At 66.8% G+C, this 54448-nt stretch carries 54 protein-coding genes and 1 riboswitch (1 of these 55 cut by a window edge); of the genes, 17 read left to right on the forward strand and 37 right to left on the reverse strand.

Annotated elements, in window-relative coordinates:
- Positions 1 to 119 precede the first annotated feature (119 nt).
- Complete coding sequence (locus V9K97_RS22185; protein WP_309954532.1) at positions 120 to 443, reverse strand: DUF6172 family protein; 324 nt, start codon at positions 441 to 443, stop codon at positions 120 to 122.
- Between the two features lie 61 nt (positions 444 to 504).
- Between V9K97_RS22185 and V9K97_RS22190 the strand changes: the two genes are divergently transcribed.
- A complete protein-coding gene (locus tag V9K97_RS22190; RefSeq protein ID WP_157614223.1) occupies positions 505 to 732 on the forward strand; it encodes a hypothetical protein in 228 nt (75 codons plus the stop codon).
- A 4-nt stretch (positions 733 to 736) separates the two neighbouring features.
- Here V9K97_RS22190 and V9K97_RS22195 read toward each other — a convergent pair whose 3' ends face one another.
- Positions 737 to 1924 (reverse strand): aminotransferase-like domain-containing protein, encoded by a 1188-nt coding sequence (locus tag V9K97_RS22195; RefSeq protein WP_337320767.1) that lies wholly within the window; start codon positions 1922 to 1924, stop codon positions 737 to 739.
- Between the two features lie 153 nt (positions 1925 to 2077).
- On the opposite strand from V9K97_RS22195, the gene nth reads away from it, so the two are divergent.
- Positions 2078 to 2725, forward strand: coding sequence for an endonuclease III (gene nth / locus V9K97_RS22200; RefSeq protein ID WP_337320769.1), 648 nt, complete (start codon positions 2078 to 2080; stop codon positions 2723 to 2725).
- An 18-nt stretch (positions 2726 to 2743) separates the two neighbouring features.
- On the opposite strand, the gene V9K97_RS22205 is transcribed toward nth, so the two are convergent.
- The 10 genes from V9K97_RS22205 to V9K97_RS22250 form a co-directional block, all read right to left on the reverse strand.
- Entirely contained in the window at positions 2744 to 3640 is an 897-nt protein-coding gene (locus V9K97_RS22205) for an SDR family NAD(P)-dependent oxidoreductase (RefSeq protein ID WP_337320771.1), read from the reverse strand.
- A 49-nt stretch (positions 3641 to 3689) separates the two neighbouring features.
- Positions 3690 to 4592: a helix-turn-helix transcriptional regulator gene (locus V9K97_RS22210; RefSeq protein WP_337320774.1), complete on the reverse strand. Its 903-nt coding sequence runs from the start codon at positions 4590 to 4592 to the stop codon at positions 3690 to 3692.
- A 42-nt stretch (positions 4593 to 4634) separates the two neighbouring features.
- On the reverse strand, positions 4635 to 5186 hold the full coding sequence (locus tag V9K97_RS22215; RefSeq protein WP_337320776.1) for a histidine phosphatase family protein: 552 nt from the start codon (positions 5184 to 5186) through the stop codon (positions 4635 to 4637).
- A complete protein-coding gene (locus V9K97_RS22220; RefSeq protein ID WP_337320778.1) occupies positions 5183 to 5977 on the reverse strand; it encodes an adenosylcobinamide-GDP ribazoletransferase in 795 nt (264 codons plus the stop codon). Before V9K97_RS22220 ends, V9K97_RS22215 begins: the two co-directional genes overlap by 4 nt.
- 5 nt (positions 5978 to 5982) lie before the next feature.
- Positions 5983 to 7029, reverse strand: a complete 1047-nt coding sequence (gene cobT / locus V9K97_RS22225) for a nicotinate-nucleotide--dimethylbenzimidazole phosphoribosyltransferase (RefSeq protein ID WP_337320780.1) — start codon at positions 7027 to 7029, stop codon at positions 5983 to 5985.
- Positions 7026 to 8465 (reverse strand): cobyric acid synthase, encoded by a 1440-nt coding sequence (locus V9K97_RS22230; RefSeq protein ID WP_337320782.1) that lies wholly within the window; start codon positions 8463 to 8465, stop codon positions 7026 to 7028. Before V9K97_RS22230 ends, cobT begins: the two co-directional genes overlap by 4 nt.
- Before the next feature lie 85 nt (positions 8466 to 8550).
- On the reverse strand, positions 8551 to 10050 hold the full coding sequence (locus V9K97_RS22235; protein WP_337320784.1) for an efflux transporter outer membrane subunit: 1500 nt from the start codon (positions 10048 to 10050) through the stop codon (positions 8551 to 8553).
- An 18-nt stretch (positions 10051 to 10068) separates the two neighbouring features.
- Positions 10069 to 13353 (reverse strand): efflux RND transporter permease subunit, encoded by a 3285-nt coding sequence (locus V9K97_RS22240; protein WP_258506770.1) that lies wholly within the window; start codon positions 13351 to 13353, stop codon positions 10069 to 10071.
- Positions 13354 to 13393: 40 nt separating this feature from the next.
- Entirely contained in the window at positions 13394 to 14644 is a 1251-nt protein-coding gene (locus V9K97_RS22245) for an efflux RND transporter periplasmic adaptor subunit (RefSeq protein WP_258506772.1), read from the reverse strand.
- 151 nt (positions 14645 to 14795) lie between these two features.
- Entirely contained in the window at positions 14796 to 15677 is an 882-nt protein-coding gene (locus tag V9K97_RS22250) for an alpha/beta hydrolase (protein WP_337320786.1), read from the reverse strand.
- A 182-nt stretch (positions 15678 to 15859) separates the two neighbouring features.
- Here V9K97_RS22250 and V9K97_RS22255 point away from each other — a divergent pair, with 182 nt between their 5' ends.
- Positions 15860 to 16774, forward strand: a complete 915-nt coding sequence (locus V9K97_RS22255) for a LysR family transcriptional regulator (RefSeq protein WP_126749659.1) — start codon at positions 15860 to 15862, stop codon at positions 16772 to 16774.
- 22 nt (positions 16775 to 16796) lie between these two features.
- Here the strand turns inward: V9K97_RS22255 and V9K97_RS22260 are convergent, their stop codons facing one another.
- The 11 genes from V9K97_RS22260 to V9K97_RS22310 are packed head-to-tail and all read right to left on the reverse strand — an operon-like array spanning position 16797 to position 26224.
- A complete protein-coding gene (locus V9K97_RS22260) occupies positions 16797 to 17264 on the reverse strand; it encodes an OsmC family protein (protein ID WP_337320788.1) in 468 nt (155 codons plus the stop codon).
- A 52-nt stretch (positions 17265 to 17316) separates the two neighbouring features.
- Entirely contained in the window at positions 17317 to 18048 is a 732-nt protein-coding gene (locus V9K97_RS22265) for an LrgB family protein (RefSeq protein ID WP_157614252.1), read from the reverse strand.
- The gene (locus tag V9K97_RS22270; protein ID WP_337320850.1) at positions 18045 to 18398 is read right to left on the reverse strand and encodes a CidA/LrgA family protein; all 354 of its coding nucleotides are present in this window, start codon (positions 18396 to 18398) and stop codon (positions 18045 to 18047) included. Before V9K97_RS22270 ends, V9K97_RS22265 begins: the two co-directional genes overlap by 4 nt.
- Positions 18399 to 18427: 29 nt before the next feature.
- The gene (locus V9K97_RS22275) at positions 18428 to 19447 is read right to left on the reverse strand and encodes an aminotransferase class I/II-fold pyridoxal phosphate-dependent enzyme (protein WP_337320791.1); all 1020 of its coding nucleotides are present in this window, start codon (positions 19445 to 19447) and stop codon (positions 18428 to 18430) included.
- Positions 19444 to 20385 (reverse strand): adenosylcobinamide-phosphate synthase CbiB, encoded by a 942-nt coding sequence (gene cbiB, locus V9K97_RS22280; RefSeq protein ID WP_337320793.1) that lies wholly within the window; start codon positions 20383 to 20385, stop codon positions 19444 to 19446. Before cbiB ends, V9K97_RS22275 begins: the two co-directional genes overlap by 4 nt.
- Positions 20386 to 20389: 4 nt before the next feature.
- The gene (cobO, locus tag V9K97_RS22285; protein ID WP_337297662.1) at positions 20390 to 20959 is read right to left on the reverse strand and encodes a cob(I)yrinic acid a,c-diamide adenosyltransferase; all 570 of its coding nucleotides are present in this window, start codon (positions 20957 to 20959) and stop codon (positions 20390 to 20392) included.
- A gap of 22 nt (positions 20960 to 20981) precedes the next feature.
- Positions 20982 to 21764 (reverse strand): ABC transporter ATP-binding protein, encoded by a 783-nt coding sequence (locus V9K97_RS22290; protein ID WP_337297663.1) that lies wholly within the window; start codon positions 21762 to 21764, stop codon positions 20982 to 20984.
- The gene (locus tag V9K97_RS22295; protein WP_258506799.1) at positions 21761 to 22771 is read right to left on the reverse strand and encodes a FecCD family ABC transporter permease; all 1011 of its coding nucleotides are present in this window, start codon (positions 22769 to 22771) and stop codon (positions 21761 to 21763) included. The genes V9K97_RS22290 and V9K97_RS22295 overlap by 4 nt, the downstream gene beginning before the upstream one ends.
- Before the next feature lie 19 nt (positions 22772 to 22790).
- On the reverse strand, positions 22791 to 23657 hold the full coding sequence (locus tag V9K97_RS22300) for an ABC transporter substrate-binding protein (protein WP_258508460.1): 867 nt from the start codon (positions 23655 to 23657) through the stop codon (positions 22791 to 22793).
- Between the two features lie 2 nt (positions 23658 to 23659).
- Positions 23660 to 24244, reverse strand: a complete 585-nt coding sequence (locus V9K97_RS22305; protein WP_337297664.1) for a bifunctional adenosylcobinamide kinase/adenosylcobinamide-phosphate guanylyltransferase — start codon at positions 24242 to 24244, stop codon at positions 23660 to 23662.
- Positions 24245 to 24280: 36 nt separating this feature from the next.
- Positions 24281 to 26224, reverse strand: a complete 1944-nt coding sequence (locus V9K97_RS22310; protein ID WP_337320795.1) for a TonB-dependent receptor domain-containing protein — start codon at positions 26222 to 26224, stop codon at positions 24281 to 24283.
- Positions 26225 to 26317: 93 nt separating this feature from the next.
- Positions 26318 to 26565: riboswitch (cobalamin riboswitch) on the reverse strand.
- 163 nt (positions 26566 to 26728) lie between these two features.
- Between V9K97_RS22310 and V9K97_RS22315 the strand changes: the two genes are divergently transcribed.
- The 4 genes from V9K97_RS22315 (at position 26729) to V9K97_RS22330 (ending at position 28933) form a co-directional block, all read left to right on the forward strand.
- Positions 26729 to 26953 (forward strand): DUF904 domain-containing protein, encoded by a 225-nt coding sequence (locus V9K97_RS22315; RefSeq protein ID WP_093023459.1) that lies wholly within the window; start codon positions 26729 to 26731, stop codon positions 26951 to 26953.
- On the forward strand, positions 26950 to 27294 hold the full coding sequence (locus tag V9K97_RS22320) for a cell division protein ZapA (RefSeq protein WP_337320797.1): 345 nt from the start codon (positions 26950 to 26952) through the stop codon (positions 27292 to 27294). Before V9K97_RS22315 ends, V9K97_RS22320 begins: the two co-directional genes overlap by 4 nt.
- 282 nt (positions 27295 to 27576) lie before the next feature.
- A complete protein-coding gene (locus V9K97_RS22325) occupies positions 27577 to 28398 on the forward strand; it encodes a sulfite exporter TauE/SafE family protein (RefSeq protein WP_258506808.1) in 822 nt (273 codons plus the stop codon).
- A gap of 109 nt (positions 28399 to 28507) precedes the next feature.
- On the forward strand, positions 28508 to 28933 hold the full coding sequence (locus V9K97_RS22330) for a universal stress protein (protein WP_126749671.1): 426 nt from the start codon (positions 28508 to 28510) through the stop codon (positions 28931 to 28933).
- A 30-nt stretch (positions 28934 to 28963) separates the two neighbouring features.
- Here V9K97_RS22330 and V9K97_RS22335 read toward each other — a convergent pair whose 3' ends face one another.
- A complete protein-coding gene (locus V9K97_RS22335) occupies positions 28964 to 29926 on the reverse strand; it encodes a helix-turn-helix domain-containing protein (RefSeq protein ID WP_258506810.1) in 963 nt (320 codons plus the stop codon).
- Between the two features lie 177 nt (positions 29927 to 30103).
- On the opposite strand from V9K97_RS22335, the gene V9K97_RS22340 reads away from it, so the two are divergent.
- The 3 genes from V9K97_RS22340 to V9K97_RS22350 all read left to right on the forward strand — a co-directional run bounded on the left by V9K97_RS22340 (position 30104) and on the right by V9K97_RS22350 (position 34016).
- Complete coding sequence (locus V9K97_RS22340) at positions 30104 to 31150, forward strand: carbon-nitrogen hydrolase family protein (RefSeq protein WP_337320798.1); 1047 nt, start codon at positions 30104 to 30106, stop codon at positions 31148 to 31150.
- An 18-nt stretch (positions 31151 to 31168) separates the two neighbouring features.
- Complete coding sequence (locus tag V9K97_RS22345; RefSeq protein WP_337320800.1) at positions 31169 to 32230, forward strand: phenylacetaldoxime dehydratase family protein; 1062 nt, start codon at positions 31169 to 31171, stop codon at positions 32228 to 32230.
- 73 nt (positions 32231 to 32303) lie between these two features.
- Positions 32304 to 34016 carry a serine hydrolase gene (locus tag V9K97_RS22350; RefSeq protein ID WP_337320802.1) on the forward strand — a complete coding sequence of 571 codons (1713 nt, stop codon included), beginning with the start codon at positions 32304 to 32306 and terminating at the stop codon, positions 34014 to 34016.
- Here the strand turns inward: V9K97_RS22350 and V9K97_RS22355 are convergent.
- The 7 genes from V9K97_RS22355 to V9K97_RS22385 all read right to left on the reverse strand — a co-directional run bounded on the left by V9K97_RS22355 (position 34013) and on the right by V9K97_RS22385 (position 41565).
- Positions 34013 to 35548: a malonate--CoA ligase gene (locus tag V9K97_RS22355; RefSeq protein WP_337320804.1), complete on the reverse strand. Its 1536-nt coding sequence runs from the start codon at positions 35546 to 35548 to the stop codon at positions 34013 to 34015. The two genes, V9K97_RS22350 and V9K97_RS22355, sit on opposite strands and share 4 nt — an antisense overlap.
- 12 nt (positions 35549 to 35560) lie before the next feature.
- Positions 35561 to 36340, reverse strand: coding sequence for an enoyl-CoA hydratase/isomerase family protein (locus V9K97_RS22360; protein ID WP_337320806.1), 780 nt, complete (start codon positions 36338 to 36340; stop codon positions 35561 to 35563).
- On the reverse strand, positions 36340 to 37329 hold the full coding sequence (locus V9K97_RS22365; protein ID WP_337297672.1) for a Bug family tripartite tricarboxylate transporter substrate binding protein: 990 nt from the start codon (positions 37327 to 37329) through the stop codon (positions 36340 to 36342). The genes V9K97_RS22360 and V9K97_RS22365 overlap by 1 nt, the downstream gene beginning before the upstream one ends.
- A gap of 78 nt (positions 37330 to 37407) precedes the next feature.
- Positions 37408 to 38880, reverse strand: coding sequence for a malonyl-CoA decarboxylase (locus V9K97_RS22370; RefSeq protein WP_337297673.1), 1473 nt, complete (start codon positions 38878 to 38880; stop codon positions 37408 to 37410).
- A 49-nt stretch (positions 38881 to 38929) separates the two neighbouring features.
- A complete protein-coding gene (locus V9K97_RS22375; protein ID WP_258506825.1) occupies positions 38930 to 39598 on the reverse strand; it encodes a GntR family transcriptional regulator in 669 nt (222 codons plus the stop codon).
- A 140-nt stretch (positions 39599 to 39738) separates the two neighbouring features.
- Entirely contained in the window at positions 39739 to 40560 is an 822-nt protein-coding gene (lgt, locus tag V9K97_RS22380; protein ID WP_337297674.1) for a prolipoprotein diacylglyceryl transferase, read from the reverse strand.
- A 66-nt stretch (positions 40561 to 40626) separates the two neighbouring features.
- Complete coding sequence (locus tag V9K97_RS22385; RefSeq protein WP_337320808.1) at positions 40627 to 41565, reverse strand: LysR family transcriptional regulator; 939 nt, start codon at positions 41563 to 41565, stop codon at positions 40627 to 40629.
- Between the two features lie 106 nt (positions 41566 to 41671).
- Between V9K97_RS22385 and ilvD the strand changes: the two genes are divergently transcribed.
- Complete coding sequence (ilvD, locus tag V9K97_RS22390) at positions 41672 to 43366, forward strand: dihydroxy-acid dehydratase (protein ID WP_258506827.1); 1695 nt, start codon at positions 41672 to 41674, stop codon at positions 43364 to 43366.
- Between the two features lie 7 nt (positions 43367 to 43373).
- Here the strand turns inward: ilvD and V9K97_RS22395 are convergent, their stop codons facing one another.
- Both V9K97_RS22395 and V9K97_RS22400 read right to left on the reverse strand, forming a co-directional pair.
- The gene (locus V9K97_RS22395) at positions 43374 to 43823 is read right to left on the reverse strand and encodes a hypothetical protein (protein WP_337320810.1); all 450 of its coding nucleotides are present in this window, start codon (positions 43821 to 43823) and stop codon (positions 43374 to 43376) included.
- A gap of 155 nt (positions 43824 to 43978) precedes the next feature.
- Complete coding sequence (locus V9K97_RS22400; protein ID WP_126749684.1) at positions 43979 to 44227, reverse strand: TIGR04438 family Trp-rich protein; 249 nt, start codon at positions 44225 to 44227, stop codon at positions 43979 to 43981.
- Positions 44228 to 44333: 106 nt separating this feature from the next.
- Between V9K97_RS22400 and V9K97_RS22405 the strand changes: the two genes are divergently transcribed.
- Complete coding sequence (locus V9K97_RS22405) at positions 44334 to 44639, forward strand: c-type cytochrome (RefSeq protein WP_337320812.1); 306 nt, start codon at positions 44334 to 44336, stop codon at positions 44637 to 44639.
- Here the strand turns inward: V9K97_RS22405 and V9K97_RS22410 are convergent, their stop codons facing one another.
- Both V9K97_RS22410 and acs read right to left on the reverse strand, forming a co-directional pair.
- Positions 44640 to 45140 carry a LapA family protein gene (locus tag V9K97_RS22410; RefSeq protein ID WP_126749686.1) on the reverse strand — a complete coding sequence of 167 codons (501 nt, stop codon included), beginning with the start codon at positions 45138 to 45140 and terminating at the stop codon, positions 44640 to 44642.
- A gap of 140 nt (positions 45141 to 45280) precedes the next feature.
- On the reverse strand, positions 45281 to 47281 hold the full coding sequence (gene acs / locus V9K97_RS22415) for an acetate--CoA ligase (protein WP_258506831.1): 2001 nt from the start codon (positions 47279 to 47281) through the stop codon (positions 45281 to 45283).
- Positions 47282 to 47426: 145 nt separating this feature from the next.
- On the opposite strand from acs, the gene V9K97_RS22420 reads away from it, so the two are divergent.
- On the forward strand, positions 47427 to 48062 hold the full coding sequence (locus V9K97_RS22420) for a YqhA family protein (RefSeq protein ID WP_258506833.1): 636 nt from the start codon (positions 47427 to 47429) through the stop codon (positions 48060 to 48062).
- A gap of 25 nt (positions 48063 to 48087) precedes the next feature.
- Here the strand turns inward: V9K97_RS22420 and V9K97_RS22425 are convergent, their stop codons facing one another.
- Positions 48088 to 49005, reverse strand: a complete 918-nt coding sequence (locus V9K97_RS22425) for a LysR family transcriptional regulator (RefSeq protein ID WP_337320814.1) — start codon at positions 49003 to 49005, stop codon at positions 48088 to 48090.
- A 101-nt stretch (positions 49006 to 49106) separates the two neighbouring features.
- Here V9K97_RS22425 and V9K97_RS22430 point away from each other — a divergent pair, with 101 nt between their 5' ends.
- Entirely contained in the window at positions 49107 to 49724 is a 618-nt protein-coding gene (locus V9K97_RS22430) for an NAD(P)-dependent oxidoreductase (protein ID WP_337297677.1), read from the forward strand.
- Positions 49725 to 49790: 66 nt separating this feature from the next.
- Here the strand turns inward: V9K97_RS22430 and fumC are convergent, their stop codons facing one another.
- Entirely contained in the window at positions 49791 to 51188 is a 1398-nt protein-coding gene (gene fumC, locus V9K97_RS22435; protein ID WP_337320816.1) for a class II fumarate hydratase, read from the reverse strand.
- A gap of 502 nt (positions 51189 to 51690) precedes the next feature.
- Between fumC and proV the strand changes: the two genes are divergently transcribed.
- The 3 genes in view from proV to proX are tightly spaced (at most 24 nt apart) and all read left to right on the forward strand, a layout consistent with a single transcriptional unit that may run on beyond the window.
- On the forward strand, positions 51691 to 52944 hold the full coding sequence (gene proV, locus V9K97_RS22440; RefSeq protein ID WP_337320818.1) for a glycine betaine/L-proline ABC transporter ATP-binding protein ProV: 1254 nt from the start codon (positions 51691 to 51693) through the stop codon (positions 52942 to 52944).
- A gap of 22 nt (positions 52945 to 52966) precedes the next feature.
- Entirely contained in the window at positions 52967 to 54136 is a 1170-nt protein-coding gene (gene proW / locus V9K97_RS22445; RefSeq protein WP_337320820.1) for a glycine betaine/L-proline ABC transporter permease ProW, read from the forward strand.
- Between the two features lie 24 nt (positions 54137 to 54160).
- A protein-coding gene (proX, locus tag V9K97_RS22450) for a glycine betaine/L-proline ABC transporter substrate-binding protein ProX (RefSeq protein ID WP_157614302.1) crosses the window boundary here: on the forward strand, positions 54161 to 54448 show its 5' end (the start). 720 nt of this gene lie beyond the right edge of the window; 288 of the gene's 1008 nt are visible here — the first part of the coding sequence; it begins with the start codon at positions 54161 to 54163; the stop codon falls past the right edge of the window.

Genomic DNA, 54448 nt, shown 5'->3' on the forward strand with positions numbered 1-54448 from the left:
GCGCAGCGAAATAAAGGAGGAGGGGCGCAGCCCCGGGGGACATTCGCGGAGGGGAGTACCCGGTGGCCTTTGCACGCACCCTGAACTAAGTGGCCCCGATCACGCGAGACAGGCAGAAATCAGTCTTCTTCGGGAGGCTCTTCCGTACGCTCCCCAGCGGGGCGCGGTGCGCGCTTGCCAGGCTTGGCCAGGATCTCGACATAGAACTGCTTGCCGGCCTCCTTGACGACACCGTCGATCAGGCCAGTGATCGCCGAAAGGTGCACAACTTCGGCGGTTTCCGCCGAGGTACCGAACTTGCAGTCGAAGTCCCAGAAGTCCGCGCCCTCGGGCAGGACGCGCCGGCGCTCACGCTTGATGTACTTGCGAATCTCGTGCTTGATGGCTTCGAGGAGGCGGTCGGGGTGCTTGCCCTCGACCTGAAGCTGAAAGGTTTTTCTCATGGGTGATCGTAACGCGCCGCGCTGTGTACAGTCGGCGGTTCAATGGAAAGCAGGTAAAGACATGGCGCGCGCAAACGACTGGGCAAGCAAGGTAATGGCATTGGTCAACGGCGGCAACGCATCGGCGGCCATCGCGCAGATCAAGGTCGCGCCCTCGGTCAAGGACCTGAAGGCGCTCCAGACCATCATGACGCTGTCGAAAATGAAAGGCCGCTATCCCAATGTGGATGCGGCCATCGAGGACAACCTGGCGCTGCTGGCGGCGCCGCGGCTGCACCGCTCGCCCTGAAGATCTAGAGCGCCTGGCCCAGGCGCTTCACACCCTCTTCGATCTTCGCCACATCCGCCGTCGCAAAGCTCAACCGCAGCGTCGCCAGGTCGGGCTTCTCTGCATAGAACGGTGCGCCCGGCACAAAGGCCACCAGCTGCTCGATCGCGCGCTTGGCCAGTTCGGTTGCATCGGCCAGCTTGGCGTTGGCACCCGTGAGGCGGGCCCAGAAGAACAAGCCGCCCTGCGGCTGCGTAAAGCTCACCGCGTCGCCCAGTTCGCGCTTGAGCGCCGCACCCATGGCCTGCGCGCGCTGGCCGTACACCTCGCGCACATGCGCCAGCGTGGCCGGCATGCGGCCGCTCTTGAGGTATTGCGCGGCCGTGGCCTGCGAGAAGGTGCTGGTGTGCGCATCGCTGAACTGCTTGCACATGGTGGCCTTGGCCAGCAGCTCGGCGGGCGCGATCATCCAGCCGATGCGAAGGCCCGGGCTCAGCACCTTGCTGAGGCTGCCGCAATGGGCCAGCAGTTCGCGGCTGCCCGGCACGTCATTGCTCAAAGCCATGATCGAAGGCGGCGGCGCCTCGCCGAAGTAGAGATCACCGTACGGGTCGTCCTCGACGATCAGCGTCTGGTACTTGACGGCCAGCTCGAGCACCTTCTTGCGGCGCTCCAGGCTCAGCATGGCGCCGCTCGGGTTGCCGAAGGTGGGAATCAGATAGACGAACTTGGGCTTGTGCTCGGCAATGAGTTTTTCGAGCTCGTCGGTCTTCACGCCGTTGGCGTCGATGGGCGCACTGATGAGCTGCGCGCCGTACAGGCGAAAACACTGGATGGTGGCGAGGAAAGTCGGGCCTTCGACAATCACCTTGTCGCCGGGCGAGATCATGGTCTTGCCCAGCAGGTCGAGCGCCTGCTGGCTGCCGGTGGTGACGATGAGGCCGCTCGGGTCCACGTCGACGCCCTTGGTCTTCATGAAGGCGCTGAGCTGCGTGCGCAGCGGCTCGTAGCCCTCGGTGGCGCCATATTGCAGCGCGCCGCCTGGTTCTTCGGTCAGCGCCTTCTGGCTCGCCTCCTTCAGGCCCTCGACGTCGAACATGGCGCTGTCGGGAAATCCGCCCGCAAAGCTGATGATGCCGGGCTTGCCCAGCAGCTTGAAGAGTTCGCGGATGGCGGAGGTTTCGACGTTGTCGAGGCGGGAAGCGAATTGCATGGGAAGTCTCACTTTCTGAGGCGCTATTGTGGCGAAAGCCGCGGGCAATAAAGCTGCATAAGGCCATCGGCTTTCGACGATATATTGCAACTATCGCTGCCCGCCCCCCACACCGCCCCCATACGGCAGGCGAGCGCCGCGCTTCCAGACCCCATGAAAAAAGACAACATCCCCCTCTTCTTCGCCACCCTGCAGGCGGCCAACCCCACCCCTGAAACCGAGCTCGAATACGCCACGCCCTTCGAGCTGCTGGCCGCCGTGCTGCTCTCGGCGCAGGCCACCGATGTGGGCGTGAACAAGGCCACGCGCAAGCTCTTTCCGGTGGCGAACACGCCCCAAGCCATCATGAGGCTGGGCGTGGAAGGGCTGGAGGAATACATCAAGACCATCGGGCTCTACCGCAGCAAGGCCAAGCACCTGATCGAGACTTGCCGCATTCTTGTGGAGCAGCACGGCGGCGAAGTGCCGCGCACGCGCGCCGAGCTCGAGGCGCTGCCGGGCGTCGGGCGCAAGACCGCCAACGTGGTGCTCAACGTGGCGTTCGGCGAGGCGACGATTGCCGTGGATACGCACATCTTTCGCGTCAGCAACCGCACCGGGCTTGCGCCGGGCAAGACGCCGCTCGAAGTAGAGCTCAAGCTGGAGAAGCGGGTGCCTTTCGAGTTTCGGCTGCATGCGCACCACTGGCTCATCCTGCACGGGCGCTACATCTGCGTGGCGCGCACGCCGAAGTGCTGGGAATGCGCAGTGGCGCCCTACTGCGACTACAAGCCGAAGACGCCGCGGCCCAAGTCGGCCTGATGCCGGCTCGCTCCCAGGCTAGAGCTCGAACGCTTCCGGCTGCCGTCCGTCGATGTCGGTAAAGTCGTATTCACGCGCCAGGTCGGCCACGCGGTGCACGCTGCCGCTTTTCTGCATCACCCCCGCATCGCCCGCCAGAGCGGCAATGGCGCGGCCCAGGTAGCGCGGCGACTCGGTTCTTGCGAGCGCCGGGTGTTCCTGCCAATGCGCCTCGTCCGTCTTGTGCCCGGCCAGCACGAACTCGGTTCGCATCCAGCCCGGTGAAAGCGCGAGCGAGGCCACGCCGTGCGGGCGCAGCTCCTCGGCCATGCCAAAGGCCAACCGGTTCATCGCCGACTTGGCGAGGTCGTAGAACAGGTTGCCGCGCAGGTACTTGTCGCGGTCCCAGAAGCTGGTGATCGCGATCAGGCCGCTCTTCTGCACCACCATGAGCGGCGCCGCGAACCGGCTCGCCAGCAGGTGGTTGCGCACGCCACGGTGGAACATCGACTCCCAGTTGGAAAGCGGGTGTTCCCAGAACGGCGCCTCGAAAACGCCGTTGAAGGTTTCGTGCCCGCCCCAGGCGTTGTTCACCAGCAGGTCGAAGCGGCCCTGCTCGCGCTGCACCCGCGCGAAGAGGCTTGCCACGTCGTCTTCCCGCGTGTGGTCGCAGCGGACCGCAATGCCGTGGCCGCCCATGCGCGTGAGTTCGTCGGCCGTCTCGTCGATGCTGCCCGGCAGGGCTTTGAGTTCCGAGAGCGCAAGGATGCGTCCATAGCTTTCGGCCGGCTGCGCACGCGTGCTGCGGCCTGTCACGTACACGGTGGCCCCTGCCGCGCCCAGCTCCAGGGCAATGCCGCGGCCGGCGCCCCGGCTGGCGCCGGTCACCACGGCCACGCGGCCCTTCAGTGGCTTCCTCACTTCTTCGTCTTGCATCGAGTTCTTTCCTTTTTCTCCGAGTTCGAAGCCCGAAGGTACCGCCGTGTCACGCCGCTGTATTGGAAGAAACCGAAACCGTGCGGCCGAGAAACTCGGTCGGCGTGAGGCCGCTCAGCGCCTTGAACTCGTTGACAAGGTGCGACTGGTCGTAGAAGCCGCCGTCAAGCGCCAGCTCCGCCCAGCCGGACATGCGCGGCCGTGGCTGCCGCAAGGCGCGCAGGCAGGCATGCAGCCGCGCGAGCCTGCCCCACGTGCGCGGCGAGAGGCCCACCTCCTGCTGGAACAATTGCTGCAAACGGCGCTCGCCGACGCCGACCGCAGCCGCTACCTCGTGCAGCGATTGCCGACCACCCGATTCCGCGATCAGCTGCGCCGCCCTTATCGTGGCCATAGGGGCGGCCGGTTGAAGAGCCATGTCGGCCTGCGCCAGCCGCTGCCCGAGCATGGCGCACAGCACCGCAACCCGCGAGGCGTCGTCACGCGCTTCTGCCATGCGTTCGCGCAGTTCGGCGCCTTGGCCGCACCAGAGTTGATCGAGGTGCACCGCGGTGCCGGCAATCTCCCCGGCCGGCATGCCGAGCAGCGCCGCGGCCGCGCCGGGGCGCAACGTGACCGACAGCCCCTCGACCTTGCCGCGCAGCCGAACCAGCGCCGGCGCGGCCGAAGCGCCGATTGCTTCAACGGGCTGCCCGGCGCCCTCCCCCGCAGAGGGCGCATCGCCAAGGTTGAAGACCAGCCGCACCGCGCCGTCGGGCAGCACGCGCTCGAGGACTTCGCGCCCGTCAGGCAGCGCTTCGCGATAGAGCAGGATGTGCGCGACATGCGCGCGCAACGGCGCTGCAACCGGGAAGGCCTGCAATGAGCCCGCCGGCATCGCAGCCTCGGGACCGTGCAAGGGGTCCTCGTCGAGGCGAACGTACAGGCGCTCGTGGGAAGGCTGTGCGGGCATGGCGCGAATGGGGCAATGAAATGGCGCGGACGCTGCCGCCCGTCACCTGCATTCGATCAGCAGGCACGCCCCATAGTCAATGGGCGCCGACGGCCATTGCGCGGCGGCCTCCACGCGCCGCACGCCGCCATGCAGCAGTTGCACGGCGCGCATCACGCCCGCATGCGTGACCCACACCGCGTCCTGGCCCGACGCGCGCCACTCGTCGAAAGCAGCACCCGTGCGCTGCATGAAGCTGGCCGTGCTTTCGCCGTACTCGCCCGGAAGGCCATCGGCGAAATTTCCGGTCCATGCATCGAAGTCGGCACTGGTAATGGATGCCCATGGCCGGCCTTCCCAGGCGCCGAAGTCCATTTCGGCCAGGCGCTCGTCCGCCCGCATGGCAAGGTCCGGGCGCAGCATGCCGATGGCCTGTGCCAGCTCGGCGCAACGCCGCAAGGGCGAATGGACCAATGCGATGCCTGCGGGTATGCGGGCCTCCACCGCGCGCGCAACCGCCAGCGTCGCCTCCATGGGCACGCCGACATCCGTCACGCCATAGCAAAGGCCCGGCGCGGCGTCGGTTTGCGCATGGCGCACCAGCCACAGCCTCATGACTGCCACGCCAATGCAAGATAGATCGCAAGCTCGCACACCTGCTGCGTGGCGCCGAGCCCGTCGCCGGTGAAGCCTCGCAGCCGGCGCCGGAACATGCGCGCCATCACCAATGCCGCAACGGCGCAGGCCGCCACGACGGCCGCTGTTCTCGCGGGGCCTTGCGTCACCAGCACCAGCACAAGGGCAGGAACCGACCAGAGCACGCCGACCAGCAAGGCGCCGCCGCCGATTGCATCGGCCAGCGGCTTGGCCTTGCTCGCACCGGCATCGCCCACATACGGCAGCCAGCGAATCAAAAACAGCGGCGCCAGCCGCGACAGCACATGCGCGCCGACGATGGCACCGGCCACCGCCTGCACCCCCTGCCCCGCCAGCGAAGCAAGCAGCGCGGCCTTGAGGCCCAACGCAAGCACCAGCGCAATGGCCCCGAAGGCGCCGATGCGCGAGTCCTTCATGATCTCGAGCGCGCGGTTTCGGTCGGCCGATCCGCCCAGTCCGTCGGCCACGTCGGCCAAGCCATCCTCATGAAAGGCGCCGGTGAGCAGCACGGTTGCCACCATGCTCAGCAGCGCCGCTGCCAGCGCACCAGCCGCGCCCGACAGGCCCTGCAGCGCCAGGAAAAAAACGGCGGCTCCCACAAACCCCACGAGCCAGCCGACGCCCGGAAAATGCGCCGCGCTCGCGCGCAGCATCTGCGGGCTGAATCCGACCCACTCAGCGAGTCGCCCAGTCACCGGCACCCGCGTGAAGAATTGCAGGGCCAGCAGGTAGTGGCGAACGCCGTTCATGGAGTTCAGCTGTCCTTGCGAGACACGCCCGCCGCCTCGAAGCTCGCCATTTCGCGCAGGATGCGGCAGGCCGATTCGAGCAGCGGCCACGCCAGCGCGCCGCCAGAGCCTTCGCCAAGGCGCAAATCGAGATTCAGCAGTGGCTCCAACCCGAGGTGCTTCAGCAACAGCGCATGCCCCGGTTCCGCCGAGCTGTGCGCGGCCACGCAGCGCTGGGCCACGTGCGGCTGCAGTGCCTGCGCCACCAGCACCGCCGCGCTCGCGATGAATCCATCGACCACGATCACGCGCCGCTCTTCCGCCGCCTGCAGCACCGCGCCGACCAGGGTGGCAATTTCGAAGCCGCCAAACGCAGCCAATGCATCGAGCGGCGCAACCGCCGATGCATGCAGGGCCAGCACTTCGCGCAGCACTGTGCGCTTGCGCGCCAGCCCGGCGGCGTCGAGCCCCGTGCCTGCGCCGGTGCAGGCATCGATGTCGAGGCCCGCCAGCCGCGCAAGCAGCATGGCCGCCGCCGAGCTGTTGCCGATGCCCATCTCGCCGAGCAGCAAGGCATTGCCGGGGAGCGCGCGCACCACCTCGCGGCCGTTGGCAATGGCTTGCGCGCATTGCTCTGCCGTCATCGCAGGGCCGGCCGACGCATCGGCGGTGCCGGCGGCGATGCGGCGCGACACCAGCCCCGGGCGCGCCTGGAAGTCGCGCCGCACGCCGCAGTCGACCACCGTCAGCGCGAGTCCGTGCTGGCGCGCCAGCACGCTCACCGCCGCGCCGCCTGCAAGAAAGTTCTCGACCATCTGCCAGGTCACGTCGCTCGGAAACGCGGATACACCGCGCGCCGCCAGGCCATGGTCGCCCGCGCACACCAGCATCTGCGGCGCTTCGAGCACGGGTGTTTCGCTGCCCAGGATCAGGCCGATACGCAGGGCCAGCCCTTCGAGGCGGCCGAGCGCGCCGAGCGGCTTGGTCTTGTTGTCGAGCGCGCCCTGCAGCCGTGCTGCGAGCGCGTCGTCGCGGATGTCAGTGATGGAAGGATTGGTGTTCTTGTCGGTCATGCGATCAGGCCCTGCAGTACGCCGGCCTCGAAGTGGGTGTCGATGAAATCGGCCAGGCCGTCGAAAGTGGAATCGAGTGTGGGGGCCGCGGCGCCGAAGAGCGCGTGCAACGCGGCCGCGTCTTCGAACAAGCCGTGCAGGTAAAGCCCCAGCACATTGCCGCGCGCGTTCTGCCAGGCCAGGCCTTCGGGCATCACGGCATGGCCGTCCTGCGCCATTTGCGGGTGTATCGCGGTATGGCCGTGGTGAATTTCGTAGCCTGCCACCGGGACGTTCGAAAGCGCAGCCCATTGGCCGCCCAGTTCACCGAAGGCGGCGCCCCGGTGGCGCACGGTTTTCTCGCGCTCGAACACGGTGACGAGCGGCAGCAGCCCCAGGCCAGGCGCATTGCCGTCGATGCCATGCGGGTCGACCAGCGCCTCGCCCAGCATCTGCAAGCCGCCGCAAACACCCAGCACAGCGCCCCCGCCGGCCGCGTGCGTGGCAATGGCGCGGTCCAGCCCCTGCGCGCGCAGCCAGGCCAGGTCGCCGCTGGTGTGCTTGGAGCCGGGCAGCACGATCCAGTCGGCGCCCGCCAGGTCTGCCGGTGCGCGCGCCCACACCAAGCGAACGCCGGGCACATTCTTGAGCGGCTGGAACTCGTCCAGATTGCTGATGCGCGGATACGCCACCACCGCCACGGTACGCGTGACAACGCCGCTCGAGCGGCTCCGGTCGTCGAACACACCGTCTTCTTCGGGCAGGCCATGCTGCCACCACATGGGCAGCGTGGCCACCGTGGGTACGCCGGTCAGCGCCTGCAGCTGCTGCGGCGCCGGAGCCAGCAGCGAGGCATCGCCGCGAAACTTGTTGAGAACAAAGCCGCGCAGCAATGCGCGGTCGCTCTCGGGCATCAATGCCCAGGTGCCATAGAGATGCGCGAAGGCCCCGCCGCGGTCGATATCAGTTACCAGCAGGCAGCGGGCATCCGCATGCCGGGCCACGCGCAGGTTGACGATGTCGCTGGCCATCAGGTTGATCTCGGCCGGCGAGCCGGCGCCTTCGATCACTACCACGTCGTTCTCGGCGCGCAATTCGTCGAACGCCGAAGCAATCTGCGGCCACACGCGCTCGCTGCGTCCGCGCCAGGGCATGGCCGTGAGCTCTTGGTTCACCTGCCCCATCAGCACCACCTGGCTGTGGGTGTCGCGCTCGGGCTTGAGCAGCAGCGGGTTCATGCGCACGTGCGGCACGGCGCGCGCCGCCAGCGCCTGAAAGTATTGCGCGCTGCCGATCTCGCCGCCATCGACCACGCGGGCGTTGTTGCTCATGTTCTGCGCCTTGAAAGGCGCCACCTTCAGGCCCTGCCGCGCATACCAGCGGCACAGCGCAGTGACCAGCCAGCTCTTGCCGGCGCCACTGGTCGTGCCCAGAACCATCACGCATCGGGTTGTCATGCGGCTATTGTCCGTTGTCACCGCATGCCACTTTCCTCGAAGCGCGGCTGCCCAAAGAAAAAGGGGCTTGCGCCCCTTTGGTGTTTCAGCGTGCCGCGGTCTGCACCGCGCCCGGCGCACCGGGCTCAGGCTGCGCCTTCGCCGTGGCGGCAGGCACGTCCCACCCGCCGCCGATGGCGCGGATCAGCCCCACGGCCGCCTGGTATTGCGCCGACTTCACCTGCAGCGCCTGGCGACGGTTGCGCAGTTCGCTGCGGCGGGCGTCGAGCAGGTCGAGCTGGCTGATGTAGCCGTTGCGGTAGCGCGTGTCAGACAAGCTGGTCGCGCGCTGGGCCGAAGTGACGGCCTGCGCCTGCACGGTCGACTGCTCCTGCAGGATGCGGATGGCGGAGAGTTGGTCTTCCACCTCCTGGAACGCCACCAGCACCTGGCTGCGGTAGTTGGCCAGCGCACCGTCGAGCTGCGCGTTGGCGCCCTGCACACCGGCTTCGCGGCGGCCGCCGTCGAAGATCGGCAGCGAAAGCAGCGCACCCACGCCCCACGAGCGGGCCGACCACTTGAACAGGTCGCCAATTTCCGGCGACGCATAGCCGGCGGCCCCGGTCAGCGAGATATCCGGGAACCACGCGGCCTGTGCCACGCCCACGCGAGCCTGCGCCGCGAGCACGGCGTTCTGCGCGGCCGAGACGTCCGGGCGGCGCGTGAGCACCGTGGCCGGCACGCCCGGCGGCACCGACGGCAGCGCGGTGGCCCACTCGTCGGTACGCAGGCCGAAGCTCGAGGCCGAATCGCCCACCAGCACCGCAAGCGCATGCTCGACCTGCGCACGCTGGCGGTCGAGCGCGAGCGCATCCGACTCGGTCGACGACACCTCGGTCTGCACGCGCGCCACGTCCAGCTCGGCGATGTCGCCGGCCTGTTGGCGGCGCTGCGTCAGGCGCAGCGTGTCGCGGTAGGCCTCGACCTGCTCGCGCACCAGGGCGCGCTCGGCGTCGAGCGCACGCAGTTGCAGGTAGGTTTGCGCCACCTCGGCCTGCACGGCAAGGCGCGTGCTTTGCAGCAGCGCTTCACGGCTGGCCGCATCGAGCTTGGCCGCGTTGCTGGCGCCCGAGAGCCGGCCGAACAGGTCGACCTCGTACGAGAACGTGGCGCCGATGTTGGTCATCGTGGCCGGCCGGGTGCTGGCCGTGGCCTTGTCGAGGCCCGCACCGCGATTGGCGCCGGCGCCCAGGCCGATTTGCGGCAGGCGGTCGGCCTGGGCGCTGCGCGCCAGGGCGCGAGCTTCCGCAAGCCGGGCCGCGGCGGCCTGGATGTTGTTGTTGTTGACGTCCGCCTTTTCGACCAGCGCATTGAGCACCGGGTCGTTGAAGGCCAGCCACCATGCGCCGCGGGCCTGCGCTTCGGAAGGCACGGCACGCGTCCAGCCCGCGGGCGGGGCCGCGCCCTGCTCCTTGAACTGGGCGGTGGTCTGGATCTCCGGCACGCCGGAGGGCACGGTCGCGCAGCCGGCCAGCGCCAGGGCTGCCACCAGCGGCAGCAAGGCGGTGCGAAGCGGCTTGACCCAAGGTTGTACTGAGAATTTCATGATGAGCTTTCTTCTCGATCAGTCGTGCGAGCCGTGCGAAGGGCGCGGCGCAGCAGGCAGCGGGTGCAGCCCGCCGCCGCCCGAACCACCGTGGGACGACGGTGCCGGTGCAGCGGGATGGGCCGCCGAAACGAAGTCTTCCCCATGCGGCACGTCGCCATGTAGCTTGAGTGCGCGGTTGCCCGCCAGGCGGCGCATCAGCACGTAGAACACCGGCGTCAGGAACAGGCCGAAAGCCGTCACACCGATCATTCCGGCGAACACCGCCACGCCCATGGCCTTGCGCATTTCAGAGCCCGCGCCGGTCGACAGCACGAGGGGCAGCACGCCCATCACGAAGGCCAGCGAGGTCATGAGAATCGGGCGCAGGCGCAGGCGGCTGGCTTCGATCGCAGCCTGGATGGGCGTGCGGCCGGCAAACTCGAGCTCGCGTGCAAACTCCACGATCAGGATCGCGTTCTTCGCACTCAGCCCCACCAGCACGATCAACCCGATCTGCGTGAAGACGTTGTTGTCACCCCCCGATATCCATACGCCCGTCATCGCAGCCAGGATGCCCATGGGCACGATCAAGATGATCGCGATCGGCAGCGTCAGGCTTTCATACTGCGCGGCCAGCACCAGGAACACCAGCAGGATGGCCAGCGGGAACACCAGGAAGGCGGAGTTGCCGGCCAGGATTTCCTGGTAGGTCAACTCGGTCCACTCGAAGGTCACGCCCTTGGGCAGCGTCTCGGCCGCAATCTTGGTGATCGCGTCCTGAGCCTGGCCCGACGAATAGCCAGGAGCGGGGCCGCCGTTGATGTCGGCTGCCAGGTAGCCGTTGTAGCGCATGGCGCGTTCCGGGCCGAAGGTCGAATTCACCTTCATCAGCGCCGACAGCGGCACCATCTCGCCCGTGGTCGAGCGCACCTTGAGCATGCCCACGTCTTCGGCGCGGGCGCGGTAAGGCGCATCGGCCTGCACGCGCACGCTGTACGTGCGGCCGAACTTGTTGAAATCGTTCGCGTAGAGGCTACCGAGGTAGATCTGCATGGTGTCGAAGATGTCCGTCACCGGCACGCCGAGCTGGCGCGCCTTGGTGCGGTCGATGTCCGCATACAGCTGCGGCACGTTGACCTGCCAGCTCGTGAACATGCCCGTGAGTTCGGGCGCTGCATAGGCCTTGGCCATGAAGGCCTTCACAGCGGCGTCCATCTGGTCGTAGCCCACCGATGCACGGTCTTCCAGCTGCAGCTTGAAGCCGCCCGTGGTGCCCAGGCCCGCCACCGGCGGCGGCGGGAACATCACGATGAACGCGTCCTGGATGCTGGCGAAGGCACCGTTGAGTTGGCCGGCCACGGCACCACCGCTCTGGTCGGCGCGCTTGCGCTGGTCGAAGGGCTTGAGCGTGGCAAACACGATGCCCGAGTTCGAGCTGTTGGTGAAGCCGTTGATCGACAGGCCCGGGAAGGCGATGGCGTCTTCCACGTTCGGGTTCTTCTTCATGATCTCGCCCATGCGCTGGATCACTTCGTCGGTGCGGTCGAGCGTGGCGCCGTCGGGCAGCTGGGCAAAACCGATCAGGTATTGCTTGTCCTGCGCCGGCACGAAGCCGCTGGGAACCGCCTTGAAGAGGCCGAAGGTCACGCCGACCAGCGCGAGGTAGATCACCAGCATCAACGTCTTGCGCGAGATCACGCTCTTGACGCCGCCGCTGTAGGCTTCCGAGCCGCGGCTGAAGAGCTTGTTGAAGCCGCGGAACAGCCAGCCGAAGGCCTTGTCCATGCCGCGGGTCAGCGCATCCTTGGGCTGGTCATGGCCGCGCAGCAGCAGTGCCGCGAGAGCCGGCGACAGCGTGAGCGAGTTGATGGCCGAGATCACCGTCGAGATCGCGATGGTCACCGCAAACTGCTTGTAGAACTGGCCCGTGAGGCCGCTGATGAAAGCCAGCGGAACGAACACGGCCACCAGCACCAGCGCGATTGCGATGATGGGCCCGGACACTTCGCGCATTGCGCGGTAGGTCGCTTCGCGCGGCGTCAGCCCCGCCTCGATGTTGCGTTCGACGTTTTCCACCACCACGATGGCGTCGTCCACCACGATACCGATGGCCAGCACCAGCCCGAACAGGCTCAGCGCGTTGATGGAAAAGCCCAGCACGTGCAGCACCGCGAAGGTACCGATCACCGACACCGGCACGGCCAGCAGAGGAATGATGGAAGCGCGCCACGTCTGCAGGAACAGGATCACGACCAGCACCACCAGCAAGATGGCTTCGAGCAGCGTGTGAATCACCGATTCGATCGATGCGCGCACGAACTGCGTCGGGTCATACGCAATGCGGTATTCCAGGCCTTCAGGCATGTTCTTGTTGAGCTCGGCCATCGTCTTGCGAACGTTGGACGAGATGTCGAGCGCGTTGGAGCCCGGCGCCTGGAACACGCCCATGCCGACGGCCGGGTCGTTGTTCAGCAGCGAACGCAGCGAATAGTCGGCAGCGCCCATTTCCAGGCGGCCGATGTCGCGCAGGCGGGTCACGGCGCCGTCGGTGCCGCTCTTCACGATGATGTCGCCGAACTCTTCTTCGCTCTGCAGGCGCCCTTGCGCATTGATCGAGAGCTGCATGTCCACGCCCGAGAGGCCCGGCGAAGCGCCGACCACACCGGCCGCGGCCTGCACGTTCTGGCCGCGGATCGCAGCCACCACGTCGCTTGCCGAGAGGCCGCGCTGCGCAACCTTCTGCGGGTCGAGCCACACGCGCATCGAGTAGTCGCCGCCGCCGAAGATCTGCACCTGGCCCACGCCTTCGATGCGCGCGAGCGGGTCTTTCACGTTCAGCACCGCGTAGTTGCGCAGGTAGTTGATGTCGTAGCGGTTGTTCGGCGAAACGAGGTGAACCACCATCGTCAGGTCGGGTGCGCTCTTGACGGTCGTGATGCCAAGGCGCCGCACTTCTTCCGGCAGGCGCGGCTCGGCTTGCGAGACGCGGTTCTGCACCAGCTGCTGGGCCTTGTCGGGATCGGTGCCGAGGCGGAAGGTCACCGTCAGCGTCATCACGCCGTCGGTGGTAGCCTGGCTGCCCATGTAGAGCATGCCTTCGACGCCGTTGATCTGCTCTTCGAGCGGCGTTGCCACGGTTTCGGCAATCACCTTGGGGTTGGCGCCCGGGTACTGGGCACGCACGACCACCGAAGGCGGCGCGACTTCGGGGTATTCCGAAATCGGCAACCCGCGCAGCGCGATCAGGCCGGCTATCAATATCAATAGCGACAGCACGCCGGCAAAGATCGGCCGGTCGATGAAGAATTTAGAGAGATTCATGTTGTTTCTCCGGCGAGCGCAAATGCGCTCCCCTCCGAGTTCAGGACTTCGCGGCTTCCGCGACGCGTTCCGGTTGTTGTTGCTTGGTGTCGGCCTTGGCGTCCATCGTCACGTTCTGCGGCACCACGAGTGCGCCGGGGCGGATGTGCTGCAGGCCGTTCACCACCACGCGTTCGCCGGCCTTCAGGCCCTTGCTCACCACGCGCAGGCCATTGACGGATGCACCGAGCGTCACTTCGCGGTACATGGCCTTGTTGTCTTCGCCCACGACCATCACGAACTTCTTGTTCTGGTCGGTGCCGATGGCGCGTTCGCTCACCAGCAGAGCGGAGTCATTGCGCGCCTGGCCCATGCGGATGCGGGCAAACTGGCCCGGAATGAGCGCGCCGTCCTTGTTGTCAAACGAGGCGCGCACGCGCACGGTGCCGCTGCGGGCGTCGACCTGGTTGTCGATCAGCTGCAGCTTGCCGACGAAGGGCGTGCCGTCGAAGCCCGAGGTGCCCATCTGCACGGGAATGCTCTCGATCTGGCCGCGTGCGCTGGCGCCGCTCGGCAGGTCTTTCAGGGCGCGGGTGATCACCTGCTCGTCGGCATCGAAGCTCGCGTAGATCGGGCTCACCGACACCAGCGTGGTCAGCACCGGCGCGCCGGGGCCCGCGGCCACCAGGTTGCCCTGGGTCACCTCGAGCTTGCCGATGCGGCCCGACACGGGCGCACGCACTTGCGTGTAGCCCAGGTTGAGGCGCGCCGATTGCAGCGTCGCTTGCGCGGCACGCAGGTTGGCATCGGCCTCGCGGCTGGCGTTCACGCGCTCGTCATATTCGCGCTGGGCAATGGCCTGCTGGTCCCACAGGCGCTTGGCGCGTTCCTGCTCGCTGCGGCTGAATGCCTGGCGGGCCTGGGCGGAGGCTACTTGGGCTTCGGCACGCTCCACTTCGGCGGCATACGGTGCGGGATCGATGGTGATCAGCAGGTCGCCCTGCTTCACCAACGCGCCTTCGCGGAAGTGCACCGCCTGCACGGCGCCCGCTACGCGGGAGCGCACATCGACGCGCTGCACGGCTTCGAGCCGGCCCGAGAACTCGTCCCAGGCGTTGACTTCGCTTTGGGCCACGGTGGCCACGGATACCGGTGTGCCCTGTTGCGCCGCGGCGGGTGCCGTGGCCTCGGCCTTGAAGCTCTGCATGCCAAGCACCGCGGCGGCCACAGCCAGCAGTGCGGTGAGCCCGGTCACTGTGGGCCACAGGCCCTTGCGGGCGACGGAAGACAGTTTTTGCTTATTGTTCGACATGATGGTTCGTCCTTCTCGATGACTTTTTGGGATGCAACAGGCCACCCCGGCGCTTTTGGCACCAGGAGGCGGAATTCGAAAATGACCGGGATTACCGGTGGGCCGGGGAAAGGCGTCGCGACGTCTGGCTGGGCTGCCGCGACCGGCCCACCTAGCTGGGCTTGGGTGCTACCGGAGGCGGCGTGGTGGCACTGAAAAATTCGCGGAAGTGTTGCTGCACGCTGGCTTCGCAGGCCTTGCAGCCCGAGGGTTCGGGGTCGTACAGCGCCTTGGGCCAGTTCGCGGCACCAGGCAACACGGCACTCGTCACCTCGATGCCGGCCGCGCGCAGGCGCCCGGCAAAGGTCAGCGCCTCGTCGCGCATCGCGTCGTCGGCGCCCACCAGCACCAGCGCGGGTGCCAACGCACCAAGCCGGAGCGATCCGCTCGGCACCGCGTACGGATGGGTCGCGTTGGAGGGGCAGCTCAGGTACTTTTCCCAGCCCTTGGCCCAGCGGCATTCGGCCTCGTCGTTCGTCGCCTTGCGCAGCGACGCAGTGCCCGCGCACGGGTCGAGCATGGGCGACAGCAAAATTTGCCCCGCCAGCGGCGGATGCGCCCGGTCGCGGGCGATCAGCGCCACCCCGGCGGCCAGGTTGCCGCCGGCTTCTTCGCCGGCCAGGTACACCTGGGCGCCCTTGCCGCCGAGCTTGACGCGCTGCTTGTAGAGCCATTCGAGCGCTGCATAGCCCACTTCAATGGGCTCGGGAAACGGCGATTCGGGTGCCAGCGGGTAGGCCACCGACACCACCACCGCACCGGCCCCTGCCAGCAGCCGGGCCACGTTGCGCCCGTTGTCCAGGTTGCCGCAAACGAAGGTGCCGCCGTGGAAATGCAGCACCAGCGGAACCGTTTCGCCGCGCGGGCGTTGCCCGTAGACCCGGGCATCCACCGGCGCGCGGCCGGGCAGCTCGATCGAAAGATCGGCTTCCACGCCTTGCGCCGCGGCTAGGGCAGCGGCTTCGGCAGAGCGGGACGACGGACGGGGTGACATGGAGGCAACCTCAGGAGGATTGGCGATAGTCGAAATATAAGGCGGCCAGTGTGGTGTTAAACAGGCAACCTGCCCCTACTCTGTTTCCAAACGGCGAACAATCCGGGAAACGATAGGGATTGTCACCTTGTGTGAGAATCCGCTCCCCTCGGCAAGGGCCGGGTTCCCAGGAACAGTCATCAATGGATCAAATCCAGGCAATGCGGATCTTTGTCCGCGTGGTGGAAGCAGGCACCTTCACCCGGGCCGCGGATTCGCTCGCCCTGCCAAAGGGGACGGTCACCAAGCAGATCCAGGCGCTGGAATCGCGCCTGCGGGTGAAGCTGCTCAACCGCACCACGCGGCGCGTGACGGTAACGCCCGACGGCGCGGCCTACTACGAACGCGCGGCGCGCCTCCTGAACGACTTCGACGACATCGAAGCCAGCATGACCAATGCGCAGGCCAATCCCACCGGGCGGCTGCGCATCGACGTGGGCACCTCGGTGGCGCGGCTGGTCATCCTGCCCGCGCTGGCCACCTTCTGCGACCGCTATCCCGAAATTCAGGTCGACCTGGGCGTGAGCGACCGCACGGTCGACCTCATCACCGACAACGTCGACTGCGTGATCCGGGCCGGCGAGCTGAGCGACCAGTCGCTGGTGGCCCGGCGCATCGGCACCCTGCACTTCGTGACGGTGGCATCGCCCGCCTACATCAAGCGCTACGGCATTCCGCAGCACCCCAACGACATCGAGAAGCGGCACCACGTGGTGAGCTACTTTTCGGGCAGCACGCGGCGCATCTACCCGCACGAGTTCAAGAAGGACGACGAGACCATCGAGCTCAACGGGCCGTATCGCGTGTCGGTGAACGAGAGCAACGCCCACATGGCGGCGGTGCTCGGCGGCTTCGGCATTTCGCAGTGCATCACCTTCATGGCCGAGCCGCTGCTGGAGAGCGGCGAGCTGATCGAGGTGCTGTCGGACTGGCACCGCGACCCGCTGCCGATTCATGTGGTCTACCCGCCCAACCGCCACCTGAGCGCGAAGGTGCGGGCGTTCGTGGATTGGGCGGCCGAGCTGTTTGCGAAGAACCCGCGGCTGCAGCGGCGCTGAGCCGTTCTCCGCTTGAACGGAGTCAGCCGAACACCGGTTCGCAGCGCACCTCGGTCTTGACCGAGTTGGCAATGAAGCACTCCTCATGCGCCCGGTGGTGCATGTGTTCGACCTGCTCGCGCGTGGGCAGGTTGGCGCCGGAGAACGTGACCTCGGGCCGGAGCGTGACCACCGTCATCGCGAGCTTGCCTTCGGCGTTCTTTTCCATGATGCCGCTTGCCGCGTCGAAGTAACGGTCGACGGTGAACTTGCGCTTTACCGCCATGGTGAGGAACCACAGCATGTGGCAGCTCGAGAGCGAAGCGACGAAGGCTTCTTCGGGGTCGACCGCCGCCGCATCCGAAAACGGCAAGGGCACCACGTGCGGCGACGAGGAACCCGGCACTTCCGCGCCGCCGTCGAAGCGCATCGAATGCCTTCTGCTGTAGCTGTTGCCGAGAAAGTCTTGGTCGCCTCGCTGCCAGAGAATTTCTGCCGTGTACTGGGCCATGCCGTGCGCTCCAACGTCGATGGGAGCGCCATTCTGCGTCAGAAAACCCGGGTCAGAAAACACCCAGCAGCTTGACCAGCAACGGCACCAGCAGTGCGGTGGCGATGCCGTTCAGACCCAACGCCAGGGCCGAGAAGGCGCCTGCCGTTTCATTCACCTGGATGGCGCGCGCGGTGCCGATGCCGTGCGCCGCCATGCCTACCGCAAAGCCGCGCACCGCGGGTTCCTTGATGCGCAGCAGGTTCAGCAGGCCAGTCGCCATGATGGCGCCCGAGATGCCCGCGACGGCGGCGGCCACGGCGGCGAGCGACGGCAGCCCGCCGATCTTTTCGGCCACGCCCATCGCGATCGGCATGGTGGCCGACTTGGGTGCGAGCGACATCATCAGCTCATGCGAGCCGCCCAGCACCCAGGCAATGCCGATGGCCGAGACAATGGCCGCAACGGAGCCCACCAGCAGCGCCACGCCGATCGGCAGCCACAGCCTGCGCAGCCGCGCGAGCTGGCCGTAGAGCGGCACGGCCAGCGCCACCGTGGCCGGGCCGATGAGAAAGTGCACGAACTTTGCGCCCTCGAAATACGTGTCGTAGGGCGTGCGCGTGACGAGCAGCACCGTGACGATGACGACGACCGACACCAGCACCGGATTGACCAGCGGCCTGCTGCCGCTGCGCTTGTGCAGCCACAGCGCGCCCAGGTAGGCCAGCAGCGTGAGCGACAGCCAGAGCAGCGGCGACTGCGCGAGGAAGACCCAGATCTCAGATAGCTTTGCCGGGGCGGTCATTCCGCCTCCTTGCCCGTGATGCGGATCATCCAGCGTAGCGTGAGCGCGGTCACCGTCATGGTGAAGGCCGCGCCCACGATGCCCGCTGCAAGGAACGGCAGCCACTCACGCCCCACCCGTTCGAAGTGCAGCATGACGCCGGTCACCGCCGGTATGAACAGCAGCATGAGGTTGCGCAGCAGATGGCTGGAGGTCTCGCTCAATGCCTCGGGCACGCCGCCACGCACGAGCAGCGCGACGAAGAGCAGCAGCATGCCGATCAGAGGACCGGGAATCGGCAGGCTAAGCCACTGCACGAGCAGTTCGCCGGCCAGTTGGCAAAGAAAGAGCGTGGTGATGGCGTAGAGCATGGTGGCGGCGGATTCCTGCTTGTGTCCGTTCAATGTTCGGTTGCTTTTGCCGCTCGTGTCCAGGCCTCCTTCAGCGCCTGCTGGCTTTGCGGCGGCAACACACCCAGCCGCACGTGGCCGGGCAGGCCGAAGGATGCGCAGTCGCGCAGCTTGATGCCTTCAGTGCGCAATTCTGCGGCGAGCTTCGGATACGGCACATCGGTGCGCGCGCAGAAAAAGTTGGTGTCGCTCGGCAGGCACTCCCATCGCAGCGATTCGCAGAGGGCGCGCTGCTGCGCTTTCCATGCTCGCAAGGTGTTCAGGCTTTGCGCGAGCCACGCCTGGGCTTCGTCGCCGGCCCAGGTTTCGAGCATTGCCACGCCGTGCGCGCCGATGGGCCATGAAGGCGACAGTTGCTCGATGCGTTGACTCAGCGCCGCGGCCATGTCGTTTTGGGGTGCGATGGCATAGGCAGCGCGAATGCCGGTCAAGCCCATCGCCTTGTTCGGCGTCCACAGCTGCCAGACGCGGTTGCGTTGTGCGGCGTCGAACGACGGCCGGCCTTCGAGACGCAGCGGCTCGTAAGCCATGTCGAGCACGCAGACACCGCTCGCGTCCGTGTGCGGCACGAGATCGGCCTGGCCCTGCGGGCTCGAGGGCTCGCAGCACCAGCGCAGTGCCGGCCTTCCGCGCGGGTCGGCGGTGCGCAACGTCTGCAAGCCCCAGGCCGACGCCGCCCGCTCGTAGTCGCCATAGCTGTGCATCGGCAGGCAGGCCTCCCGTCCACCGCCTTGCGCCCAGGCGGCTGTGATGCGGTGAATGAATTCGCTCGCACTGCCCGCAATGACCACGCGTTCGACGGCCACGTCATGAAAGGCGGCCAGCGCGCGACGCAGCGAGGTGTAGGCCGGGTCAGGATAGTGCGCTGCATCGGCCGCGCGCAACGCTGCCAGAACGGCAGGGCACGGGCCCGCCGCATTGCCGTTGGTCGAGAAATCGTGCCGCGCCGCACCGGCGCCGTCGGGGCCGCCATGCAGCGCATGGGTTGGTGTCGTTCGTTCCAGTGTCATGCCCACCTCGCGATGGCGAAGATCGCCAATGATGCACACGCCGCCAGCGCGAGCGCGGCCCTGCCGCCCAGTTGCGCTGCGCGCTGCGTGTCGGCCGCTTCGGCGCGCCGCCCTTCCGCATTCAAGGCGTACACGCCGGGCTTGGCCAGCCGCACGCCAAGCAGCAATGCCATCGCCGCCATTGGCCACCCGCTGTTGGGCGAAGGCGTGCGGCGCGCCTCTGGCGCCAGCCCGCGTGGCCATTGCCGCGACGCGAGCGCAAGCAGCAGCACGGTGAGCCGTGCCGGCAGCCACGAGAGCACATCGTCCGCGCGCGCGGCCCATTTGCCGAACCACGTCCAGTCGCGGCCGCCGCGCTCGCCGCGGTAGCCCCACATGGCATCGGCCGTGTTCGCGAAGCGATAGACCGCGGCGCCCGGCAAGCCCAGCAGCACAAACCAGAACAGCGGGGCCACCAGTGAATCGTTGAGGTTCTCGGCCAGCGACTCGATGGCGCTTTCGCGCACTTCGCTTTCACCGAGCATGGAGACGTCCCGGCTCACCAACCGGGCGAGTTGCGCGCGGCCCGCCTCCAGCGACACCGCGAGCGCCGCCTCCACGGCCAGCACTTCATTGCGCAGCATGCGCCATGCGAAGAGCGGCTTCAATGCAATAGCAAGCACTACGGCAGTTGCCCAGCCGGGCAGCCATTGCAGTGCGGTTGCCTGCACCGTCAGGGCCATGGCGCCAACGACCATTGCACCAACGCACCAGGCCAGCGCGCCCTTCAGGAACAGCGACAGATCGCGCGGCCTTGCATCGGCCGCGAGTGGCGCAAGGCGGGAGCCGAACCAACCAAGGTAGTGCCCCATCCACACCACGGGATGCCAGCGCACCGCCGGCTCGCCCAGCCAACGGTCGATGGCCAGCGCAAGCCACAAGGCGGCTGCGGAAGCCAAAGGCTCAATCCTCGATGCCGCGCTGCGCGGGAATCCCGGCCTTGAAGGCGTGCTTGACCATGGTCATGTCGGTCACGGTGTCGGCCAGCTCGACGATCTCAGGCGGACAGCGACGGCCGGTGAGCACCACGTGCACATGCTTCGGCCGCTCGCGCAGCGTTTCGAGCACACCGTCGAGCGGCAGCCAGCCGTAGATCAGCGGATAGGTGATCTCGTCGAGCACCACCAGAAAGAACTCGCCCGAAAGAATGGCCGCCCTGGCCTTTTCCCAGCCGTCGCGCGCAAGCTGGCCCGAGCGCTCGAGATCCTGGCTCTTCCAGCTGAAGCCGTCGCCCAGGCCTTCGATGGGAATGCCGATCTGCTCGAACATGCGGTGCTCGCCGAAACGGGCGGAGGGCACTTTCATGAACTGGTAGATCTTCACCGCCTTGCCGCGGCCGTGCGCACGCAACGCCAAGCCGAAGGCGGCCGTGCTCTTGCCCTTGCCGTCACCGGTGTTGACGATGACGATGCCGCGGCGTTCGCCTTCGGGTTTTTCGTAGGGCTTGTCGCTGGGGGGAGTTTCGATCTGCATGGTGTGGTGTTCGGAAAGTCGTTCAATTCGGCAAGGCAATCCACTGGTCCGCCACGCGATGCACACGAATGCGGTGATCGAACACCTGCTCGAGCGCTGCGTGCGTGGCCGGGTCGCTGCTGCCGCCGTGGTGCACCACGCGGCCATGATTCATCACGACCAGCTCGTCGGCCGCAAGTGCCATGGGCAGTTCGTGCAGCACGCTGACCACGGTGCGGCCTTCGGCCACCAAGGCACGCGCGGTCTGCATCCAGTCGGCCTGGTGGGGCGGATCGAGGTTGGCGAGCGGCTCGTCCATCAGCAGCAGCTCGGCCTCGACCGCGAGCGCGCGCGCCATCAGCACGCGCTGCCGTTCGCCGCCGGAGAGCTGGCCCAACGGCCGCTCGCGCCACTCCCAGGCCTGCGTGCTGCGCAATGCGCGCTCCACGGCCTCGCGGTCTTCCGCGCTGGGCGCGGCAAGCCAGCGCTGGTGCGGCAGGCGGCCGAGCATCGCAATGTCGTAGACCATCAGGTCGTCGGCGCTGCCCTCGCCCGCCGCACCGCTCTGGCCCAGCCATGAAAGGCGCTGTGCGCGAATGCGGCCCGGCACCTTGGCCGCCGGCTCGCCAAAAAGGAAAACCTCGCCACGGTGCGGAAGCAGGCCTGCAAGCGCCTTGAGCAAGGTCGACTTTCCCGCGCCGTTCGGCCCGACGATGCTGGTCCACCGCGCGGCGCCCAGCTTCAGCTCGATGCCGTGCAGCACCTCGGTGCTGCCGAGCGTGGCACTCAAGCCGCGTACTTCGATGGCGGGAATGCGGCCGCTCATGCCACGCCTCCCCGCGCGCTGCGCCTGTGCATCAGCCACAGCAGGTAGCTGCCTCCGAGCACGGCCGTGAGCACGCCCACGGGCAGCTCCTGCGGGGCAATGAGCCAGCGCGCTGCGAGGTCGGCGGACATCAGCAGCAGTCCGCCCATGGCCGTTGACAGCACGATCAACCCGGCATGCGTGGTCTTGACCACCGAGCGCACGAGGTGCGGCGAGGCAAGGCCCACGAAAGCGATCAGGCCCGTTTGCGCCACGGCCGCGCCGGTGGCCAGCGCGAGCACCACCACCAGCGCGGCGCGCATGGCGCCCAGCGGAAGGCCAAGGCTTCTTGCAGTGGCCTCGCCCAGCGAAAGGCTGTCGAGCACCGGCGCAAGCGCCCAGCCCAGCAGCAGGCACACCACACCGGCAGCGGCCATCACGGCGCATGCGCTCCAGCCGACCAGGCCGGTGCTGCCGAGAATGAAGCCCTGTATGGCCTGCAGGACATCGGCCGAAGCGATGGTGATCAGGTCTTTGGCGGCGCCGAGCACCACGCCGACGATCACGCCCGCCAGCAGCAGCCGAAGTGTCTGCTGCACGCCGCGCGCGAGCAGCAGCGTGAGCATCACCGCGAGCACCGCCCCCACGAAGGCCGCACCGGTAAGGCCAAGGCGCAGTGCCCATTGCATGTTTGCGACCGAGCCGCCGAACAGCATGAGCGCCACCGCCACGCCGAGCGAAGCACCCGATGCACTGCCGAGCAGATAGGGATCGGCCAGCGGATTGCGAAACAGGCCCTGCGCCACCGCGCCCGCGAGCCCGAGCAACGCGCCCGCGAGCCAGGCGCCGAGCGTGCGCGGCAGCCGGATGTCCCACACGATCTGCAGTGCCACCGGGTCGCGCCATGCCGCCAGCAGGCTTTCGAAGCCGGTGCTGCCGATGCCCAGCCCGAGCAGCGCGAACGCAATGCCCAAGCCAAGCAAGGCAATGCCGAAAAGCCAGACCCTGCGCTGATGGTGCGTGTGCATGAAGAATTCTTGCCGCTTTTCAGCCGGACTTTTCCGTCAGGCAGCGTGCCATCAAACGCGCCGCCTCGTCCATGCGCGGGCCGGGGCGCACGAGCACATCGGACTCGTCAGCGCTGAAGCGGCAGATGCGGCCTTCGCGCACCGCACGGATGCCGCCCCAACCCGGGCGCTGCTCCAGCCCCTGCGCGCTGCGCACGCTGACCATGATGAGGTCAGGATTGGCGCGCACCACGTATTCGGGGTTGAGCTTGGGAAACGGCCCGAGCGACGCCGGCACGATGTTCTTCGCGCCCAGTCGCGTGAGCGTTTCGCCGATGAACGACGACTCGCCGGCCGCAAACGGCGCGCTGTTGACTTCGAAGTACACGCGCAGGCCCTTCGCACGGTCGGGGAGCGATTGCGCCGCCGCCGACACGCTGGCGTCGATCACGCGCCACACGTTCGGCGCCTCGCGGGTGCCAAGCACCTGGTCGAGCTTGCCGAGCACGCGCTGCACGTCGGCATGGCTCTTGGGTTCGAGCACCACCACCTTGAGGCCCAGCGCTTCGAGCCGCTGCGTCACGCGGGACGACTTGGCAAGCAGCACCGCGTCGGGCCGCAGCGCCACGATGGCCTCGACATTGGGGTCGAGCCCTCCGCCCAGTTGCGGCAGCGCGCGCACCGCACTCGGCGAGTTGGAATAGTTGTCGACACCCACCAGCCGCGAGCAGGCGCCGAGCGCGCAAACCCCTTCGGTCAACGACGGCAGCAGCGTGACGATGCGCTGCGGCGGCTGCGGCAGGCTCACGGTAACGCCGCGCTCGTCCGTTACTTCAAGAGCGTGCGCGGCCAGCGACAGAACACCAAGGCCGAATACTGCGGAAAAAAATCGAATCCAGTGCTTCATCTTCATGCGGCAGGCGCCTTCAAGGTCAACGGCAGCCCGGCCGCCATCAGCGTCACGCGATGGCATGCGGCTGCCACCTCCTGGTTCATGCGGCCGAGCGTATCGACGAAGGCACGCGTCTCCCGGCCAAGCGGAATCACGCCCAGGCCGATTTCGTTGCCGACCAATACCACCGGCCCGCGCGCCTCGCGCAGCGCGATGAGCAGCATGGCGACGTGCGCCGGGGGCGTGCGAGTGGCGGGCTTGGCGGCCTCGGAGCGCAGCGGCATCAGCAGGTTGGTGAGCCAGAGCGTGAGGCAATCGACCACCACCAGCGTTTCGGGCGCGCTCTCGGAAACAATGGCGCGCGCCAGTTCGACCGGTTCTTCCACAGTACGCATGGCCGGCACGCGCCGGGCGCGGTCCGCCTGGTGGCGCGCGATGCGCTCGCGCATCTCGTCGTCGAACGCCTGCGCGGTGGCGATGAGCACGGCGCGCCGCGCAGCGGGCGCCTCGGCCAGCCAGTCGATGGCGCGCTGCTCGGCGCGGCGCGACTTGCCGCTTTTCTGGCCCCCGAGGATGAATTCATGCGCAATGGTCGTGGGCATCTTTCTTCCTTTCGGGGTTGCCGTCGGCAAGCCTGATTAATGCGGCGTCCACTTCAGGCCGATGTAGGCATTGCGGCCGCCGGTGGCGTAGCCGCGTGCCAGCGTGTAGTCCTTGTCGCCCACATTGTCGACGCGCGCCACCAGGCCGATGTCGCGCGTGATCTGCGTGCTGGCCACGAGGTTCAGCACGGTGTAGCCGCTCAGCGTGCGGGTGTTGGCGGCATCGTCGAAGCGCTTGCTCGACGATTGCACCTCGGCGCCCAGCGTCCAGCCGGCAACGCGCCAGTCGGCACCCAGCGTGCCATGGCGGCGCGCGCGGCGTGCGAGCAGGTTGTCGGTTTCCAGGTCGCGCGGATCCTGGAAGTCCACTGATGCGCGCAGCGTCACGTCGCCGATGCGGTGGCCGCCCGAAAGCGTGATGCCCCGGTAGCGCGCACGCGCCGTGCTGGCATAGCAGCCAAAGCCGGAATCGCAATTCGTGGCCCCGCCGTCGAACACGATCAGGTCGTTGACGCGGTTCTGGTACACGACGATGCCCGCATGCGTGCCGCCGTCGGCGTACTGCAAGCCAAGCTCGACGTTGCGGCTCGACTCCGGCTTGAGGGTCGGCGTGCCGTATTCGCTGAAGCGCTGGTACAGCGTGGGCGCGCGGAATGCGGTTCCGGCCGACACGGTGGCGCGCAGCTTGGGCGTGATGGCGTAGCCGTACGCGGCGCTGCCGGTGGTCTTGCCGCCGAATTCGCTGTCGTCGTCATGCCGCACATGCAGCTGGAGCGAATGCGCCCCCTGCACGAAACCGTAGCCCAGCGAAACCGCATCCTGCGAGCGCTTGCGCGACAGCAGGCCGGTGAAGGTGGTGGGTGCGTTCTCGAGCGCGTCTTCACGGCGCTCGAGGGTGGCCGTCACCAGGTGCGGGCCGAAGCGCAATTCGTTCTGGAACAGGTAGCCGCGAAGGTTGGTCTCGGTGCGGTAGAACGAAGGCTGCGTCTTGTAGACCGATTGCGAATCGGTCACCTGCACGCGCGTGCTGTAGATGTCGTTCCACTTGGCGGACCACGAAAGCCCCGCCGTACGCAGCGTGTTCTGGGAAACGTCGTTGGTAAAGCGGATCGGCGGCCGCGTCCTGGTGCTCACCGGCGAGTCGTAGCCCGCTTCGGTGTCGCTGTAGAGCAGCGTGGCCTCGAGCCGCTGGGCCGGGTTGATCTGGTAGCCGAGCCGCAGGTTGCCCGAATCATTACGGTATGCATCGCGGTCGGGGTCTGTCAGGCCGTCTCTGGAGGGGGTGCGCTTTTCGATCGGCAGCGCGTTGAAGCCCTTGCTCTCTTCATGCGCAACACCCAGCGAATAGTCGAACGCGCCCGACTTCCCGCTCACGCCCGCTTCGGCCTTGCGAAGGCCATGGCTGCCGAAGCCCACGCCCGCGTAGGGCGCCACGCCCTCTTCGCCGCGGCGGGTAAAGAGCTGGACCACGCCGCCCACGGCGTCGGAGCCGTACACCGCCGCAGCGGGGCCGCGCAGCACTTCGATGCGGTCGATCTGCGCGAGGGGAATGCCCTCCCAGCCGGCGCCGCCGGTCGATTGCGAATCGATGCGCACCCCGTCGATGTACACGGCGGTGAAGCGCGTGTCTGCGCCACGGACGAACAGGCTGGTGGTGCTGCCCAAGCCGCCGTTGCGCGTCATCTCGATGCCGGGAAGGCGCGCCAGCACGTCGGCCACGCCGACGGCGCCGCTGCGCTCGATGGTCTGGCGGTCGATGATGGACACGTCGCCCACCAGGTCGGACAGGGCTTGCGGCGTACGGTTGGCCGTGACCACGGTCTCGCCCAGCGCGCGCGCCTCTTGCTGGGCGTGCGCTGCCGAGGGCAGCTGGATCAGCGCCAGGCCGCCGAAAGCGGAGGCCAGTGCGAGCGGCAGGCAGGCAAGGCGGCGACGGCGCGCGGGAACACGGCCGAGGGAAAGGGAAACGCAGGAAATCATGAATGGACCGAACGAACGTCTATGCCCGTCGCCGGCCTCCCCGCCAGCGTTTGGGCGCAATGGCTGCTTCATGCGCGCGAATCGATCGCGCATGCGGCAGCCGCCTCGTTGGCCGGTATCCGGGCTGGCAGTACGACCTCACCGCCTTCCCAGGCGCCTGTTTCAGGGCGCCCAGTGGCTTGATGGATGAGGTTGACGCGCATGGCGTCGACTGCTTGACCGTTGCGGGGGCAGCGCAGGCGGCTTCGGCCTTGTCCCGTTTCCGGGTGGCGTTCACTCCTGCTTCCCGTTGAACCGCGGCGTGTGAACCACGACGCAGGCACCAACGGGCGGGATTCTAGGGCCTCTCGCGGGCGCAGTAAGCCAAAAGTTGCGCAGACTGTTGTCCGCATCGCATCGGAAAGTTTGGAAAGAGCAAGGTGCAGGCCGCAGAATCCGTCCCGGTCCTACGCGGCGTTCGGCGCCACGGGGGACCGCCTCCCTGGGAAACTACAATCGCCAACCATGCCCGCTTCCAGCCCCATCGACCAGATCGCCGAGCGTGTGGAACGCCTGCTCGTGCGTCATGAAGAGGTGCAGCGCACCAATGCGCTGCTGCAGGAGCAGGTCGAAGCGCTCACGCGCGAGCGCGATGCGCTGAAGTCGCGGCTCGCCGCGGCCCGCACCCGTCTCGACGCCCTGCTCGAGCGGCTGCCGGCCGAACCACCTTCCGAAGATTCCCCCGCATGAAGCAGATTGAAGTTCAGATCATGGGCCAGAGCTATCTGCTCGGCTGCCCCGAGGGCGGCGAAGCCCAACTGCGCGAGGCCGTCGACCGGGTGGACGCGGCCATGTGCAAGATCCGCGATGCGGGCAAGGTGAAGGCGCGCGACCGCATTGCCGTGCTTGCTTCGCTCAACCTGGCCTTCGACCTGGCCGCCCAGCAGGCGGCCGCGGCAGCCGCACCTGCACCGACGGCCTCCCCGGCAACCGTGGTGCCCGGCGCAGATGCCGGCGAGGACGACGCCAAGGCCGCCCAGCTCATTCAGAAACTCGATCAAGCCCTTGCGGGCGATGACCATTTACTCTGAGGAGAAGCGCCCGGCTCGTCCGAGGCGTAAAATCCGAACTGTCTGCGGTGCGCGTCGGGCTTAATATTTCCTTGTTCCAATGCTCTCCGGAGCCGGGCTTGGTACATCGCTTGGCGGGCGTGATCATCTCGCGTCAGATGAACCCGAAGCCTTGCTGCCCTCGCCCACCTGAACCCTGGTTCAGGATGCGGGTTCGGCGCCCACTTGCAGACACCTTTTTCCGTTCAAACGGCCCCGGCAAGCGCTGCACGGGGCCGTTGCTTTTTTTCAAGGCTCCGCTGCGTGAACTCCCTGCTCGACCCCCTCCTGATCGCCGAATTGGCCGCACTCGGCCTGGGCACCGGTTTTCTGGCGGGCTTGCTCGGCATTGGGGGCGGAATGCTCATGGTGCCGTTCATCACCATCATCATGGGGCACCGCGGAGTGGCTTCCGACTTGGCCGTGAAGATGGCCATTGCCACCTCGATGGCAACGATCATCTTCACTTCGGTGTCGAGCGTGCGGGCGCATCACAAGCGCGGCGCGGTGCGCTGGGACATCGTGCGGCGCCTGGCGCCCGGCATTGTCATCGGCAGCCTGCTGGGCAGCCTGGGCGTGTTCGCGCTGCTCAAGGGCACGGTGCTGGCCATCGTGTTTGCGCTGTTCGTGGGCTTCTCGGCCACGCAGATGTTTCTTGACCGCAAGCCCAAGCCCACGCGGCAGATGCCGGGCACGGTGGGCCAGTTGTCGGCGGGCGGCGCCATCGGCTTCATCTCGGGGCTGGTGGGCGCGGGCGGCGGCTTCGTCAGCGTGCCGTTCATGACGTGGTGCAACATCTCCATCCACAACGCGGTAGCCACCAGCGCCGCGCTCGGCTTTCCGATTGCGGTGGCCAACGTGCTGGGCTATGCGGTAAGCGGACAGTCGGTGCAGGGCCTCCCTGAAGGTGCCTTCGGCTACATCTGGCTGCCTGCGCTCGCGGTCATTGCGGTGTGCAGCGTGCTCACCGCTCCGCTCGGCGCCAAGGCCGCCCACAACCTGCCGGTGAAAAAGCTCAAGCGCGTGTTCGCGAGCATCCTGTACCTGCTGGCCGCCTACATGCTCTGGAAGGGGCTGCAGGGCTGAGCAAGCCATCGCGCAGCTTCGCACACTGCGCGGTTCTTCGAGCGAAAGCCCCTTGGGTCTTGGGTGAGACCCGTTGCGGCAGGCAAGCGCGGGCCGTATAACCGGCCTCATGAAAATCCTCATCGCAGTCGACGGCAGCGCCTATACGCAAAAGGCGCTCAACTACTTGCTCGCCAACCGCGCCATGTTCGTGGACGGGCATGAGCTGGTCATCGTGCATGTGTGCACCGGCGTCCACGGCCATGTGGCGCGCCACCTGAGCAAACAGGTGGTCGATGACTACTACGCCGAAGAAAGCGCCAAGGTGCTCGACCCCGTGAAGGCCTTGCTCGCGCAGAACAACGTGAGCAACTTCACCGTCGACCAGCGCCACGGCCATGCGGCCGAGGAAATCCTCAAGTCGGCAACTGCGGCGCATGCCCAGCTGATCGTGCTGGGCACCCACGGCCACGGCATTTTTGGCCGCGCGCTGATGGGCTCGGTGGCCACCAAGGTCATTTCCGAGACCGACACCTCGGTGCTGCTGGTGCAGTAACCCGGCGAAGGCCGACCCCTCTTTTTGTTGTTATTGAACGCGCTGCTGCCGCCACTCGCGCGGCGAGCAGCCGAAGCGTTCGCGGAATGCGCGGCTGAAGTGCGCCGCGTCATTGAAGCCGCGGCCATAGGCGATGTCGGCGACCGGCCGGCCGGCAAGCCGCGGCTCGAGCAGGTCGCGGCTGCACGCTTCGAGCCGGCGCTCCCAGATGTACTGTGAAGGCGTGAGCGGCTCGCTCTTGAAGATGCGGTGAATGTGGCTGGCTGAAACGCCTAGCTCCGCCGCAAGGCTTCCTACCGACAGCGACGGGTCCGCCAGCTGTTCGTCGATGCGCCGCTTCACGCGGGCCAGGTGGTAGGCCGTGAGATTGCTGAGGCCCGGCGCGCGCGCCGCGGGCAGCGTTTGGAGCCCTGCCACCAGAATGCTCTGCACCCCGTTGGCCACCGCGAGTGCCGACGCCGGCTGCAAAGTGTCGATGTCTTCGCGCAGCGTGCGGATCATGCCCAGCAGCAGGTGCCCCGCACCCTCGCGTCCCGACACGGTGGTGGCCGTCAGTGCTTCGGTGTCGTGCAGTTCGCTGCGAAGGCGTTCGCCAGGCAGCTTGAGCACGATCTGCTCGAACGCGTGGTCGAACAGCAATTCGTAGGGCCGGGTGCTGTCGTACAGCGCAAAGTCGCCCGCCGCCAGCACGGCGTCGCGCCCATCCTGCCGCACCACGCCCTGGCCGCGCGCCTGGATGCTGACCAGGAAATAGTCGTCGCCAGACCGAGAGATGTGCCCCGGCGTGCGCATGACCTTCTGCGGGCCCGACTTGACCACCGACACATCGAGGCTCGGCAGCGTGTGCTGGCGGATGCTGCCTTCGAAATTGCCGGAATCGTCCTTGCGCACCGCATCGCACCCGAGCTGCACGTACACATTGCAGATCATGTCGGTCCAGTAGGCGAGCCGCTGGTCGCGCGGAACGGCATCGGTGCTGAACAACTGGTTCATCGGGGTTCCTCGGATTTCTTGAAAAGCCGGCATGCAACGCTGGAACAAGAACGCCGCAAGTTCGGGTCAAGGGGTTTCGCGGCGGCGAATCTACGCTTGAAGCAACCCGCATGCCACCGCGCAAACCCGGTGCGAGGTGTGCGAAGTTGTTTCACCCCCCACTCCTGGAGACCCTCCATGCCCGCCACCAGTCATCCCAAGCTTCGCGTTGCCGCCGTGCAGGCCGCGCCCGTGTTCCTCGATCTCGACGGCACCATCGACAAGACCATCGACCTCATGGCCCAGGCGGCCGGCCAGGGCGTGAAGCTCATCGCCTTTCCCGAGACCTGGGTGCCGGGGTACCCCTGGTGGATCTGGCTCGATTCGCCGGCCTGGGGCATGCAGTTCGTGCAGCGCTATCACGACAACGCACTGGTCGTCGGCTCGGGCGAGTTCGACCGCATTCGCGATGCCGCGCGCAAGCAAAGGATCTGGGTGTCCCTTGGCTACAGCGAAAAGGCCGCGGGCAGCCTCTACATTGCGCAGGCCCTGATCGACGACCAAGGCAACACCGTGCAGACGCGCCGCAAGCTCAAGCCCACGCACGTGGAACGCACCGTGTTCGGCGAAGGCGACGGCTCCGACCTTGCCGTGGCCGACACGGCCATCGGCAACATCGGGTCGCTCTCATGCTGGGAGCATCTGCAGCCGCTGAGCAAATACGCGATGTACGCACAGAACGAGCAGATCCACTGCGGCGCCTGGCCCAGCTTCTCGCTCTACCGCGGCGCGGCTTTCGCGCTCGGCGCCGAGCTCAACAATGCGGCCAGCCAGGTGTATGCAGCGGAGGGCCAATGCTTCGTCGTCGCGCCGTGCGCCACGGTTTCACAGGCGATGAGCGAACTGTTGTGCACCGATGCGGGCAAGCAGCAGTTGCTGGGCGTCGGCGGCGGCTTTGCGCGCATCTACGCGCCCGACGGTTCGCCGCTCGGTACGCCCCTGGCCGAAGACCAGGAAGGGCTGGTGATTGCGGACATCGACCTTGGAATGATTGCGCTCGCCAAGGCCGCGGCCGACCCGAGCGGCCACTACTCGCGGCCCGACGTCACGCAGCTGCTGCTGAACAAGACGCGGCGCGAACCGGTGGTGCTGCAGCGTGCGCCCGAAGTCGAAGGCGGCGCCTTCGAAGCCATCGTCGCCACGCCCGAGCCGGGCGCCGCGGCGCGCCAGCAGTTGGCCGCCTGAGCCAGCAGGAGCCACGCCATGGAATCAGCCATTGCAGAGCACCTGAAGTGCCCACGCACGCGCCACCGCCGCGTGGAAGACGACTACGCGCCGCCCTACCCCGTCTGGTCGGCGCGCGCGCCGGCCGCGGTGGGGCAGGTGGTGATGGGCTACTTCGGCGTGCAATCGCGCGGCACCGATATGCAAGGGCGAGCTTGCGCTGCGCTGATGAAGATCGCAGCCGCCTTCGCGCTGCCCGACGGCCCGGGCCACCACGACTTCGCACACCACATCGATGCCGACGGCTACGACAACATGATCGCCATCGCGTACTGGGACGATCCTGCCGCCCATGCACGCTGGTGCTCAGCGCCCGAGGTGGATGCGTGGTGGCACTCCGAAGAACGGTTGGCGGACGGCCTCGGCTACTTCCGCGAAATGGTGTCACCGCGCGTCGAGCACTTCGAGACCATGTTCAACACGCCGGACCGCCTCGAGGGCGTGGGCGTGGTGATGGGCGGCGTGAGCGGCGAACTGCAGGAGCACGGCTACTGGGGTTCGATGCGCGACCGCATTCCGCTTTCGCAGACCGATGCCATGGCACCCTCTGGCACACGCGCCGTAATGGCCGGCACGCCGGCTCCGGGGCAGCGCGTGCGCGTCGCGGGCCACGAGAACATCGCGATGATCCGCTCCGGTCAGGAGTGGGCCGACACCGCCGGCCACGAACGCACGCTCTACCTGGAAGAGATGGAACCGGTCCTGCGCGAAGGCATGGAGTTCTTGCGCGACGAAGGACTGGGCATCGGCTGCTACAGCAACCGCTACATGCGCCATCTCGACGCCAAGGGCACGCCGCTCGAAAAATCGTTCGGCCTGAGCTTCTGGCGGTCGCTCGCCGAGATGGAGCGCTGGGCCGAGTCGCACCCCACGCACGTTGCGATCTTCGGCAGCTTCATGCGCTACGTGCAGGCGCTGAACTTCCAGCTGCAGCTGCGCGTGTACCACGAGGTGTCGGTGCTCAAGGCGGACGAACAGAGCTACGAGTACATCAACTGCCACGCCCGCAGCGGGCTCATGAATGGGTTGGCCGCCGCCTAGAAAACCGCACTTCGGGCATTTGCTTTAGGATGCGCGGCCCTATTCAAGCGCAAGCAAAGGCAAGGACCCGATCATGTGGAGCGAACTCGACAGCCTCGTCGAAGCCTCGATGCAGGAGTGGAAAGTACCCGGGCTTGCCCTGGCCGTGATCCAGGACGGCGAGATTTCCGTGCTCAAGGGCTTTGGCGTGCGCGACACCGATACGGGCCTGCCCGTCACGGTGGACACGCAATTCCTGCTGTGCTCCATCACCAAGTCGTTCACCGCGGCCGGGCTGGGTTTGCTGGTCGATGAGCGCAAGCTCGAATGGTCCCGGCCGGTGCGCGAGGTGCTTCCGGAATTTCGCCTGCACGACCCGGTGGCGACCGAGCGGCTGACGGTGCGCGACCTGCTGTGCCACCACAGCGGCTTGCCGCGGCACGACTGGATCCACATGCCCGGCGACTTGAGCAACGCCCAGATGCTGGCCGCACTCAGGCACCTTGCACCGAACAAGGACCTGCGCGACACCTTCCAGTATTCGAACCTTGGCTACCTGGTTGCCGGAATGATCACCGAGCGCATCAGCGGCCAGAGCTACCAGGACTTCACCACCGAACGCTTGATGAAGCCCCTGGGCTTCAGGCACTTCGGCTTTTCCATCGAGGCGCTTGGCGTCGCCGAAGACGCCGCCCGCCCCCATGCGATGGATGGCGACGAGCGTTACCGCACGCCGCTCTCGCCCATTCGCGCCACGCCGGCGGGCGGCATCAACGCCTCGGTGTCGGATCTGGCGAAATGGGCGCGCTTCCTGCTCGACGGCAAGGTGGATGGCCGCCAGTTGCTTTCGGCCCAGGCGCTGCGCGAGATGACCACGCCGCGCGTGCACATGGGCCGCTCCGAATTCCCCGAGATCGGCGATTCGCACTACGGCCTCGGCCTTTTCTGCGAGCAGTACCGGGGCGAGCGCACCATTGCGCATTCGGGCTCCTGGGCCGGCTGGAGCACGCTCATGACCATGCAGCCGGAACGCCGCGCGGGCGTGGTGGTGCTGACCAACCGGGCGCCGGGCAGCACCACCGCCATCCTCACCTACGCGGTGCTCGACCGCATTTGCGGCCGCGTGCCGGTCGACTGGTTCGGCCGCTTGGCGCCGCGGCGCAAACAGGCCCTGGAACAGCTGGCCCTCGACAAGAAGGCCAAGGCGGAAGTCCGCCGAAGCGGAACCCGGCCGAGCCACGCGCTGGAAGACTATGTGGGAGGCTACGAGCATCCGGCGTACGGACGAATCCACATCGAGCAGACTGCCGACGGGCTCGCGTGGCGCTGGCGTGGCTTCGAGGAACCGCTCGAGCATCGACACTACGACGTGTTCATCACACCCGACCGGCCGACCGTGATGCACCCCAGCAATCGGACCCTCACCTTCCGCTACGACCGCCAGGGTCGCATCGATCGCGTGGAGCTTCCTCTCGAGGAGATGGTGGACGACATCGTGTTTCGCCGCGTTGCGGCCGGCGACGTGCTGGACCCGGCGTTTCGCCGGCTGTGCGCCGGCGACTACCTGCACAGCGGCCGCACCATCGAGATCAGGCTCGACGCCGAGGGCGAACTCAACATGACCATTCCGGGCCAGCCGACCTACCGGCTGCTTCCGGCCGATGGGCGCAGCTTCAACGTCGACACGCTCGAAGGCTACGGGGTGGAGTTCCGCCGGCCTTCGCCCGGCGTGGTGGACGCGATGATCTTTCATGAACCGCGCACCACCGCCCTCGCACCGAGAGCGCCGAAGGCCGCGAAAACCTAGGCGAACAGGCCCTTGTGCTGCTCCCGCAGCAGCGCCTTCTGTACCTTGCCCATCGTGTTGCGCGGCAGCTCGTTCACCACAAAGCAGCGCTTCGGTATCTTGAAGTTCGCGAGCTTCGACTTGAGCGCCGCCACGATGGCATCGGCGTCCGGCGCGGCGCCCGGCTTGGGAATGACGATGGCCACGCCCACCTCGCCGAAGTCGGGGTGCGGCACGCCGACCACCGCGCTCTCGGCCACGCCGGGCAACTCGTTGATGTAGCCCTCGATCTCGGCGGGATAGACGTTGTAGCCGCCGCTGATGATCAGGTCCTTGCTGCGCCCGACAATGGTGATGTAGCCGCGGCCGTCGATCTTGCCGACGTCGCCCGTCTTGAAGAACCCGTCGGCGGTGAATTCTTCTTTCGTCTTCTCGGGCATGCGCCAGTAGCCGACGAACACGTTCGGGCCGCTGACCTGGATGTTGCCGATCTCGTCGGTGGTGCAGTCGCGGCCGCTGTCGTCGCAAACGCGCAGCTGAACGCCCGGCAGCGCAAAGCCGACGGTGCCGCCGCGGCGCTCGCCCTGCGCCGGGCTGTAGGGGTTGGAGGTGAGCATCACCGTCTCGCTCATGCCGTAGCGCTCGAGAATGGTGTGGCCGGTGCGCTCGCGCCATTCGTCGAAGGTCTCGATAAGCAGCGGCGCCGACCCCGCGACGAACAGCCGCATGTTGCGCACCGCCTCGCGCGTGAGGCCCGGCTCGGCCAGCAGGCGCACGTAGAGCGTGGGCACGCCCATGAACACGGTGGCTTCGGGCAGCTTTTCGACCACGCGCTTGGGGTCGAACTTCGAGAACCAGATCATCTTGCTGCCGTTGAGCAGCGCACCGTGCAGCGCAACGAAGAGCCCGTGCACGTGGAAGATGGGCAGCGCATGGACCAGCACGTCGCCCTTCGTCCAGCCCCAGTAGTCCTTGAGCACCTCGGCATTCGACAGCAGGTTGCCGTGCGTGAGCATGGCGCCCTTGCTGCGGCCGGTGGTGCCGCTGGTGTAGAGAATGGCGGCCAGGTCGTCCGTATTTTTGTGCGCCACCGCATGCCGGTCACTGCACTGCGCGGCAACCTCCAGCAGCGTGCCGGTGCGGTCGTCGTCCAGCGTGAACACGTGCCGGGTGCCCGCGGCATTGGCAATGGGGCCTACCCACGAGGCATTGCGGCTGGTGCACACCACCACGGCGGGCTCTGCATTGCCGATGAAGTATTCGATCTCGGCGCTTTGATAGGCGGTGTTGAGCGGCAGGAACACATAGCCGGCACGCAGCGTGGCGAGATACAGCATCATCGCCTCGACCGACTTCTCGACCTGCACCGCGATGCGGGCGCCTTCTTCGAGGCCCAGCGCATCCAGCAGGTTGGCGATCATTGCGCTCGCGCGTTCGAGGTCTCTCCACGAATAGAACAGGCCGTTGTCGGTTTCAACGGCAATGCCGTCGAGGTCGGCAGGAAACGCCGCACGCAAGGCGGCAAACAGGTTGGGGTTGGCTTTCGTCTTCATCGAGCAGGTACTTCAGAAATTCGGTTTGCGCTTGGCAAGAAAGGCGGCAATGCCTTCGCGGTGCTCGGCGGAGTCGGCGTAGTCGTAGGCGGTTGCGAGCAGGGCCTCGGTCGTTTGCGCGCCCGCCTTCAGCATGGCGAAGGTCCGCTTGTGGAGCCGGGCGGCCTGCGGTGCCAGTGCGGCGATGCGTGCGGCGTGCGCTTGCGCGGCAGCAGCCACTTCATCGTCGGGCAGCACTTGCAGCAAGAAGCCGGCGTCGTACAGGCGCTGTGCGCCGTGCACCCCCGCGGCCAGCAGCATGTCGCGCGCGAGCACGTCGCCAATGGCGCCGTGAACCAGCGCGGCCTCTCGCGGCGCCATGGGGAAGCCCAGCTTGGCAATGGGAGCGCCGAACTTCGCCGATGCGCCCGCGAGCCGGATGTCGCAGCAGCTCGCTATCTCGATGCCGGCGCCCATGCAGGCGCCTTCGATCTGGGCGACCAGGGGCAACGGGCAATCGAGCATGGCCTGCAGCGCGGCCCACACTTCGTTCTCGTGGAATTCGCGCAAGCTGCTTTCTTCGAAACGGAACGACGGGTACTCGGAAATGTCGCCACCCGCGCAGAAGGCACCGCCCTCGCCGCGGATGACCACGCACCGAAGCCCCGCCTCGTCCGCTTGCCCGATGCCCTCGAACACCGCACGCAGTTCGCGCCACATGGCGCGCGTCATCGCATTGAGGCGCCCCGCGTTCGACAAGGTGACGAACGCGACCGGGCCCTCGCGGCGCAATGAGACCGTGCTCTCGCCCATTACTCGAGCTTGGCGCCCGAGGCCTTCACCACCGACGCCCAGCGCTTGACCTCGGAATTGACGAAGCCGCCGTACGAGGCCGTGGTGAGGCTCGGAATCTCCGAGCCGTTCTGCGCCCAGATGGCCTTGAGCTCATCGGTTGCCAGCGCCTTCTTCATCTCGTCGACGATGCGTGCCTGCATGTCGGCGGGCGTGCCCTTGGGGGCCCACAAGCCGTACCAGGTGGTCACGGTGTAGTCGGGCAGGCCGACCTCGGCGGCGCAGGGCACGTCCGGGAACGCCGGGTTGCGCTTGGCGCCGGCCACCATCAGCGCCTTGATGCGGCCGCCCTTGATGTGCTGCGCGGAAGAGCCGAGGCCGTCGAACATCAGGTCGACGTTGCCCGCAATCAGGTCGGACAGCGCCGGGCCCGCGCCGCGGTACGGAATGTGGGTGATGAAAGTGCCGGTCTGCAGCTTGAACAGCTCGCCCGCCAGGTGGTGCGAGGTGCCCGAACCCGCCGAACCGTAGTTGAGCTTGCCGGGGTTGCGCTTGGCGGCGGCAACGAACTCCTGCAGCGTGGTTGCGGTCACGCGCTTGGGGTTGACCACCACCACCTGCGGCACGTTGGCCAGCAGCATCAGGGGTACGAAATCCTTTTCGATGTCGTAGTCGAGCTTGGGATAGATCGACGGTGCAATGGCGTGGTGAACCGCGCCCATGAAGAGCGTGTAGCCGTCGGGCTGGGCCTTGGCCGCAATGCTCGCGCCCACGGTGCCGCCGGCGCCGCCGCGGTTGTCGATCACCAGCGTTTGCCCGGTCACCTTGGAGAACTGGGCCGAGAGCGGGCGCGCAAAGGCGTCGGTGCCGCCGCCGGCCGGGAACGGCACGATCATGTTGACCGGCCGCGTTGGCCAATTACCCCCCTGCGCACGCGCACCGCCGCACAGAACGGCTGCACCGGCTGCGCCCAGGCGCAGCACGTCGCGTCGTTGAAAACCCTGAGTCATCTGTCATCTCCTGTCGTTGTGGAATGCCGCGGCATGCGGCCGCCGGCGCCTCGCGCGCCGGACTTTCTTTCAGAACTCTCAGCCTTTTTTGAAGAACAGGCCTTCGACATCTCCCGAAACCGCCACCTTGCCTTCGGCCAGCCATGCGCGATGCTTGTCGAGCCGCTTGAGATCGTAGAGGTAATTGACCATGAGGCCATACGATTGCCTTTGCCCCTTGGGCGACGGATCGCCGGCCCAGTTGAGGCGCTCGACCCGGGCACCGTTGCCCAGGTGAAAGCGAGCCACCGGATCGGCCGGCGTGCCGTCGATCAGCGTGCGGCCCAGGTATTCGGCGGCGGCCTGCAAAAGCCATTGGCGCAGCGGCGACTTGGCGTCGAGCGTGGCCGCGCCGTCCACCGCCGCGAGCAGGCGCTCGGCGGTGGGCGGCAGCGAACCGACGAGGCGGCCGAGTTCGGCCTCGCGCTTTTCGTCCAGGCGCGGCAGCAACTCCGCGGCGTTCTTGGCCAGCCAGGCGCGAAAACCGGGAATCGGCGAGAGCGTGGCAAAGGTCTTCAGGCGCGGCAGCTCGTCCTGCAGCGTCTCGACCACGCGCTTGATGAGCGAATCGCCGAAGCTCACGCCGCGCAGCCCGTTCTGGGTGTTGCTGATCGAATAGAAGATTGCGGTGGTGGCCTTGGCCGGCTGGATGGGCACGGCGGTTTCGTCGAGCAGCGGCATGATGCCGGCGCTGATGCGGTCGACCAGCGCCACCTCGACGAAGATCAGCGGTTCGTTGGGCAGCCGCGGATGGAAGAAACCGTAGCACCGGCGGTCGCTGTCGTCGAGCCGGTTCTTCACGTCGGTCCAGCTCTTGATGTCGTGCACGGCCTCGTAGCGGATCAGCTTCTCGATCAGCGAAGCCGGCGAATCCCAGTCGATGCGGCGCAGCTCGAGAAACGCGACATCGAACCAGGTGGAGAACAGGTGCTCCAGTTCGGCGTCGAGCGCAATCAGCCGCTTGTCGGACTTGAGAAAAGGCAGCAGCTCGGCGCGCAGGTCGACCAGGAAGCGCATGCCCTCGGGCTCGACTGCAAAGCGCTGCAGCAGCCGCATGCGGGGCGACACCAGCGCCCGCCGCAGCCGCAGTTCGGCCTGGCCTTCGTCGGGCGTTCCGACCGCCGCCTGGTGCTGGTCGCGCGCCGACTTGAGCTTTTGCGGATCGGCCGCGAAATGCTCGCTCATCAGCGCCCAGTAGTCGCGGCGCTCTTCGGGCGTGGCGGCCGCGTATTCGAGTGCGATGGCGTGCGCCCTCCGGCCGCCCTCGACCTCGCTCACGCGCGGATCGATGACCGACTGCAAGGCCGTGAGCACGCGCCGCAAGGCACGCGGCGACAGGGCCTCGTCGGCCTTGCGCAAGGTGGCCTGCATGCGCTCGGCCGTCGAGCGCGCGCTGGGCTTTGCGGCAGCCTTGGGCGCGCTGCGGGCGACGCCCTCGGGTGCCACGGGCACCTTGCTGCCGGTCTTGTCGCCAGAACGCAGCCGCGCCTGGAACCATTCGGTCGCACTCATCGACACACTCCAATTCTGTGGGACGGGGAGATGCCGTTCTTGGTGCAGGTCATGACATCACCCTTGATTTCTGCTGCCGCGCCACCTCGCGCAATGCCTCTCGCTGGCGAGTCAGGTGCGTGCGCATGGCGGCGTCCGCGCCTTCGCTGTCGCGCGCCTTGAGGGCCGCGAAAACCGCGAGGTGCTCAGACAGGCTTTGCTCGAGACGGCCCGGCGCATGCAACTGCTGCAGCCGTGCGAGCTTGAGAATCTTGCGCAGATCGCCGATCACCTGCGCCAGCCACTTGTTGTCGGCCAACTGGATGATTGCCTCGTGAATGAGGTGGTTGGTGGCGTAGTAGTCGTTGATGCGCTTGGCCTTGGCGTGGCGCACCAGCCGTTCATGCAAGCCATCGAGGTCATGCAGCTCGGAGTCGCTGGCATTGCGCGCGGCCTCGTAGGCGCAGCGGCCTTCGAGCAGCGCAATGACCGGAAATATCTCGTCGAGATCGCGCTCCGTCACCTCGCGCACGAAGCAGCCGCGCCGCGGCTCGTGCCGCAGCAGGCCTTCGGCCGTGAGCACCTTCAGTGCCTCGCGCAAGGGAGTGCGGGAAATCGCCAGCCTTTCGCACAGTGCCGCTTCGTCCAGGAAACTGCCGGGCGCCAGCTCGCCCGCGAAGATCTGCTCGCGCAGCGTGGCGGCGACTTCGTCGTGCAGGGAATTGGGAACAAGGCGCATGAAGGCGGACAGCTACAAGGCGGGCTGAGAGCTTGAATCGTAATTTTCTGTAATTACGCAAAATTGTGGGGCCGCAATCCGCGCAGCGCAAGGGCTGCGCGCCCAATGCGCAGCCCGGGCTTACCCTGAGGGCTTGCCGCTCAGGCAGTGGCGGGCCGTGGGCGCCTTGCGGCCCAAAGCCAGAGGCCAATGCCGAAGAGCACCATCGGCACACTGAGCCATTGCCCCTGGCTCAGGTTCAGCGCACGCAGGCCCAGAAAGTCGTCGGGCTCGCGGAAGTATTCGGCAATGAAGCGCAGCACGCCGTAGCCGATGAGGAACACCGCGGCCACCTGCCCTTCTTTACGCTCCTTGCGCGCGTAGAGCCACATGATGACGAACAGCAGAAGTCCCTCGAGCAGGAACTGGTACACCTGCGAAGGGTGGCGCGGCAGCATTGAGCCGCTTTGCGGAAACACCATGCCCCAGGGCAGGTCGGGACTGCTGAAGCGGCCCCAGAGTTCGCCATTGATGAAGTTGCCCACGCGGCCCGCCGCCAGGCCGGTGGGCACGCAGGGAGAAACAAAGTCCATCACCTGCCAGAACGGCCGTGCGCGCGATCGCGCGAACCAGATCATTGCGCCGATCACGCCCAGCAGGCCGCCATGAAAGCTCATGCCGCCCTGCCACACGTAAAGAATTTCGAGCGGATGCGCGAGATAGAACTCGGGCTTGTAGAACAGGCAGTAGCCGAGCCGCCCGCCCACGATGACGCCCATCACGCCAAGAAAAAGAATGTCCTCGATGTCCTTGCGCTGCCAGGCGCCGGTGCCGACGAGCGAGCGATACGGCTCATGCCGCAGGCGGCGCGTGCCAAGAAAGTAGAAAAGCGCGAACGCGGCCAGGTAGGTCAGGCCGTACCAGTGGATGGCGACGGGCCCCAGCTGCAGGGCGACGGGATTGATCTGCGGATACATGAGCATGGCGCAGATTGTGCCCCGGCCATGTGGCGTTCCTTGGCGGCGTGGTCAACCGCTGGTTAAGGCTGGCTAACCACGTTTGTGCGTCCGCTCGCGAACGAACTCCACGAAGCGCGCCAGCGCCGGATGCACGGCATGCGCCGGCCACACCAGGCTGGTTTCGCATGCGGGCAGCGCCACCCGCGCGCGGCCCGGCCCTTTGAACTCCTGGGCCTGGCGGTAGACCACGCCGGCGCGCCTGAACTGCATGACGCTCTGCGGCACCCAGGCCATGCCGATGCCGCCTGAAACCAGGTTGACGATGGTCTGCATCTGGATGGCCTCTTGCGCCACGGTGGGCGTCCGCCCGGCCGAGTGGTAAAGACCATGGATCGCGTCGTGCAGCGAAGGCACGATGCGGCGCGGAAAGATCACCAGCGGTTCCGCCAGCACCTGTGCCAGCGGCACGGGCGCTGCGCTCGCGAGCGCGTGCTGCGCCGGCATGGCCAGCACCAGCGGCTCCTGCTCCACCGGCAGCCGCGCGAGCCCCGGCGGCGCGGCGCCCGGCGAATGGAGCATCAGGCCGGCGTCGATCTGGCCGCGCGCAAAGGCTTCGAGCTGTACGTCGCCGGTGGCCTCGACGAGTTCCAGCGCCACCTCGGGGCACAGCACGCGGAATTCGCGCACCCAGGCCGGCAGCTTCTCGAAGCCGATGGTCGAAACAAAGGCAATGCGCACCCGGCCCACCTGCCCCGCCGCTGCGGCGCGGGCCCTCTCCGGCAGGGCCTGCGCGCGGGCCAGCAGTTCGCGCACGTCGGGCAGCAAGGCTTCGCCGGCCGGCGTGAGCGCCACGCGCCGGCGCGTCCGGTCGAACAGCGCCACGCCCAGCGTCTTCTCGAGCTGGGCAATGGCCTGCGTGACGGGCGGCTGGGTCATGTGCAGGCGCTCGGCGGCGCGGCCGAAATGCAGCTCTTCGGCCACGGCCACGAACTGGCGCCAGGCACGCAGGTCGATCAAGGCTTCCTTCATATGCTGAGCATATCAATCCACATACAGAAAGGGATTGGAATGAATCAATGAGAAGTCCGATACTTGACCCTCCCCGAGAATTTCCCCACGAGAAGAGACACCGACCATGGACACCAAGCCAATCCAGATCAATCGCCGCAGCGCGAACATCGTCGAAGGCAAGAGCCGCGCGCCCAACCGCTCGATGTTCTACGCCATGGGCTACGAAGAGAGCGACTTCAAGAAGCCGATGGTCGGCGTGGCCAACGGCCACAGCACCATCACGCCCTGCAACTCGGGCCTGCAGAAGCTGGCCGACGCGGCCATTGCGGGCATCGAGGAAGCCGGCGGCAACGCGCAGGTGTTCGGCACCCCCACCATTTCCGACGGCATGGCCATGGGCACCGAAGGCATGAAGTACTCGCTGGTGAGCCGCGAGGTCATCTCCGACTGCATCGAGACCTGCGTGGGCGGCCAGTGGATGGACGGCGTGCTGGTGGTCGGCGGCTGCGACAAGAACATGCCCGGCGGCCTCATGGGCATGCTGCGCGCCAACGTGCCGGCCATCTATGTGTACGGCGGCACCATCCTGCCGGGCAAGTACAAGGGGCAAGACCTCAACATCGTGAGCGTGTTCGAAGCCGTGGGCCAGAACGCCGCCGGCAACATGAGCGACGAAGACCTGCTGGAGATCGAGAAGCGCGCCATTCCGGGCACCGGCTCCTGCGGCGGCATGTACACGGCCAACACCATGTCCAGCGCATTCGAGGCGCTGGGCATTTCGCTGCCCTACTCGTCGACCATGGCCAACCCGCACGACGAAAAGGCCAACTCGGCCAAGGAATCGGCCAAGGTGCTGATCGAGGCGATCAAGAAAGACCTGAAGCCCCGCGACATCGTGACCAAGAAGGCCATCGAGAACGCAGTGGCCGTCATCATGGCCACGGGCGGCTCGACCAACGCGGTGCTGCACTTCCTGGCGATTGCGCATGCGGCAGAGGTCGAATGGACCATCGACGACTTCGAGCGCATGCGCAAGAAGGTGCCGGTGATCTGCGACCTGAAGCCGAGCGGCAAGTATCTTGCGGTCGACCTCCACCAGGCCGGCGGCATTCCGCAGGTGATGAAGGTGCTGCTGAACGCGGGCCTGCTGCACGGCGACTGCATCACCATCAGCGGCCAGACGATTGCGGAGGTGCTGAAGGACGTGCCCGACGTGCCGCGCGCCGACCAGGACGTGATCCGCCCCATCAACAACCCGATGTACGAGGAAGGCCACCTGGCCATCCTGAAGGGCAACCTGTCGCCCGAAGGCGCCGTCGCCAAGATCACCGGCCTGAAGAACCCCGTCATCACCGGCCCTGCGCGCGTCTTCGACGACGAGCAGTCGGCGCTCAAGGCCATTCTCGACGGCAAGATCAAGGCCGGCGACGTGATGGTGCTGCGCTACCTGGGCCCCAAGGGCGGCCCGGGCATGCCCGAAATGCTGGCGCCGACGGGCGCGCTCATCGGCGCGGGCCTGGGCGAAAGCGTGGGCCTGATCACCGATGGCCGCTTCTCGGGCGGCACCTGGGGCATGGTGGTCGGCCACGTGGCGCCCGAAGCGGCGGCCGGCGGCACCATTGCGTTCGTGAACGAAGGCGACTCGATCACCATTGATGCGCACAAGCTGGTGCTCGAACTCAACGTGCCCGAAGCCGAGCTTGCCAAGCGCCGCGAAGGCTGGAAGCCGCCGGCTCCGCGCTACACGCGCGGCGTGCAGGCCAAGTTCGCATTCAATGCCTCGAGCGCCAGCTCGGGCGCGGTGCTCGACAAGTTCTGAGAAAGCCTCAGGCCATCATCATCCAAGCGCCGTAGCCGAAGGCCAGAAACCCGAGGCCGACGATCGCAAGGATGCTGCGGGATTCGAACGCCATGGCCGGAGGGAAACTCTGCACCACGAAGTGCAGCAACGCGCCGGCGCCGATGGTCATGAACCCGGCGCCGAGCGCCTTGCCCAAACTCTCGCCCGGATAGAGAAAACACACGGCGAAGCCGGCCACGAAAACAAGGTTGGCCAGCACGGTGCCGCGCGTGCGCCAGCGCTGCTGCGCCGGTGTGGCCGCGCGCTCCACAGGCCGCTTGCTGGCGGGGCGGCCTTCCTTGACGGCCATGCCGGTGAAGAACAGGCCGAACATCGTCGGGAACAGCCCGAACATGCCGAATCCCCACACGGGGCCCCACATGTTCTGGAAATCGGCGACCAGCGCCTGCGCCGGGTCGGCGATGCTGTAGCGCACCTCGACAGCGTCGCTTGAGCCATCCGGCCAATCCGCCGATGGCAGGCCCGACCAGGAGCGAGAGCCCGAAAACCAGCATCGCTTGCTGGATGGTTTCCTCGTCCATGGCGTGGGCCGCAACACGTGCAATTTACGATGCCGCGTGCGCCCGCGTGTCAGCGCTTCGGGCGGTTGTTGGGCGGCAGGCCCATGTTGCTGCGCTGGCGGTCGATGCGCGCCTGCTTGCGGCGCTCTTCGCGCTCGATGACCTTGCGCTTGGTATAGCCCGACGAATCGGCCCAGGCCCACCACGCCACGGCCAGCGCAAACGGCGACAGCACGATCCACCAGCTCCAGCCGGCGACCATGCCCACTTCGAAGTATTTCAGGCCTATGCCCAGCAGGCCCAACAACAGAAAAAGCATCGCGAATCCCTCGGGTTTTGTTGGAAACGCTTCCGGGCGCCGGTACACGGCGCTACCTACAATCGCGTTAGATCGAATGTAACCCAGCCATTACGAAATAAGCCCCATGAAAAGACTCCTGTCGTTCGCTCTCCTGGGCCTTGGCCTGGCCGCCCCTGCCTTTGCCGACCTGGCGCTGGCCACCTCGAAAAACTGCATGAGCTGCCATGCGGTGGAGCGCAAGGTGCTCGGCCCCTCGTTCAAGGACGTGGCCGCCAAGTACAAGGGCAACGCCGGCGCCGCCGACATGCTCGCAACCAAGATCATCAAGGGTGGTTCGGGCGTGTGGGGGCCGGTGCCGATGCCGGCCAACAACCAGGTCAGCGAAGCCGACGCAAAGAAGCTCGCTGCCTGGGTGCTGTCGACGCGCTGATCAGACCCGCGGATCGATGTCCGTGGGCAACGGCCGGCGCTCGATGCGGTCTTCGAGCTGGCCGATGTGCGCAGCCACGGTGTTGTCCGACTGCTCCGAGCGCTGACGGATCACGCTCTCGACCTGCCCCAGCCTCGCAATCAATGCGGCATGGCGCTCGGCGTTCTCCGCCATGTGCTTGTTCTCTTGTGCTTCCAGGAAGTTGCGCAGCTCGGTAAAGCGCGAAGCCTCGGCCTTGTCGGCAAGGTCGCGCTGCACCTGCATTTCCTTGTTGTGGCGCTTGGCGTCCAGCAGCACCGAACTGTGCAGGTAGAGCACGTAGACCAGGAAGAACACGCCCAGGGCCACGGTGAGCCCCAGCATCATCAAGCCCAGCGGCGCGGAAACGGTCATGAACCCCAGCGAAACCGGCACGGGCGAAGACAGCGTGCCCCAGTTGAGCGCGGCAAGGGCCGCGATCAGCAGCAGAATGGCAAACAGGAAAGCAGATCTCACACCCATGGGGGCCTCCTTCGGACAGGTCGAACACAACGAAACCTGCCATGCGCGCCCCGGCGCACGGCAACTTCGCTGGTTGTACCTCAGGCCGCGGGCCGCAACGGCCCCTGCTTCCCACTAACGGCCATGTCCTACAGACCGAATCAATTGGTCTGTGACAACTGTTCCAGAATTGCAGGATTTTCGAGCGTGGAGGTGTCCTGCGTGATGGCCTCGCCCTTGGCGATGCTGCGCAGCAGGCGCCGCATGATCTTGCCGCTGCGCGTCTTGGGCAGGTTGTCGCCGAAGCGGATGTCCTTGGGCTTGGCGATGGGCCCGATTTCCTTGGCCACCCAAGCGCGCAGCTCGTTGGCGATCTGCTTGGCCTCCTCCCCGGTCGGGCGGCTGCGCTTGAGCACGACGAAGGCGCACACGGCCTCGCCCGTCACGTCGTCGGGGCGGCCGACCACGGCGGCTTCTGCCACGAGGTCGGTCTTGGAGACGAGTGCCGATTCGATTTCCATCGTGCCGAGACGGTGGCCCGACACGTTGAGCACGTCGTCGATGCGCCCGGTGATCCGGAAATAGCCGCGGTCTGCGCTGCGCACGGCACCGTCGCCCGCGAGGTAAATGGTGCCGCCCATCTCTTCGGGAAAGTAGCTCTTCTTGAAGCGCTCGGGGTCATTCCAGATGGTGCGGATCATCGAGGGCCAGGGCCGCTTGATGACCAGCATGCCGCCCGCGCCGTTGGGCAGGTCCTTGCCGGTTTCGTCGACGATGGCGGCCATGATGCCCGGCAGCGGCAAGGTGCACGAGCCCGGCACCAGCGGCGTGGCCCCCGGCAGCGGCGTGATCACGTGGCCGCCGGTTTCGGTCTGCCAGAAGGTGTCGACGATGGGGCAACGCTCGCCGCCGATATTGCGGTGGTACCACATCCATGCCTCGGGGTTGATGGGCTCGCCCACCGAGCCGAGGATGCGCAGGCTGGTCAGGTCCCAGTTCTTCGGGTGCACCTTCTCGTCGCCTTCGGCCGCCTTGATGAGCGAGCGGATGGCCGTAGGCGCGGTGTAGAACACCGACACCTTGTGCTTCTCGATCATCTGCCAGAAGCGGCCCGCGTGCGGGAACGTGGGAATGCCCTCGAACACCACCTGCGTGGCGCCGGCCGCGAGCGGACCGTAGGCCACATAGGTGTGGCCGGTGATCCAGCCGATGTCGGCCGTGCACCAGAACACGTCTTCGGGCTTGATGTCGAAGGTCCAGTCCATCGTGAGCTTGGCCCACAGCAGGTAGCCGCCGGTGGCGTGCTGCACGCCCTTGGGCTTGCCGGTGGAGCCCGAGGTGTAGAGGATGAAAAGTGGATGCTCGGCGTTGACCGCCACCGGCGGGCAATCGGTGCTCTGGCCCTTCAGTGCCTCGTCGAATGTCTTGTCCCGGCCTTCGACGCGGTTCCACGCGGAGGGCGTGCGCTCGTAGACGAACACCGTCTTGATCGACTCGCAGCCGCCCATTGCAATGCCGTCGTCGACGATGGCCTTGAGCGGCAGTTCCTTGCCGCCGCGCAGCTGGTAGTTGGCGGTAATGACAGCCACGGCGCCGGCGTCGATGATCCGCTCCTGCAGCGCCTTGGCCGAGAAGCCGCCGAACACCACGCTGTGCGTGGCGCCGATGCGCGCGCAGGCCTGCATGGCGATCACGCCTTCGACCGTCATCGGCATGTAGATGATGACGCGGTCGCCCTTCTGGATGCCGGCGGCCTTGAGCGCATTGGCAAACTGGCTCACGCGGCCGAGCAGTTCCTTGTAGGTGACGTTGGTGACGGTGCCGTCGTCGGCCTCGAAGACGATGGCCGTCTTGTTCTCGACCGGCGTGCCCATGTGCTTGTCGAGGCAATTGGCACTGGCATTGAGCTCGCCATCGCCGAACCATTCGTAGAACGGCGCCTTCGACTCGTCGAGCGTGCGGGTGAACGGCTTGGTCCAGTTGAGGTTGGCTTGCGCCTGGCGGGTCCAGAAGCCTTCGAAGTCCTGCTCGGCCTCCTTGCACAGCGCCTCGTAGGCGGCCATGCCGGCAATGCGGGCACCTTGGGTGGCACGGGTGTCGGGCGGGAACACGCGGTTCTCGACCAGAACGGATTCGATGTTCTTCGATGCGCTGCTGCTCATTCTCTTGTCTCCTGGGTAGGTGCGGCCGTAATGTCGGCGGACCCACTTACGGGTCACTGACGGTCCGATATTAGTTCGCAGGGTTATCACGGGCCCGACACGAGGGCACCCCTAGAATCTCCGGTCGCTCCCAACCTTCCTCCCGATGTCCGCTCCCGACCCTTTCGATACCCGGAACCCTCCCGTACCAGCCCGCGGCTCCCCGCTTCGGCCGCTGCCCAAGCTGATTTTTGCCAGCCGCTGGCTCCAGCTTCCGCTGTACCTGGGCCTGATCGTGGCGCAGGCGGTGTACGTGGTGCACTTCCTCGTCGAACTGCTGCACCTTGTCGAAGCCGCCTTCGGCAACAAGGACGCGCTGCAGGCGCTGATCACCAGCATCGGCTACAAGACCACCGCACCGGTGGGCACGCTCAACGAAACGGTGATCATGCTGGTGGTGCTGGCGCTGATCGACGTGGTGATGATCTCCAACCTGCTCATCATGGTGATCGTGGGAGGCTACGAAACCTTTGTGAGCCGCATGGACCTGGAAGGCCACCGCGACCAGCCCGAGTGGCTGAGCCACGTGAACGCCTCGGTGCTCAAGGTCAAGCTGGCCACAGCCATCATCGGCATCAGCTCGATCCACCTGCTGAAGACCTTCATCAACGCTGACAACTACACCGATCGCGTGTTGATTGCGCAGACGGTGATTCACATCGCCTTTCTGTTCTCGGCCATGGCCATTGCCTACACCGACAAGCTCATGGCGTCGAACGCGCCGCGCGGCAACGGGCACTGACACGAGCCGATCCGGCTCAGGGGGCTCAGCCGGCGCGCGGCAAGTCCCAGGCCGGTACCTCGGTGAAACGCGCGGCCAGAAAGTCGAGCATCGTGCGCAGCGTGGCCGGCATGTGCTTGCGAGAGGCGTACACCGCATACATGCCCACCACCTGCGGCTCGAATTCCGGAAACAGCCGCACCAGTTCGCCCGACTTCAAAAGGCATGAGGTCAGGTAGGTCGGCAGCATCGTGATGCCGGCCCCAGACCGCGCAAGCTGCATCAGGCTCGCGGCATCGTTGGTCGACACGTTGCCGCCCACAGCCACCGAGACGGGCGTGCCGTCGTCCTTGCGCGTGAAGTGCCAGAGGCTGCGTCCGAAGTAAGAGTGCGTGAGGCAGTTGCGCTGGGCCAGTTCTTCCACGCGCAGCGGCTCGCCGTGCTCCTTCAGATACCCGGGCGAAGCGCATACCACCGAACGGCAATCGGTCAGCCTGCGCGCAATCAGGTTGGGGTCGATCTCCACCGCCACCCGAATCGCGAGATCGATGCGCTCATCCACCAGGTTCACTGCCCGGTCGAGCAGCACCAGGTCGACCGCGACGCCGGGATAGAGCCGCACATAGTCGGCTACGGCGTCGGCCAGCTGGGCCTGCGCAAACGAGGTGCTGGCCGTGATGCGCAACTGCCCGCGCGGCGCCTCGGCCGGGTGCCGCACCGCGGCCTGCATGTCGCCCGCGAGCTCGAGCACCTGGCGGCAACGCGGCAGCAGTTCTTCGCCCGCCGCCGTAAGGCTCAGGCGGCGCGTGGTGCGGTGCAAGAGGCGCGCGCCGGTCCATTGCTCCAACTCGGCCACATAGCGCGTGACCACCGGCCGCGAAAGGTCGAGCTTGTCGGCTGCGGCCGAGAGGCTGCCCGAATCCACCACGGTCACGAAGACCCGCATTGCGTTCAAACGATCCATTCGAACGATTTTAGGAATAAAGAAACGCGTAAATCGAGGTATTTCTTTCGAAACCAGAAACCTAAGATGCGTTTCATCGAATCAACTTTTCTGGAGCATTCATGAGCCACATTGCCATCATCGGCGCCACCGGTCGCGCCGGCGGCCGCCTTCTCGAAGAGGCCCTGCGCCGCGGCCACACCGTCACGGCCATTGCACGCAAGGCCAGCGACAAGCTCTCCGGCCGCGCCAACGTGAAGGCGGTGGACCTCGACGTGCTCGACGGTGCCGCACTCGAAAAGGCGGTGGCCGGCCACGACGCGGTGTTCAGCGCCGCGCACTTCTCCACAGTGCCGCCAGCGGCCATCATCGAGCCGGTGAAGCGCGCGGGCGTGAAGCGGCTGCTGGTGGTCGGCGGCGCGGGCAGCCTGTTCGCGGCACCGGGCCTGAAGGTGATCGACACGCCGAACTTCCCTGACGCCTACAGGGCCGAAGCCACGGCCGGTGGCGTGTTTCTCGACGCGCTGCGCACCGAGAAGGAACTCGACTGGACCTTTCTCTCGCCCTCCGCCGAATTCGTCGAAGGCGAGCGCACCGGCAAGTTCCGCCTCGGCAAGGACGACCTGCTGGTGAGCGCCGAGGGCCGCAGCTGGATCACTTTCGAGGACTACGCGATCGCGTTCATCGACGAGCTCGAGAAACCAGCGCACTCGCGCCAGCGCTACACCATCGGCTATTGATCGACCACTGATCGGCCGGCAAACAAAAAAGGACCCGCGGGTCCTTTTTCCATGGGCGAGACGGTCTTACCGGCCGGTCATGTTTTCAGGCACCACCCACTGGTCGAACTGCTCGGCCGTGAGGTGCCCCGAGGCAATCGCCGCCTCGCGCAGGCTCGTGCCTTCCTTGTGCGCCTTCTTCGCGATGTAGGCCGACTTGTCGTAGCCGATGTGCGTGTTGAGCGCCGTCACCAGCATCAGCGAGCGCTGCACCAGCTCGGTGATGCGCTCGCGGTTCGGCTCGATGCCCACCGCGCAGTGGTCGTTGAAGCTCACCATGCCGTCGGCCAGGAGGCGCACGCTCTGCAGGAAGTTGTGCGCCACCATCGGGCGGAACACGTTCAGTTCGAAGTTGCCTGAAGCGCCGCCAATGTTGATGGCCACGTCGTTGCCGAACACCTGCGCGGCCAGCATCGTGACCGCCTCGCTCTGCGTCGGGTTGACCTTGCCCGGCATGATCGACGAGCCGGGTTCGTTCTCGGGAATGCTGAGTTCGCCGATGCCGCTGCGCGGGCCGCTTGCGAGCCAGCGCACGTCGTTGGCAATCTTGGTCATGCTGGCCGCGAGCGTCTTGAGAGCGCCGTGCGCATGCACCAGCGCATCGACGCTGGCCATGGCCTCGAACTTGTTCGGCGCCGTCACGAAAGGCAGGCCCGTGAGCTTTGCGAGTTCGGCCGCCACCTGCTCGGCATAGCCCTTGGGCGCATTGAGCCCGGTGCCCACGGCCGTACCGCCGAGCGCCAGTTCGCACAGGTGCGGCAACGCGGCGCGCACATGCGCTTCGCCGTGCGCCAGCTGCGCCACGTAGCCCGAGAACTCCTGGCCCAGCGTGAGCGGGGTGGCGTCTTGCAGATGGGTGCGGCCGATCTTCACGATGTCTGCAAAGTCCTTCGACTTTTGCTCGAGCGTGCCGCGCAGCTTGGCAATGGCCGGCAGCAGCTTGTGCGTGATGGCCTCCACGGCGGCCACGTGCATCGCGGTCGGGAACACGTCGTTGCTCGACTGGCTGCGGTTGACGTCGTCATTGGGGTGCACGAGGCGCCCTTCCCCGCGCTCGCCGCCGAGCAATTCGCTCGCGCGGTTGGCCAGCACCTCGTTCACGTTCATGTTGGTCTGCGTGCCCGAGCCGGTCTGCCACACCACGAGAGGAAACTCACCGGGGTGCTTGCCGGCGATGACTTCATCGGCCGCGGCCACGATGGCTTTGGTCTTTTTTTCGTCCTGCAGGCCCAGCGCGTGGTTGACCACCGCCGAAGCGCGCTTGACCTGCGCCAGCGCCTTGATGATCTCGCGCGGCTGCTGCTCGCCGGAAATATCGAAGTTCTGCAGCGAGCGCTGCGTTTGAGCGCCCCACAGCTTGTCGGCCGGCACGTCGATCGGTCCGAAGGTGTCGCGCTCGGCACGGGTCTTGGGGGAAGTCGTCATGAGAAAAAGCTCCGCAGTCTTGGATGGTCGCGCCGCCTGATCGGGCGCGGGCTCCAGTATCGGCCAATAAGAATGGCTCGCATTTGACGGGGCCATTGGGCCCGCCGCCAAACATCACGTTACGCCCATTGGGTTGACTCGCGTCATGTCAAAAAGTTATGATCATGGGCTCCAGACGACCAACAAGTCATGTTGATCGGCCCTGCACTACTCGCGGATCTCCGAATCCCGTCGCGGTGCAAGGTTCTCGCGCCGGGCCCTGCCCGGCAAAACCGGCCGGATCGTTTCCGGTCCCACTGCCACGCCACCTTTCGGCGGGCACTGGTTTCGTCGCCACGTCGTCTTCAGTGCCTGTCGGCAGCCCCAGGGGTTCGCCGGGCCATTGCACGCGTTTTCTCGCGCTCTGTGTTCAGCCTGCCCCTCGGCTGATGGCGTGACCGTTGCCGCCTTCTGCTTCAGGGGCGGTGCTGTGTCCAAACATCACACAAGGAGCCCCCGGCGTATGGCCAAAGGAATTCTCATCGACCATGTCTTCAAGGTGTTCGGCGATTCGCCCGAGCAGGCACTCGAACTGGTCCGGCAAGGTTTTTCGAAGAAGGAAATCCTTGCGCAGACGGGCCAGTCGATCGGCGTGTTCGATGCCACCTTCGAGATCCAGGCCGGCGAGATCTTCGTGATCATGGGTCTCTCGGGATCAGGCAAGTCGACGCTGGTGCGCCTCTTGAACCGGCTGATCGAGCCGACCGCCGGGCGCATTGTGATCGACGGCGCCGACATCAACGGGCACTCCGACACCCAGCTGCGCGCGCTGCGCCGCAAGGACATCAGCATGGTGTTCCAGTCGTTTGCGCTGATGCCGCACATGACGGTGCGCGAGAACACCGCGTTCGGCCTGGAACTCTCGGGCACGAGCAAGAAGGAGCGCCTTGCGCAAGCCGACAAGGCGCTCGCGCAGGTGGGCCTTGCGGGCTGGGGCGACAGCTATCCCGACGAGCTCTCCGGCGGCATGCAGCAGCGCGTGGGCCTGGCGCGCGCGCTGGCTTCGGACCCTTCGATCCTGTTGATGGACGAGGCCTTCTCCGCGCTCGACCCGATCATCCGCACCGAGATGCAGTCGGAGCTGCTGCGCCTGCAACAGGAGCAGCGCCGCACCATCGTCTTCATCTCGCACGACCTGGACGAAGCCATGCGCATCGGCGACCGCATCGCGATCATGAAAGACGGTCAGGTGATCCAGGTCGGCACGCCCGACGAGATCCTGCGCAGCCCCGCCGACGACTACGTGCGCAGCTTTGTGCGGGGCGTGGACGCGGCGGCCGTCTTCAAGGCGGCGGACATCGCGCGCAAGTCGCTCACCGTGGTGTGCGAGCACCCCGAGCGCGGTGCGCGCGCGGCGCTCAAGCTGCTGGAAGACCAGGACCGCGACTTCGCCTACGTGACCAGCCCGAACAAGCGCTTCCTCGGCGTGGTGTCGGCCGACACGCTGCGCGGCGCGCTCGACGGGCATTCGGGTCCACTCGGGCTGCAGCACGCGTTCCTGGCCGACCTGCCGCGCATCGACGCCGAGGCGCCGGTGGCCGGCCTGATCGGCCAGCTCGCGCAAGCGCCGTGCGCGTTGCCGGTGGTGGCGGGCGACGGCCGCTTCTGCGGCGCGATCAGCAAGACGACGCTGCTCAAGTTCCTGGACCGCGACACGCCGCCGATCGAGCCGGTCTCGCCGCATGCAGCGCCCGCGCTCGCCGCCGAGCCGCACTGAATTCACGAAGGACAACCGAACGATGAACGACACCACATTGCCTTCCGACCTGAACGCGCCGGGCCTCGGCGCCGCGTTGAACACGGCCCCGGAGCCCGCGGCTTTCGTCGATCCGTGGGAGGCGCTCTCGGCCGCGCCCGACGCCTCGGCCGCGAGCGCCTGGCTCGATGCGCCGGTGAACGCGGCCCATCAGCTCGCCGGCCAAGCCGACAGCGCCACCAGCGGTTTTCAACTGCACCGGCTCTGGGACGGCTCCCTGCCCGTCGAATCCTGGATCAACCAGGGCCTGGGCTGGGTGGTCGCGCATTTCCGCCCCTTTTTCCAGACGGTGCGCCTGCCCATCGACAGCACGCTGAACTGGGTGCAGGGCCTGCTGACCGGCCTGCCGACGCTCGCGATGATCGCGCTCATCGGCCTTTTCGCCTGGCAGTTTGCGGGCCGCGCGCTCGCCATCGGCACCACGGCGGCGCTGCTGCTCGTGGCCATGCTGGGCATCTGGCCCGAGGCGATGGTCACGCTGTCGCTGGTGCTGACCTCGCTGGTCTTCTGCATGATCATCGGCCTGCCGCTCGGGGTGCTGCTGGCCAGCAGCGACCGCGCCCAGCGGATCATGCGGCCCGTGCTCGACGCGATGCAGACCACGCCGGCCTTCGTGTACCTCGTGCCTGTCGTGATGCTGTTCGGCATCGGCAATGTGCCGGGCGTGATCGTGACGATCATCTTCGCGCTGGCACCGTTGGTGCGCCTGACCAACCTGGGCCTGCGCCAGGTGCGGCCCGACCTGATCGAGGCTGCGCGGGCCTACGGCGCCTCGCCCTGGCAGATGCTGGTGAAGGTGCAGCTGCCGCTGGCCATGCCGTCGATCATGGCGGGCATCAACCAGGCGCTGATGCTGTCGCTGTCGATGGTGGTGATCGCTTCGATGATCGCGGTGGGCGGCCTCGGCCAGATGGTGCTGCGCGGCATCGGCCGGCTCGACATGGGCTTGGCGACCGTCGGCGGCCTGGGCATTGTGCTGCTGGCGATTTCGCTCGACCGCCTGACGCAGGCGATGGGCAAGTCGCGCCGCAGCGCGGGGCGACGCTGGTGGCACACGGGTCCTGCCGGTCTTGCGCTGCGCATGCTGCAGCGCCTGGTGGGCACGCCTTCGCGCGATGCGGGCGCGCCCGTTCCCGCGCTTTCCACGCAATGACAGGCCATGGAGGGAAATCAACGCATGAAGAAAACCCGTCTTCTCATCGCCCGCGGCCTGCTCGCGCTCGGCTTCATCGCCATGGGCGCAACCGCACAGGCCGCCAACGACCTGCCCGGAAAAGGCGTCACCGTGCAGCCGCTCAAGAGTTCGCTCGCCGAAGAGGCTTTCCAGACGCTGCTCGTGATGCGCGCACTCGAAAAGCTCGGCTACACGGTGGAACCCATGAAGGACCTCGAGCCCGCCACCGAGCACCTGGCCATTGCCAACGGAGACGCCACGTTCATGGCCAACCACTGGAGCCTGCTGCAC

The organism is Variovorax sp. CCNWLW186, from assembly GCF_037203865.1.
Classification (GTDB): domain Bacteria; phylum Pseudomonadota; class Gammaproteobacteria; order Burkholderiales; family Burkholderiaceae_C; genus Variovorax.

What these genes read in the sequence shown, in the direction of transcription:
- V9K97_RS22185 (WP_309954532.1), bottom strand. Translation starts at nt 443, where the DNA reads ATGAGAAAAACCTTTCAGCTTCAGGTCGAGGGCAAGCACCCCGACCGC.
- V9K97_RS22190 (WP_157614223.1), top strand. Translation starts at nt 505, where the DNA reads ATGGCGCGCGCAAACGACTGGGCAAGCAAGGTAATGGCATTGGTCAAC.
- V9K97_RS22195 (WP_337320767.1), bottom strand. Translation starts at nt 1,924, where the DNA reads ATGCAATTCGCTTCCCGCCTCGACAACGTCGAAACCTCCGCCATCCGC.
- nth (WP_337320769.1), top strand. Translation starts at nt 2,078, where the DNA reads ATGAAAAAAGACAACATCCCCCTCTTCTTCGCCACCCTGCAGGCGGCC.
- V9K97_RS22205 (WP_337320771.1), bottom strand. Translation starts at nt 3,640, where the DNA reads ATGCAAGACGAAGAAGTGAGGAAGCCACTGAAGGGCCGCGTGGCCGTG.
- V9K97_RS22210 (WP_337320774.1), bottom strand. Translation starts at nt 4,592, where the DNA reads ATGCCCGCACAGCCTTCCCACGAGCGCCTGTACGTTCGCCTCGACGAG.
- V9K97_RS22215 (WP_337320776.1), bottom strand. Translation starts at nt 5,186, where the DNA reads ATGAGGCTGTGGCTGGTGCGCCATGCGCAAACCGACGCCGCGCCGGGC.
- V9K97_RS22220 (WP_337320778.1), bottom strand. Translation starts at nt 5,977, where the DNA reads ATGAACGGCGTTCGCCACTACCTGCTGGCCCTGCAATTCTTCACGCGG.
- cobT (WP_337320780.1), bottom strand. Translation starts at nt 7,029, where the DNA reads ATGACCGACAAGAACACCAATCCTTCCATCACTGACATCCGCGACGAC.
- V9K97_RS22230 (WP_337320782.1), bottom strand. Translation starts at nt 8,465, where the DNA reads ATGACAACCCGATGCGTGATGGTTCTGGGCACGACCAGTGGCGCCGGC.
- V9K97_RS22235 (WP_337320784.1), bottom strand. Translation starts at nt 10,050, where the DNA reads ATGAAATTCTCAGTACAACCTTGGGTCAAGCCGCTTCGCACCGCCTTG.
- V9K97_RS22240 (WP_258506770.1), bottom strand. Translation starts at nt 13,353, where the DNA reads ATGAATCTCTCTAAATTCTTCATCGACCGGCCGATCTTTGCCGGCGTG.
- V9K97_RS22245 (WP_258506772.1), bottom strand. Translation starts at nt 14,644, where the DNA reads ATGTCGAACAATAAGCAAAAACTGTCTTCCGTCGCCCGCAAGGGCCTG.
- V9K97_RS22250 (WP_337320786.1), bottom strand. Translation starts at nt 15,677, where the DNA reads ATGTCACCCCGTCCGTCGTCCCGCTCTGCCGAAGCCGCTGCCCTAGCC.
- V9K97_RS22255 (WP_126749659.1), top strand. Translation starts at nt 15,860, where the DNA reads ATGGATCAAATCCAGGCAATGCGGATCTTTGTCCGCGTGGTGGAAGCA.
- V9K97_RS22260 (WP_337320788.1), bottom strand. Translation starts at nt 17,264, where the DNA reads ATGGCCCAGTACACGGCAGAAATTCTCTGGCAGCGAGGCGACCAAGAC.
- V9K97_RS22265 (WP_157614252.1), bottom strand. Translation starts at nt 18,048, where the DNA reads ATGACCGCCCCGGCAAAGCTATCTGAGATCTGGGTCTTCCTCGCGCAG.
- V9K97_RS22270 (WP_337320850.1), bottom strand. Translation starts at nt 18,398, where the DNA reads ATGCTCTACGCCATCACCACGCTCTTTCTTTGCCAACTGGCCGGCGAA.
- V9K97_RS22275 (WP_337320791.1), bottom strand. Translation starts at nt 19,447, where the DNA reads ATGACACTGGAACGAACGACACCAACCCATGCGCTGCATGGCGGCCCC.
- cobO (WP_337297662.1), bottom strand. Translation starts at nt 20,959, where the DNA reads ATGCAGATCGAAACTCCCCCCAGCGACAAGCCCTACGAAAAACCCGAA.
- V9K97_RS22290 (WP_337297663.1), bottom strand. Translation starts at nt 21,764, where the DNA reads ATGAGCGGCCGCATTCCCGCCATCGAAGTACGCGGCTTGAGTGCCACG.
- V9K97_RS22295 (WP_258506799.1), bottom strand. Translation starts at nt 22,771, where the DNA reads ATGCACACGCACCATCAGCGCAGGGTCTGGCTTTTCGGCATTGCCTTG.
- V9K97_RS22300 (WP_258508460.1), bottom strand. Translation starts at nt 23,657, where the DNA reads ATGAAGCACTGGATTCGATTTTTTTCCGCAGTATTCGGCCTTGGTGTT.
- V9K97_RS22305 (WP_337297664.1), bottom strand. Translation starts at nt 24,244, where the DNA reads ATGCCCACGACCATTGCGCATGAATTCATCCTCGGGGGCCAGAAAAGC.
- V9K97_RS22310 (WP_337320795.1), bottom strand. Translation starts at nt 26,224, where the DNA reads ATGATTTCCTGCGTTTCCCTTTCCCTCGGCCGTGTTCCCGCGCGCCGT.
- V9K97_RS22315 (WP_093023459.1), top strand. Translation starts at nt 26,729, where the DNA reads ATGCCCGCTTCCAGCCCCATCGACCAGATCGCCGAGCGTGTGGAACGC.
- V9K97_RS22320 (WP_337320797.1), top strand. Translation starts at nt 26,950, where the DNA reads ATGAAGCAGATTGAAGTTCAGATCATGGGCCAGAGCTATCTGCTCGGC.
- V9K97_RS22330 (WP_126749671.1), top strand. Translation starts at nt 28,508, where the DNA reads ATGAAAATCCTCATCGCAGTCGACGGCAGCGCCTATACGCAAAAGGCG.
- V9K97_RS22335 (WP_258506810.1), bottom strand. Translation starts at nt 29,926, where the DNA reads ATGAACCAGTTGTTCAGCACCGATGCCGTTCCGCGCGACCAGCGGCTC.
- V9K97_RS22340 (WP_337320798.1), top strand. Translation starts at nt 30,104, where the DNA reads ATGCCCGCCACCAGTCATCCCAAGCTTCGCGTTGCCGCCGTGCAGGCC.
- V9K97_RS22345 (WP_337320800.1), top strand. Translation starts at nt 31,169, where the DNA reads ATGGAATCAGCCATTGCAGAGCACCTGAAGTGCCCACGCACGCGCCAC.
- V9K97_RS22350 (WP_337320802.1), top strand. Translation starts at nt 32,304, where the DNA reads ATGTGGAGCGAACTCGACAGCCTCGTCGAAGCCTCGATGCAGGAGTGG.
- V9K97_RS22355 (WP_337320804.1), bottom strand. Translation starts at nt 35,548, where the DNA reads ATGAAGACGAAAGCCAACCCCAACCTGTTTGCCGCCTTGCGTGCGGCG.
- V9K97_RS22360 (WP_337320806.1), bottom strand. Translation starts at nt 36,340, where the DNA reads ATGGGCGAGAGCACGGTCTCATTGCGCCGCGAGGGCCCGGTCGCGTTC.
- V9K97_RS22365 (WP_337297672.1), bottom strand. Translation starts at nt 37,329, where the DNA reads ATGACTCAGGGTTTTCAACGACGCGACGTGCTGCGCCTGGGCGCAGCC.
- V9K97_RS22370 (WP_337297673.1), bottom strand. Translation starts at nt 38,880, where the DNA reads ATGAGTGCGACCGAATGGTTCCAGGCGCGGCTGCGTTCTGGCGACAAG.
- V9K97_RS22375 (WP_258506825.1), bottom strand. Translation starts at nt 39,598, where the DNA reads ATGCGCCTTGTTCCCAATTCCCTGCACGACGAAGTCGCCGCCACGCTG.
- lgt (WP_337297674.1), bottom strand. Translation starts at nt 40,560, where the DNA reads ATGCTCATGTATCCGCAGATCAATCCCGTCGCCCTGCAGCTGGGGCCC.
- V9K97_RS22385 (WP_337320808.1), bottom strand. Translation starts at nt 41,565, where the DNA reads ATGAAGGAAGCCTTGATCGACCTGCGTGCCTGGCGCCAGTTCGTGGCC.
- ilvD (WP_258506827.1), top strand. Translation starts at nt 41,672, where the DNA reads ATGGACACCAAGCCAATCCAGATCAATCGCCGCAGCGCGAACATCGTC.
- V9K97_RS22400 (WP_126749684.1), bottom strand. Translation starts at nt 44,227, where the DNA reads ATGCTTTTTCTGTTGTTGGGCCTGCTGGGCATAGGCCTGAAATACTTC.
- V9K97_RS22405 (WP_337320812.1), top strand. Translation starts at nt 44,334, where the DNA reads ATGAAAAGACTCCTGTCGTTCGCTCTCCTGGGCCTTGGCCTGGCCGCC.
- V9K97_RS22410 (WP_126749686.1), bottom strand. Translation starts at nt 45,140, where the DNA reads ATGGGTGTGAGATCTGCTTTCCTGTTTGCCATTCTGCTGCTGATCGCG.
- acs (WP_258506831.1), bottom strand. Translation starts at nt 47,281, where the DNA reads ATGAGCAGCAGCGCATCGAAGAACATCGAATCCGTTCTGGTCGAGAAC.
- V9K97_RS22420 (WP_258506833.1), top strand. Translation starts at nt 47,427, where the DNA reads ATGTCCGCTCCCGACCCTTTCGATACCCGGAACCCTCCCGTACCAGCC.
- V9K97_RS22425 (WP_337320814.1), bottom strand. Translation starts at nt 49,005, where the DNA reads ATGGATCGTTTGAACGCAATGCGGGTCTTCGTGACCGTGGTGGATTCG.
- V9K97_RS22430 (WP_337297677.1), top strand. Translation starts at nt 49,107, where the DNA reads ATGAGCCACATTGCCATCATCGGCGCCACCGGTCGCGCCGGCGGCCGC.
- fumC (WP_337320816.1), bottom strand. Translation starts at nt 51,188, where the DNA reads ATGACGACTTCCCCCAAGACCCGTGCCGAGCGCGACACCTTCGGACCG.
- proV (WP_337320818.1), top strand. Translation starts at nt 51,691, where the DNA reads ATGGCCAAAGGAATTCTCATCGACCATGTCTTCAAGGTGTTCGGCGAT.
- proW (WP_337320820.1), top strand. Translation starts at nt 52,967, where the DNA reads ATGAACGACACCACATTGCCTTCCGACCTGAACGCGCCGGGCCTCGGC.